We start from the raw sequence: 50,572 nt of genomic DNA on the forward strand, positions 1-50,572 counted from the left end.
TGGGCTTCATCGTTCGACTTGCATGTGTTAAGCACGCCGCCAGCGTTCGTCCTGAGCCAGGATCAAACTCTCCGTTAAAGACTCACGATTCCCCCCGAAGGGGTAATCAGTCATAGACATCGAGCCAAATCACTAGCGTAAAAACTCAAACTAGCTTTAACACTGGACCACCACAGACGGAAGAATGTGATGTCCAGCAACAACCACCCACATAAATGTGAAGTGGTCGCACCAAAAAAATTTGGCACTGACATTCATCGGCACACTGTTGAGTTCTCAAAGAACACGCACACACCATCGCGTTCCGGACTAGCGTCCGACCCGCTCCGGGGCAACTGTTCTAACCTAGCAGGTCCATCTTACCGAGTCAAAATCGCTTCGAACCGGTACGATCTTCTGCTTGGCTGTCCGATCATCTCGGGGCACTAAAGGTGCCCGTACCTTCCGGTCCGGGTCTGTGTCCCTCTCGCTCGAACGACGACTAAGTTACGCCTCCGCTAACGGGCCGTCAAATCCGCAGGTCAACGGCCCGTCAGCCCGTAACATGAGAGCGCTGTCAGCCCCGGACGAGGCGCACGCCGGCAAAGTTCCGCTTCCCGCGCCGGATGACGAGCCACTGCCCGTGCAGAACGTCCGATTCACCGGGCGTCCACTCCTCCGAAGCGATACGCACGTTGTTGACGGAGGCGCCGCCTTCCTTCACCGTGCGCCGCGCCGCGCCCTTGCTCTCGCACAGTCCGCTCGCGACGAGCAGGTCGACGATCGTGGACGGCTCGCCCTTGTGGACTTCGGCGATCGATGCCTCGGCCAGCGCCGCCGCGAGCGTGCCCTCGTCGAGATCGGCAAGCTCTCCGCGACCGAACAGTGCGCGGCTCGCGAGCTCCACCGCGCGGGTGTTCGCCTCTCCGTGGACCAGCGTGGTCATTTCCGCTGCGAGCCGACGCTGTGCCTCACGGGCCTGCGGGCGTTCCGCGGTGGCGACCTCGAGCTCGGCGAGTTCTTCCTGGTCGAGGAACGTGAACCAGCGCAGGTACTTGATCACGTCGGCGTCACCGGCGTTCACGAAGTACTGGTACCAGGCGTACGGCGTGGTCATCTCCGGGTCGAGCCACAGGCTGCCGCCGCCGGTGGACTTGCCGAACTTCTTGCCGTCCGCGGAGGTCACTAGTGGAACGGTGAGTGCGTGCACGGACTCACTGTCGACGCGGCGGTTGAGTTCGACGCCGGCGATGATGTTGCCCCACTGGTCGGAGCCGCCGACCTGCAGCGTGCAGCCGTACTTGCGGCGCAGCTCGACGAAGTCGTTGGCCTGCAGAAGCATGTAGCTGAACTCGGTGTACGAGATGCCGTCGCCTTCGAGACGGCGCTTGACGGTGTCGCGGGCCAGCATCACGTTGACGGAGAAGTGCTTGCCGATTCCGCGCAGGAACTCGATCGCGCTGAGTTGCCCGGTCCAGTCCATGTTGTTGGCGACGATCGCGCCGGTCGGGGAATCGTCGAAGTCCACGAACCGCTCGAGCTGACCGCGAATGCGTTCGGCCCATTCGGCGACCGTGTCGACGGAGTTCATCGTCCGCTCCCCCACCTCGCGGGGATCGCCGATCATGCCGGTGGCCCCACCTGCGAGAACGATCGGCCGGTGGCCGGCGCGCTGGAAACGCTTGAGAGCGAGGAGAGGCACGAGGTGACCGGCGTGCAGACTCGGCCCGGTCGGATCGAAACCGGCATACAACGTGAGCGGACCTGCGTCGAGGTCCCGTCGCAGTGCGTCGATGTCGGTCGATTGGGCGATGAGCCCGCGCCAGGTGAGTTCGTCGAGAATGTGCTCAGTCACCGCTCGATCATCCCATCCGCGGATTCGCGGCCGGCGCCCGTGGGCTACGCCGGTACGCCGAGACACCGATCGCGCCGGGAATCCACAGCCGCCACGGCCGATCGGCGGCCTGCGTGATGCCGACCCGGGGACCGGTCTCCACGGGGTCCGGGACGGTGCCGGGGGCGAGGTCGAGACGCACCCGCGACGGCGCATCGAACACGTCGAGGCCGTTGTCGGCGAGTGTCAGACCGAGTGCTTCGGCGAGGTTGCCCGGTCCCCTCGCGAGGTTCGACTCCGCGGTACCCGGGGTGCGGCGAGCGCGGACGGTCTCCTCTCCCGACACGACGTGCGCACCGCGCAGCAGCGCCGCGGCCGCGACCCCGTCGGGTCCGATCGAGATGTTCGCGCAGTGATGGATGCCGTAGCTGCGGTACACGTACAGATGACCCGCCGGTCCGAACATGACCGCGTTGCGGGCGGTGCGGCCGCGGTACGAGTGCGCGGCCGGGTCCGGCCAGGGACCGTCCTCGGGCCCTCCGTACGCCTCGACCTCGGTGATGCGCAGTGCGACGTCGCCGACCCGGAGGATCGCGCCGAGCAGCAGGCGTGCGCCCGCGACGGGGTCCGCCGCGGTCAGCTGCGCCCTGCTGTACGTGCCGTCGCCGGTCAGCCGATCAGTCCTGCGTCCAGCCCGCGACCCCGCGCGCGACGTAGTCGTCGTGTTCGGCATCGGTCACCTCGCGCGCCTCGTCGACGAGAAGGACGGGAATGCCGTTCTCGATGGGGTAGGCGCGCCGCAACCGTGGGTTGTAGAGGACGACGTCGTCCACGAGGAGCAACGGCCCCTTGTCCTGCGGGCAGGCCAGGATGCTCAACAGCGTGGGGTCGACAGCCACCGTTGTCCTCTCGAAGTGCGATATGCGAACGGGACCAAGGCTACCGCGCAGCGGAACCCGAATCGACGACGCCCGTCGCCAGCCGCGCTGCCACCGTCTTGGTGAGCCGCTTGTACGTTCCGGTCTCGGGGTCGGCGTACCAGGAACGCACCGTCGGCCTCGGCACACCCTGTGCCCGCAGATCGTCCGCGATGGGCCTGAAGGACGGCCCGAGCGGGATGCGCGGCACCACGTGCACGATGTCGGGGCGTTCGGCGGCCGGCAGTGCATCGAGCGCCGCGGTGATCTCCACGGAGCTCGGCGCCTTGTTCTCGCGCAGCGTGCACGCGGCCACGGCGAGGTCGGTATCGCCGGCGCGCACCCCGTAGGCGACGACGAGATCGACCCGAGGGAGCGCGCCGAGCGCGTCGACGACGGGTTGCGCATAGACCGGGCCGCGCGGGGTGACGATGACGGTGCGCTTGTTGTCGAGCAGCCAGAAGTCGCCGTCCGCGTCGCGCCGGAACAGGTTCTCGGTGGGGACCCACGCATCGCCCGTCTCGAACACACCGCGCATCACGCTTGCGGAGATGTCCGTGGTCGAGCTGTAGCGGCCGAGCAGCAGTCCGACTTCGCCGGGCACGCTCTCCCGGACGAAACCTCGTTCGTCTTCGACGAATCGCCGGCCGACCGGGTCGTAGGCGGCCAGCCGGACCTCGGCGCTGCCGGGCAGCGGCCGGCCCTTCGACCCGACTTTCGCGCCGGACACGTTGGCCAGCACGATCGCGCCTTCGGTGGAGGCGTAGAACTCGAGCACCTGCGCGGGGGCGAACCGCTCCATGGTGCGCCGCCACAGGCCGGGGGTCATGCCGGAACCGATGAACAGGCGCACCGGGTGGATGTCGTCGATGTGCAGCGACGGGCTGTCGAGGATCTCCCGCAGCATCGCCCACGTGTAGGTGATGACGGTGACGCCGTAGCGGTGCACCTCGTCGCTGAACCGCGCCGGATCCAGTCCCCGGGACAGCGCGATGCGGCATCCACCGGCGAGTGCACCTCCGAAACTGACGAGCAGTCCCGACGAATGGTGCAGCGGCGCGAGGCAGTACACAGTGTCGCCGCGGCCGAGGGCCGCGGCGGTCGCGGTACCGAACGCCGACAGTGCCCACCGGTGGTTGGTGACCAGCTTCATCTCGAGCGAATCGCCGTGGCCGGTGAACAGGATGAAGGCGAGTTCGCGGGCCATGCCGGGGTCCGGCACGTACCACCCCGGCAGCTCCATCGTGGAGGTGTCGAGGCGTTCGAGGTCGATGACGTCCGAGCCGGGTTCGACGTCGAGGTCGCGCACGTCGCCGCCGCCGAGCACGAGGACGGGCAGACCGGTCGCGACGGCGGTCCCGAGGTGCTCCGGGTCCGTGACGATCTTCTCGACGGCGCCCAGCCGGAGGGTCTCGTCGAGGTCGGAGCCGGGTGGCAGCAGCACCGACACCCCACCGATACGGGAGACCGCCGTGACCGCGGCCATGGCGCTCGGGCGCGTGTCCATGAGGACACCGACACGCATCCCGGGGCGCACGCCGCCGTGGATGAGTCCCCGCACGACGTTGTCTATGCGGCGGTTGACCGCGGCGAAGGTGTAGACGCGATCCTCGAAGATGAAGCATTCACGGTCGGCGGCCTTGCGGCCCTGCTCGGCGAGGAGGCTGCCGACGGAGATCCGCGTGTGCGGCTGGATCTGCCCGAGCCGCGCGAGCCGCGGCAGCGCCCGCGCGGCCTCACCGGACAGTTCGCGGGCGCCGCGGACGGTACCGGCGGCGATCTCGGCGAGACCCTTGCCCACTTCCACACCGACCTCGGCGATGGTGGCGGCGGTGTGGGTCAGCCGGCTGGTGACGGACACGCCGGTCTCGCCCTCGGCGTGCGGTTCGGGCACGGCCATCGGGACGATGCCGACGGGCCGGTCCCCCTGCTGCTCGCGCCACAGCACCCATTCCCCGACAGTAGGCCACGTGTGCTGCGCCGCGGAGGTGCCGACGACGAGTCCGAAATGACCTGCGCGCAAACAGTATTCGAACACCTGCGCACGAGGCGCCGCCTTGCGGATACCGCGCACGGCGAGGGGCTGCCCGATATCGTCGACCTCACCGACGAACGCGAGGATCGGGCACGTGATGTCCGCGAGGGTCACCGCCCGGTCGTTGATGACGAATCCGCCGCTGACCATCCGGTTGTGCGCGATGAACTGACGCAGCAGATCCGCGACCGCGGGACCCGACCACGCGACCCAGCCCTCGGTGTCGAGGAATCGGCGCTGCGGTTCCCTCGGCAGCAACGCTTCCCGGTCGTGCAACTGCATGACGAACTCGAGCCGCGCCCGCACCGTCTTGATCGGGTCGAGGAACTGGAAGCCGGTGCGGGCCATCCACCCGGTGATCGCCATCCGGTTGAAGACGTGGTCGGCGAGAAAATCCGCGCTGCGGACCGCGATGGCATCCGGGATACCGAACGGCAACGCCGCCAGGGTGTCGACGGGACTACCGAACGTGATCAGACTGGCGATGTTGCGGCTGCGCCGGTATGCCGCGGCCTGATAGCAGAACATGCCGCCCTGCGAGTATCCGCCGAGATGGATGTCGCGGCCCGTGTAGTCGTGAACCCGGTCGACGATCTCGTCGAGGGCGACGATGTGGTCGGTGAGGGTGCGGCTCCAGCCGCCCTCCTCCTGGTCCGGGGACCCGAAGTCGACGACCCACGGATCGAGACCGACGGCGTGCAGCATTCCGACCGCGCCCTTCTCGCGGGTCACGTCGTACACATCGGCCGACATCATCATCGGCGGAACGAGGACAACGGGGATCCCGGTCGAGGCGGTATCGGTCTCGGGAAAGTAGCGGCGCAGACGGTACATCGGAGTCCGGGCGACGACCTGGTACGGCGACGGCGCCGCCCCGGTCTCGAGCCCCCCGAACCGAATCACCTCGAGGCCGTTCTGCGCCGTCGCCACGACGCGACGCAACGGCCCCATCACCGATTCACTCCCCAGTCCCACGAACCGCACCCCATCCGCCGCGTGTACCGCAATCCGACATGTCAGAACCCCAGCCTGCCACACGCCGGGTATGCCACAGGCCGGTTCGAAACGCCGTGTGGGTCACACCCGGCGTCGGTCGAACCGGCCTGTTCGGATCGGTCAGGCGCGGACCTGCTCCCGCAGCTCACGCGCGGTCGCGCGGACCCCCGCGAGCTGCTCGGCGACGCGCTCTCCGGCCGTGCCACCACGCGCGTTGCGGGACGCGATGGACCCTTCCACGGTGAGCACCTCGCGCACCTGCGGGGTGAGGGCGGGATCGACCGCGGCGAGTTCCTCGTCGGTGAGGTCCTCGAGTCCCACGCCCCGGCCTTCGGCGACCTTGACGCACGCGCCGGCCGCTTCGTGCGCGACCCGGAACGGCACGCCCTGACGCACCATCCACTCGGCGATGTCCGTCGCGAGGGTGAACCCGGCGGGCGCGAGCTCGGCCATCCGGTCCGTGTGGAACGTCAGCGTTTCGACCAGGCCGGTGATCGCCGGGAGCAACAGCTCGAGCTGCGCCACCGAATCGAACACCGGTTCCTTGTCCTCTTGCAGGTCGCGGTTGTACGCGAGCGGCTGCGCCTTGAGGGTCGCGAGCAGGCCGGTGAGGTTGCCGATGAGACGACCCGCCTTGCCGCGGGTGAGCTCGGACACGTCCGGGTTCTTCTTCTGCGGCATGATCGACGATCCGGTGGACCACTCGTCGGCGAGGGTGATGTACCCGAACTCGGGAGTGCTCCACAGGATCACCTCCTCCGCCATGCGCGACAGGTCGACCGCGATCATCGCGAACACGAACGCGGCCTCGGCTGCGAAGTCGCGCGAGCTGGTCGCGTCGATCGAGTTGTCCGCGGCCGAGTCGAAGTTCAGCTCGGCGGCGATCGCATCGGGGTCGAGCCCGAGCGAGGACCCGGCGAGCGCACCGGATCCGTACGGGGACACGGCGGCACGCTTGTCGAAGTCACGCAGCCGCTGCACGTCGCGCAGCAGCGGGTGCGCGTGCGCGAGCAGGTGGTGCGCGAGCAGGACCGGTTGCGCGGCCTGCAGGTGCGTCTTGCCCGGCATGACCGCCTGCGGGTGCGCGGCAGCCTGGTTCGCGATGGCCTCGACGACGTTCAGCACCCCGTCGGAGATGCGCCGCGCGGCGTCGCGCAGCCACATCCGGAACAGCGTGGCCACCTGGTCGTTGCGGGACCGGCCCGCGCGCAGGCGTCCGCCGACCTCCGGTCCGACCCGGTCGATGAGGCCGCGTTCGAGGGCGCCGTGGACGTCCTCGTCGGACTCGGCGGGAACGAACGCCCCGGACGCGACGTCGGCGGCGAGCCGGTCGAGGCCGTCGAGCATGGTGGCGAGGTCGTCGTCGCTGAGCAGCCCGGCCCGGTGCAGGACCTTCGCGTGCGCCTGGGAGGCGCGCACGTCGTACGGGGCGAGCGCCCAGTCGAAGTGCGTGGACTTGCTCAGTGCCGCCATGGCGGCGGCCGGTCCGGATGCGAACCGGCCGCCCCACAGGGCGCCTTCGTTGGTGCCGTGAGAGTCCTGGCTGGTCATGATCTACAGGCCCAGATCGCGCTTCGCGGCGACCTTCGACGACAGGCCGTGGATCTGCACGAAGCCCTTGGCGTTGGACTGGTCGAAGCTGTCGCCCTCGTCGTAGGTGGCGAGGTTGAAGTCGTACAGCGACTCGGGGCTGCGGCGGCCGTTGACGGTGATGTGTCCGCCGTGCATCACCATGCGGATGTCGCCGGTGACGCGTTCCTGCGTGTGCTTGATGAAGGCGTCGAGAGCGGTCTTGAGCGGCGAGTACCACAGGCCGTCGTACACCAGCTCGCTCCAGCGCTCCTCGACCCGCCGCTTGTAGCGGCCGAGTTCACGCTCGAGGGTGACGTGCTCGAGTTCCTGGTGCGCGGTGATCAGGGCGATGGCGCCGGGCGCCTCGTAGATCTCGCGGCTCTTGATGCCGACGAGGCGGTCCTCGACCATGTCGAGGCGGCCCACGCCCTGGGCACCGGCGCGCTTGTTGAGCTGCTGGATGGCCTCGAGGACGGTGACGTGCTTGCCGTCGATCGCGACGGGACGGCCGGCCTCGAAGGTGACGATCAGCTCGTCGGGAGCCTGCCAGTTGAGGGTGGGGTCCTCGGTGTAGTCGTAGACGTCCTTGGTGGGGGCGTTCCACAGGTCCTCGAGGAAGCCGGTCTCGACGGCGCGGCCCCACACGTTCTGGTCGATGGAGAACGGCGACTTCTTGGTCACGTTGATCGGCAGGTTGTGCTCGCCGGCGAACGCGATGGCCTTCTCGCGGGTCCACGCGTAGTCGCGCACCGGGGCGATGACCTGCAGGTCGGGAGCGAGGGCGCCGAAGCCGACCTCGAAGCGCACCTGGTCGTTGCCCTTGCCGGTGCAGCCGTGCGAGACGATGGTGCCGCCGTGCTCGCGGGCGGCCTGCACGATGTGCTTGACGATCAGCGGACGGCTGATCGCGGACACCAACGGGTAGCGGTCCATGTAGAGCGCGTTGGCCTGGATGGTGGGCAGGCAGTACTCGTTGGCGAATTCGTCCTTGGCGTCGACGACGATGGATTCGACGGCACCGCAGTCGAGGGCGCGCTGACGCACGACCTCCATGTCCTCGCCGCCCTGGCCGAGATCGATGGCGACGGCGACGACCTCCTTGCCGGTCTCCTTGCCGATCCAGCTGATGGCAACGGAGGTGTCCAGCCCGCCCGAGTAGGCGAGTACGACGCGATCGGCCATTGTTCTTGCGCTCCTTCTTGATTCGACTGACGTCTATGGGTGGTAGTTCATGCGAGTGATTCGATTTTGGCGGCCAGTTCGGCCCCCGTCGTCGGCTCCCGGGCGATCACCGCGATGGTGTCGTCCCCGGCGATCGTGCCGACGACCTCAGGTAATGATGCCCGATCGAGTGCACTGGCCAGATAGTGCGCTGCCCCGGGCGGTGTGCGCAGCACCGCGATGTTGCCGCTGTGGTCGGTGGAGACGAGCAATTCCCCCAGGAGACGGGACAATCGGTCGGTGCCTCCGGACACCCCGCGGACCGGGCTGCCGTCCTCGGGCACGACGTACACCCCGGCTCCCCCGTCGGCGGCGCGGAGCTTGACCGCGCCGAGTTCCTCGAGGTCGCGCGACAGGGTCGCGGTGGACACCTCGATGCCTTCGGCGGCGAGCAGCGCGGCCAGTTCGGTGTGGCTGCGCACCTCGCGGGTCGAGACGAGCGCGGTGATCCGCGCCTGCCGCGCCGCGCGCGTCGGGGCCGAGGATGCGGCGGGGCGCTCCGTCGTTCCCTCGGGTCGGCTCGCGGCGGTGCTCACGGTCAGTTCTCCCGCTGCTCGAGCAACCACACGAGCAGCGCCTTCTGGGCGTGCAGCCGGTTCTCGGCTTCGTCCCACACGACCGCGCGGGGTCCGTCGAGGACGTCGGCGGTGATCTCGCGCCCGCGGTAGGCGGGCAGGCAGTGCAGCACGATGGACTCGGGCTTCGACAGGGCCACCAGTTCGGCGTTCACCTGGAACGGCCGGAACACCGAGTCGCGGTCGAGGCCGTCGTCCTCCTGTCCCATCGACACCCACGTGTCGGTGACGAGCACGTCGGCGTCGGTTGCGGCGGCCTGCGGGTCGTCGGTGAGGGTGACGCTGCCGCCGGTCTCCTCGGCGCGGGCACGGCTGGCGGCCACGACGTCCGGGTCGGGGACGAACCCGGCCGGGGACGCGATCGTGACGTGCAGGCCGGCGGTGACGCCACCGAGCATCAGCGAGTGCGCCATGTTGTTGGCGCCGTCGCCGAAGTAGGCCAGGGACAGGCCCGCGGTGCTGCCCTTGTGTTCGCGGATGGTCTGCAGGTCGGCGAGCACCTGGCACGGGTGGAAGGTGTCGGTGAGCGCGTTGACGACCGGGACGGTGGAGTGCGCCGCGAGGGCCTCGATGCGGTCCTGCCCGTAGGTGCGCCACACGACGGCCTCGGTGTACCGGGAGAAGACGCGCGCGGTGTCCTCGAGGGTTTCGCCCTTGCCCAGCTGGGTGGTGCCGGCGTCGACGACGATCGCGTGACCGCCGAGCTGGGCGATGCCGGCGTCGAACGAGAAACGGGTGCGGGTGGACGTCTTGTCGAACAGCACCGCGACGCTGTACGGCCCCTCGAGGGGCCGGCGCGACAGGGGCGCCTTCTTGAGTTCGGCGGCGAGGTCGAGGATCTGCGCCTGTTCGGCGGGGGTGACGTCGTCGTCGCGCAGGAAGTGCCTGACCATGGGTTAGCTCGCCCCTTCCTGCTGGGCCGTGTCGAGGATCGCGGGCAGTGCGGCGACGAACCCGTCGGCCTGGTCCTCGGTGAGGATCAGCGGCGGGGCGAGCCGGATGACGTCGGGCGCCGCGGCGTTGACGAGGTAGCCGGCGTCGCGCGCGGCCGCCTCGACCGCGGCCGACTTCGGGTCGGTGAGGACGACGCCGAGCAGCAGACCGGAGCCGCGGACGTGGTCGACGAGCGGGTGTCCGAGTTCCTCGATGCCGGTGGCGAGGTGCTTGCCGACGGAGTTGACGTGGTCGAGCAGGTTCTGCTCGTCGATGGTGCGCAGCACGGCGAGCGCGGCGGCCGCGCACACCGGGTTGCCGCCGAAGGTGGTGCCGTGCTTGCCGGGCTGGAACAGCTCGGCGGCCGGGCCGGTCGCGACGACGGCGCCGATGGGCAGGCCGCCGCCGAGTCCCTTGGCGAGGGTCATCACGTCCGGGACGACCCCGGCTGCCTGGTGCGCGAAGAACGTGCCGGTGCGGGCGATGCCGGTCTGCACCTCGTCGAGGACGAGCAGCGCGCCCTTCTCGGTGGTGATGCGCCGGGCCGCGGCGAGGTAGCCCTCGGGCGGGACCACGACACCGGACTCGCCCATGATCGGTTCGAGGAACACGGCGGCGGTGTTCTCGTCGACGGCGGCTTCGAGGGCGGCGATGTCGCCGTAGGGGACGAATTCGACGCCGGCGGGCATGGGTTCGAAGGGTGCGCGCTTGTCGGGCTGGCCGGTGAGGGCGAGCGCGCCCATGGTGCGGCCGTGGAACGCCTTCTCCGCGGCGATGATCTTGGGGCGGCCGGTGAGCCGGGCGATCTTGAAGGCTGCCTCGTTGGCTTCGGTGCCGGAGTTGCAGAAGAACACCCGGCCCTCGTGCCCGAAGTGCGCGAGCAGTCGTTCGGCGAGCTCGAGCACGGGCGGCGAGGCGTACAGGTTCGACACGTGCCCGAGCTGGTTCAGCTGTGCGGTGACGGCCTCGATGATCGCCGGGTGGCGGTGGCCGAGGCTGTTGACGGCGATGCCGCCGAGCAGGTCGAGGTACTGCTTGCCGTCGGCGTCGGTGACGATCGCGCCGTCGCCGGCGACGAGCGCGACCTTCGGCACGCCGTAGTTGTGCATGAGCGAATGCGCCCAGCGTTCCTGCAGATCGGACGTGCCGGTCATGCTGTGCCTTCCTGGGTGGGGGTCACCATGGTGCCGATGCCCTCTTCGGTGAACAGTTCGAGCAGAACGGAGTGCGGCTGGCGGCCGTCGATGACGTGTGCGGTGGGGACGCCGCCCTGCACGGCGCGCAGGCAGGCTTCCATCTTGGGGACCATGCCCGCGTCGAGGGACGGCAGCAGTTCGGTGAGCGCGGCGGCGTCGATCTGCGACGCCAGCGAGCTGCGGTCGGGCCAGTTCGTGTAGAGCCCTTCGACGTCGGTGAGGACGACGAGTTTCTCGGCGCCGAGCGCTTCGGCGAGCGCGGCCGCGGCGGTGTCGGCGTTGATGTTGTGCACGACCCCGTCGGCGTCCGGCGCGATCGTGGAGACGACGGGGATGCGGCCGGCGGCGATGAGGTCGAGGACGGCGGCCGGGTCGACGGTGGTGACGTCTCCGACGAGCCCGATGTCGGTGTCTTCGCCGTCGACGACGACGGTGCGTCGGGTGGCGGTGAACAGCCGGGCGTCCTCACCGGAGATGCCGACGGCGTACGGGCCGTGGCTGTTGATCAGCCCGACCAGTTCGCGGCCGACCTGGCCGAAGAGCACCATCCGTACGACGTCCATGACTTCGGGTGTGGTGACCCGGAAGCCGCCGCGGAACTCCCCTTCCATGCCGAGGCGCTTCAGCATGGCGTTGATCTGGGGGCCGCCGCCGTGCACGACCACGGGGTGGATGCCGACGGTGCGCAGGAACGCCATGTCGGCGGCGAACGCCGACTTGAGGTCGTCGTCGATCATGGCGTTGCCGCCGTACTTGACGACGACGATCTTGTCGCGGAACTTCTGCAGCCAGGGCAGTGCCTCGGCGAGCACGAATGCCTTCTGGTGCGAGGTGAGGCTCGCGATGAGGTCGTCGAGCATGTCGTCTCCCGTCACATTCTGTGCCGTCACGACGAGTACGCCGAGTTCTCTTCGACGTACGCGTGCGAGAGGTCGGTGGTGCGGATGGACACTTCGGCGTCGCCGATGCCGAGGTCGATGTCGAGGGCGATGTCGATGCCGGACAGGTCGACCTCGCGCGCGCTGGGTGCCCCGACGCCGTCGATGCACACGGGGCTGCCGTTGAAGGTCACCGAGATCTTGTCCGGGTCGAGTTCGATGGGGGCGATGCCGATGGCGGCGAGGACGCGGCCCCAGTTGGGGTCGGAGCCGAACAGGGCGGTCTTGACCAGGCTGTCGCGGGCGACGGTGCGGGCGCCGATGAGGGCGTCGGATTCGCTGGCGGCGCCGCGGACGGTGACGGTGACCCGCTTGGTGACGCCCTCGGCGTCGGCCATCATCTGGTCGGCGAGGCTGTCGCACACGGCGAGGACCGCGGCGTTGAGGTCCTCCTGGGCGGGGGCGATGCCGCTGGCACCGGACGCGAGCAGCAGCACGGTGTCGTTGGTGGAGGTGGCGCCGTCGATGTCGAGCCGGTCGAAGGTCTGCCGGGTGGCGTTGCGCAGTGCCTCGTCGAGCTGGGCGGAGGTGGCGACCGCGTCGGTGGTGAGCACGACCAGCATGGTGGCGAGCGCGGGGGCGAGCATGCCGGCGCCCTTGCCCATGCCGCCGACGTTCCACTTGTCGGCGTGGTGCAGCGCGGCCTGTTTGGGGACGGTGTCGGTGGTCATGATCGCGTAGGCGGCGTCTGTGCCGCCGGAGATGCCGCCGGCGAGTTCGTGGACGATCTCCTGCACGCCGGCGAGGACCTTGTCCATGGGCAGCCGGTCGCCGATCAGGCCGGTGGAGCACACCGCGATCTCGCCGGCACCGGTTTCGGTGCCCCAGTTGCTCAGCGCGTCGGCGAGGGCCTCGGCGGTGGCGTGGGTGTCCTGGAAGCCGCCGGGACCGGTGCAGGCGTTGGCGCCGCCGGAGTTGAGGACGACCGCGCGCAGCGCACCGGAGGTGAGGACCTGCTTGGACCACAGCACCGGGGCGGCCTTGACCTTGTTGGTGGTGAAGACACCGGCGGCGGCGAGATCGGGTCCTTCGTTGAAGACGAGCGCGAGGTCGGGGTTGCCGCTGGCCTTGATGCCGGCGCGGATCCCGGCGGCCCGGAAACCGGCGGGGTTGGTCACGCCCTGGGTGCGGATGAGCCGCCCCCCGGCGATGTCGACGGCGTCGGCGTAGACGTGCTCCGCGTGCGTGTCGCCGGCGGGCGGGGTCCGGTCGGTCACGGGGCCACTCCTACGGTGGACAGGCCGGCGGTCTCGGGCAGGCCGAGCGCCAGGTTCATGGACTGCACCGCGGCGCCGGCGGTGCCCTTGGTCAGGTTGTCGAGCGCGGCGACGACGATCAGCAGGCCGGCGTCGGCGTCGACGGTGACGGCGAGCTGCACGGCGTTGGACCCGACCACCGAGCCGGTGGCCGGCAGGACGCCCTCGGGGAGCAGCTGCACGAACGGCTCGTCGCCGTAGGCCTTCTCGTACACGGCACGGGCCTCGGCGGCGGTCGCGGTGGTCGGTGCGGTGCAGGTGGCGAGGATGCCGCGCGGCATGGGTGCGAGGACGGGGGTGAAGGAGACGGAGACCTCGGTGCCGGCGAGGGCGGAGAGGTTCTGCTTGATCTCCGGGGTGTGCCGGTGGACGCCGCCGATGCCGTAGGCGCGGACCGAGCCCATCACCTCGGAGCCGAGCAGGTCGACCTTGGGGGACTTGCCGGCGCCGGAGGTGCCGGAGACCGCGACGATCTGCACCTTCGGTTCGACGATGCCGGCGGCGACCGCCGGGGCCAGCGCGAGCGAGGCGGACGTCGGGTAGCAGCCGGGCACCGCGATGCGGGTGGCGCCGACGAGCTGCTCGCGTTTGCCGGGGAGTTCGGGCATGCCGTAGGGCCAGGTGCCGGCGTGCTCGCCGCCGTACCAGCGTTCCCAGTCGTCGCTGGATTCGAGCCGGAAGTCGGCGCCGCAGTCGATGACGACGGTGGTGTCCGGGAGTTGTTCGGCGATGACCGCCGAGTGCCCGTGGGGCAGGCCGAGGAAGACGACGTCGTGACCGGTGAGGGTGTCGAGGTCGGTGGCGCCGAGGACGCGGTCGGCGAGGGGCAGCAGGTGCGAGTGGAACTCGCGGAGGGTCGCGCCGGCGTTGCCGCCGGCGGTCAGTGCGCCGATGACGAGGGAGCCGTCCTGGTAGGCGGGGTGCCCGAGGAGCAGGCGGAGGACTTCGCCGCCCGCGTAGCCGCTGGCGCCCGCCACCGCGACCCGAATCGGCGACTGCGGCGTCGCCGTGAATGCCGGTGAGTTACCCATACGATTCATTATGCACGGCGATGCAAATTTATTCACTCACGGGTCGCCGGAACGCCCACCCCCACCCGAGCGAATGTATCGCTCGTCTCCTTCAACCGAATGAACGGTACATTCGCTCGGAAACGGGATGGGCGGCGGGCAGCCGGCGGTGGATCAGGAACTCATCGAACGCCGGATCTCGGCGAGCTTGTCGGCGGCCGCCTTCTTCCTGTCCTCGAACTCCTCCTCGAGCGTGCGCGCGGGTTCGGTCTCCCGGGCCAGTTCCTCCGCACCCATCGCGGTGCCGAGACGCTTCTCGATCTTGTCGCGGACCGCCTCGAAGGTGGGCACCCCCGCCTCGGTGTAGCCGGTGACCTCCTCGATCGACGGTGCGCGCACCACACCTTCGGCGGGTGTCACGTCGGGCACCGACGGGGACGGTTCGACCTCCGGTTCGGGGTCGGCGGGCGTCACGTCCGGGATGTCCGGGCCCGGCGGCACGTCGGGCACGGTCGGCGAATTCGGTTCGGCCGGAGTCACATCCGGAACCGGGTGGTCGGGCCGCTCGGGTTCGGGAGCACGGTCGGGGTCGCGCGGGTCCGTGGTCATGGTTCCAGGCTACGTCGCCGGTCGGGGCGCTGTCCCCCATCGCCGCCGACGCAGCGGCCGCGTCGGAATCCTGTCGATTCCCGGGATCGAGGTGGGCACGCACACCCCCGACGGCTACATACGTGCCCACCCGACCATCATCCGCGCAGTTGCGCTCCGACTGCAGCCGACGCGGAAGCCACCGCGGCGTCGCGGGCCGCGCTCGCCTCGTCCTCGGTGAGGGTGCGGTCCGGAGCGCGGAACCGCAACGCGAACGCCAGCGACTTGCGGTCCTCCCCGACCTGGGCGCCTTCGAACACGTCGAACAGGCGCACGTCCTCGAGCAGATCGCCGCCCCCGGCGCGCAGCGCCGCCTCGACCGACGCCGCGGGCACGGCCTTGTCGACGACGACCGCGACATCCTGCAACACCGGCGGGAACGGCGACACGACGGGCGCCGGCAGCGACTCGACGATCGGCAGGGCATCGAGATTCAGCTCGAACGCGCAGGTGCGGGCCGGCAGACCGGCACGCTCGATCACCGCGGGGTGCAGCTCACCGGCATGTCCGACGACCTCACCGTCGACGACCAGTTCGGCGCAGCGGCCCGGATGCCACGGCAGGTAGCGGGCGACGCGACGCTCGATCCGCACCCCGGCCGCCGCCGCGACCGTCTCGGCCGCCGCGAAGGCATCCACCGCGTCGGCGGCGCGACCGGAACCCCACGGACCGGCGGGCTCACGCAGCCCGCACAGCACACCGCCGATGTGCACCGGCTGCTTCGGCAGCGACCGCTCCAGCATGGCGATCTCCTCGTCGGTGGGCCGACGATCCACCGGCAGGACCGGGACCGGGCCGGTCTCGGCGCCGGGCAGCACGACCTGCGCGATCGAGAACAGCGACAGGTCCCGCTGGCCGCGGGCGACGTTGCGCGAGAGCACCTCGAGCAGACCCGGCAGCAGCGTCGTCGCGAGCTCGGGACGATCCGATTCGAGCGGGTTGAGCACCTTGGTGGTGTGGCGGCGCGGGTCGTCGGCGTCCAGACCCCACGTGTCGAACACGTGCGCGGGCAGGAACACCGGCGCCAGGACCTCGACGTACCCGTCGGACGCCAGGGCCCGGCCCACGGCGCGGCGGCGCTTCTGCGACGGGGTGAGACCGCGGCCCGCGGGGGCGGCGGGCAGCACCGACGGGATCTGCTCGAGACCCTCGAGGCGCAGCACCTCCTCGACCAGGTCGGCGGGCTGACGCAGGTCCGGGCGCCACGACGGCGGGGTCACGACGAGCTGGCCGTGCCCGTCCACCCCGACACCGACCTCGACGGCGCAACCGATCTGGGTGAGTCGCCGCGCGGCGGTGCCGTTCGGGTAGGTGACCCCGGCGACCCGGTCCGGAAGGTCGATGTCCATGCGGATCGTGACCGGCTCGACCGGGACCGACACGTCGGTCAGGAGCGGTTCGACCCGGCCACCGGCGATCTCCACCAGCAGCGACGCCGCCCGGTCCAGGGCGGGCAGTGCCACCTCGGGGTCGACGTTGCGTTCGAAGCGCTTACCGGCCTCGCTGGACAGCTTGTGCCGACGATTGCCGCGGAACACCGCCAGCGGATCCCAGGTGGCCGCCTCGAGCAGCACGTCGGTGGTGGTGTCGCCGACCTCGGTGGTGGCGCCGCCCATGATGCCCGCCAGCGAGATGACACCGGAGTCGTCGGTGATGACGACGTCCTCGGGATCGAGGACGCGCTCGACACCGTCGAGGGTGGTGAGCTTCTCGCCCGCGCGGGCCCGGCGGATGACGAGCTCACCCTGCAGGGTCGCCGCGTCGAACGCGTGCAGCGGCTGACCGAGCTCGAGCATCACGTAGTTGGTGACGTCGACCGCGGGGCTGATCGGGCGCACCCCGGCGGTGAGCAGACGACGCTGCAGCCACCACGGCGACACCGCGTCGGGATCGATGCCGGTGACCTTCCGTGCCGCGAACCGGGTGGCGCCGGACTCGGGTTCGAGCCGGATCGGGTAGGCCTCGCCGTCGGCCGGGTTCGGGGTGACCTGCGCCGGGTCGGAGAACTCGAGGTCGAACCCGCACGCGAGTTCGCGGGTCAGGCCGCGCACCGAGAAGCAGTAGCCGCGGTCCGGGGTGATGTTCAGTTCGATGACCGTGTCGCCGAGGCCGAGCAGGTCGTTGGCGTCTGTGCCGGGCTCCGCGCTGCCCTCCTCGAGCACGAGGATGCCGGAGTGGTCCTTGCCGATCCCGAGTTCGGCGATCGAGCAGATCATGCCGTCGGACACCTGCCCGTAGGTCTTGCGGGTCGCGATGACGAAGTCGCCGGGCAGGACCGCGCCGGGCAGCGCGACCACGACGAGGTCGCCCTCGGTGAAGTTGCGGGCGCCGCACACGATGCCGCGCGGCTCGGCTTCACCGACGTCGACCCGGCAGAACCGGATGGGCTTCTTGAATTCGGTGAGCTCCGTGATCTCGACGACCCGGCCGACGACGAGGTTGTCGATGCGGTCGAGGGTGTCGACCTCCTCGACCTCGAGACCGACCCGGACGAATCCCGCGTCGAGCTCCTCGGCGGTGACGTTCCATTCCGGGGTGGAACGCTGCAGGATCTCGGTCAGCCAGGACTGCGCTACTCGCACGTGAGTTCAGCTTTCTCGTTCGTTCGATTCTCGGGGGTGGTCGGGTTTGGGGCGGGCGTCAGCCCTGCACGCCGAACGGCAGCGTGAACCGCACGTCGCCTTCGACGATGTCGCGCATGTCGGAGATGCCGTTGCGGAACTGCAGGGTGCGCTCGAGTCCCATGCCGAACGCGAATCCGCTGTAGACGTCGGGGTCGATGCCGCAGGCGCGCAGCACGTTGGGGTTGACCATGCCGCAGCCGCCCCACTCGACCCAGCCGGCGCCGCCCTTCTTGTTCGGGAACCACACGTCGACCTCGGCCGACGGCTCGGTGAACGGGAAGTAGTTCGGCCGCATGCGGGTGCGGGTGTCGGGACCGAACAGCGCGCGGGCGAACGCGTCGAGGGTGCCGCGCAGGTGCGCCATCGTCAGGCCCTTGTCGACCGCGAGGCCTTCGATCTGCGAGAACACCGGGGTGTGGGTGGCGTCGAGCTCGTCGGTGCGGAAGGTGCGCCCCGGGCACACCACGTAGATGGGGATCTCGCGGGACAGCATGGTCCGCACCTGCACCGGGGAGGTGTGGGTGCGCAGCACCTGCCGCGAATCCTCGGGGGCGATGTGGAAGGTGTCCTGCATGGTCCGCGCCGGGTGGTCCGGCAGGAAGTTCAGGGCGTCGAAGTTGAAGTGCTCGGTCTCGACCTCCGGGCCCTCGGCCACCTCCCAGCCCATCGCGACGAACACGTCGGAGACCTGCTCGGAGATGATCGTGATCGGGTGGCGGGCGCCGACGGCGCGGCGATTCGCCGGCAGGGTCACGTCGATCGCCTCGGCGACGAGGACCGCGGCGTCACGTTCCGCCTGCAGCTGCGCCTTGCGCTCGTCGAACGCGGCCTGCACGGCGGTGCGGTGCGCGTTGACCCGCTTGCCCGCGTCGGCGCGTTCGTTGCCGGGCAGCGATCCGAGCGCCCGCTTCGCGAGCGAGATGGGCGCCTTGTCGCCGAGGTGCTCGATCTTCGCCTGGGCGAGCGCGTCGAGGTCGGTGGCGGCGGCGAACGCTTCCTGCGCGGCCTTCTCGGCGGCGGCGAGCGCTTCCTCGGCCAGCGCGCTGGGGTCCACTGCCGGCGGCGTGCCGCCCTCATTCTTGGCCACGACCGGTGCAACTCCTTCTTCCGGCGAACGTTTTCTGTCGGGTGCCGCCGGAACCGGATCCCGGCAGCACAACACACAAATCCTAGGTGATGGGTCCGTGCACGCGATGCTGCACCCGCGCGCTGGCATACAGGCAGATGGCGGCGGCGGTCGCCAGGTTCAGCGATTCGGCGCGGCCCCGGATGGGGATCCGCACCCGATGATCGGCGCGGGCGGCGATCTGCGGGTCCAATCCGTGGGCCTCGTTACCGAACAGCCAGGCGGTGGGCGCGGCGAGCAGCTCGTCGGCGTCGTCGAGATTCACTTCGCCGTCCGCGGCGGTGGCGAGCACCTGCAGACCGGCGTCGGCGAGCGCACCGAGCACGCGGTCGGTGTCGCGCTCCCGGGCGACCGGCAGGTGGAACACGCTGCCCGCGGAGGAACGCACACACTTGCCGTTGTGCGGGTCGACGCTGTCGCCGGCGAGGATCACGCCGTCGGCGCCGACGGCGTCGGCGACCCGGATGACGGTGCCCGCGTTGCCGGGCTCCCCCACCGCGACGGGCACCGCGAGGAGCCGGGCCTGCGCGGACAGCGCCCAGTCGAGGGGCACGTCGAGCAGGTCGCACACGGCGACGACGCCGGGCGGGGTGACGGTGTCCGACAGTCGCTCGGCGGCGCGGTCGGTGACGAGCGAGACACGGACGCGGCGACGGTGCGCGGCGTCGAGCAGACCCGGATAGCGGTCGGCCGCGGCGGCGGTGACGAACACCTCGTGCACGGTCGCGGTTTCGAGCGCCTCGGCGACCGAGTTCTCCCCCTCGGCGAGGAAGCGGCCGGCCTTGCGGCGTTCGGCGGTACGCAGCAGTTTCACAGCAGAAACGACCCGTGGAGTGCGCTCGGTGAGCGGATCCACGGGTCGCTTCTGTGCTGTCGTGTCGTTCAGCGCTGCGCTCAGGCGGCCGGAGCGTTCACGTCGGCCGGCAGGGCGGCCTTGGCGACGGCGACCAGGCCCGCGAACGCCTCGGCGTCGGAGACGGCGAGCTCGGCGAGGATCTTGCGGTCGACCTCGACACCGGCGGCCTTGAGGCCCTGGATGAACCGGTTGTAGGTGATGTCGTTGGCGCGGGCAGCGGCGTTGATGCGGCTGATCCACAGCTTGCGGAAGTCACCCTTGCGCGCACGACGGTCGCGGTAGGCGTAGGTCAGCGAGTGAAGCTGCTGCTCCTTGGCCTTGCGGTACAGCCGCGAGCGCTGCCCGCGGTAGCCCTTGGAAGCCTCGAGAATCGAACGGCGCTTCTTCTGGGCGTTGACTGCCCTCTTCACGCGTGCCACTGATATGTCCTGTCAGTTTCGGGGGGCAGATTCTCGCCCCCGGGATGGTCGGTCGGGAAAGCTCAGATGTCGAGCAGGCGCTTGATGCGCGGCGCGTCGACGTCGGCGACGACGGCCTTGCCGTCGAGGCGACGGGTGACCCGCGAGGACTTGTGCTCGAGCAGGTGGCGGCGGCCGGCCTTCTGGCGCAGGATCTTCCCGCTGCCGGACACCTTGAATCGCTTCGCGGTGCCGCTGTGGGTCTTCGACTTGGGCATGGAGTCCTCAGTTCTTCCGGTTGTTCGGGTACGTCTAACTCACGCAGCACCGGCTGTGCTGCCCGAGCGGTCAGCTGGTCTGCGTGTCGCCCTGCTCGGTCGTCGGCTGCTCGGCGGCAGGCGCGGGAGCGGCCGGAGCGGACTTGGCGGTGTTGGCCTGGGCTGCTTCCTGGGCCTTCACGCGGGTCTTCGCGCCCTTGTGCGGGGCCAGCACCATGGTCATGTTGCGGCCGTCCTGCTTCGGAGCGGTCTCGATGAAGCCGAGATCGGCCACGTCGGCACCCAGACGCTGCAGCAACCGGAATCCGAGTTCCGGACGCGACTGCTCGCGGCCACGGAACATGATGGTGACCTTGACCTTCGACCCGGCCTCGAGGAAGCGAACGACGTTGCGCTTCTTGGTCTCGTAGTCGTGGTCGTCGATCTTCGGCCGGAGCTTCTGCTCCTTGATCACGGTCAGCTGCTGGTTCTTGCGCGATTCGCGCGCCTTCTGCGCGGCCTCGTACTTGAACTTGCCGTAGTCCATGATCTTGCACACGGGCGGGCGGGCGTCGGGGGCCACCTCGACCAGATCGAGGTCGGCTTCGTATGCCAGGCGGAGTGCATCTTCAACACGCACGATTCCGACCTGTTCACCACCCGGTCCGACGAGTCGGACCTCGGGAACTCGGATGCGTTCGTTGATGCGGGTCTCAGCGCTGATGGGGCCTCCTAGGTAGAGCGGTGCGGTCTGTTGACCGCGCCGCAGCACGTGGGCCCGACATTCCTCGACGAAAAGACCCCGCTGCGGCGCCGAAGCTCCACACGGGGTCCGATTACCGACCGGCCCGACGAACCGGCAGCCGGGGCTGCACCGTCGTCGCTCACCTGGGAAGGCGAGTCACCCACGGCACCGAGGTGCGGGGCGGACCGGACCACTGAGCTGCAACGATGTGCCGCCAGAGGTGGGAGTCGGACTCCACTTTGCTGCCCACGCGTGTTCCACGTGGGCGGTCGTGGCATCCACAGTAGCAAATCTGCACGTGAGGATCGAATCGGGCGCTTCCCCACCCGACCCGCGAGCGATCCGGAGGGACCGGGATGGAATCCTCGACGGTATGACCGACACCCCCGAGTCGCCCGCCGACGACGTTCGCCACCTCGCCGAGATTCCCGCCGTCGAGGTGATCAGCCGCGCCGCCGTGATGCTGATGAGCTCCGCCGCCGAGAAACTGGGCCTCGGTGACGAGAACCCCGACGACAGCGCCCACCTGGACCTCGACGAGGCGCGCCGGGTCATCACCGCGCTCGCCGGCCTGGTCACCGCGTCCGTCGAGTACCTCGGCCCGCACGCCGGCCCGATGCGGGAAGGCCTGCAGGCGCTGCAGAAGGCGTTCCGGGAGGCGTCGGCGCATCCCGACGAGCCCGGCAAGGGCCCCGGCGAGAAGTACACCGGCCCCGTCTACTGACCTCGAGGATCCCGACGCCGGTTGCACGAGAGCGCGCCGACTTGCTCGTGTGCAGGTCGGCGTGCCCTCCCGGTGAGTCGAGCCGCGCCGCGTCGGCGCCTGTCGGCTATCCGACCGCGGCGGCCTTCCTCGGGGCGCGCTTGCGGGCGGGCTTGCGGACCGGTTCCGACGCCGGTGCGGCGCCGAGCGCTTCGGCGAGGAACCGGCCGGTGTAGCTGCCCTCGGTTGCCGCGATCTCCTCGGGGGTGCCCTGCGCGACGACGGTGCCGCCGCCCGATCCGCCCTCCGGTCCCATGTCGATGACCCAGTCCGCGGTCTTGATGACGTCGAGGTTGTGCTCGATGACGATGACCGTGTTGCCCTTGTCGACGAGCCCGTTGATGACGCCGAGGAGTTTGCGGATGTCCTCGAAGTGCAGGCCCGTTGTCGGCTCGTCGAGCACGTAGACGGTGCGTCCGCTCGACCGCTTCTGCAGTTCGGCAGCGAGCTTGACGCGCTGCGCCTCACCACCGGAGAGGGTGGGCGCCGGCTGCCCGAGCCGCACGTAGCCGAGCCCGACGTCCACGAGCGTCTTGAGGTAGCGGTGGATGGAGGTGACCGGCTGGAAGAACTCGGCGGCCTCCTCGATCGGCATGTCGAGCACCTCGGCGATGTTCTTGCCCTTGTAGTGCACCTCGAGGGTTTCGCGGTTGTAGCGGGCGCCGTGGCACACCTCGCACGGCACGTACACGTCCGGCAGGAAGTTCATCTCGATCTTGAGGGTGCCGTCGCCGGAGCACGCCTCGCACCGGCCGCCCTTGACGTTGAACGAGAACCGCCCCTGCTGGTACCCGCGCACCTTCGCCTCGGTGGTCTGCGAGAACAGGGTGCGGATCTTGTCGAACACACCGGTGTAGGTCGCCGGGTTCGACCGCGGGGTGCGGCCGATCGGTGACTGGTCGACCTGGACGAGCTTGTCGAGCTGGTCGAGCCCGTTGACGCGGGTGTGCCGGCCCGGCACCTGGCGGGCGCCGTTGAGCTTGTTCGCCATCACCGTCGCGAGAATGTCGTTGACCAGCGTGGACTTGCCGGAGCCGGACACCCCGGTGACGCTGGTGAGCACGCCGAGCGGGAACGACACGTCGATGCCGCGCAGATTGTTCTCCCGGGCCCCGACGACCGTGACCTGACGCTTGCGGTCGATCGGCCGGCGCAGCGGCGGCACCTCGATGCTCTTGCGTCCGGACAGGTACGCGCCGGTCAGCGACTCGGTGTTGTCCAGCAGCTGCTTGTACGTTCCGGTGTGCACGACCCGACCGCCGTGCTCACCGGCGAACGGCCCGATGTCGACGACCCAGTCGGAGGCGCGGATGGTGTCCTCGTCGTGCTCGACGACGATCAGGGTGTTGCCGAGATCCCGCAGCCGCGTGAGGGTTTCGATGAGGCGACGGTTGTCGCGCTGGTGCAGGCCGATGGACGGTTCGTCCAGCACGTACAGCACACCGACCAGGCCGGAACCGATCTGCGTGGCGAGCCGGATGCGCTGCGCCTCACCGCCGGAGAGGGTCGCGGCCGCGCGCGAGAGGGTGAGGTATTCGAGACCGACGTCGAGCAGGAACCCGAGACGGGCCTGCACCTCCTTGAGCACCGACCCGGCGATGGCCTCCTCGCGGGGGCCGAGGGTCAGGCTGTTCAGGAACGCCGAGCACTCACCGATCGACAGGTCGCACACCTCGGCGATGGACTTGTGCCCGCCGTCGGCGGCGATCGTCACCGACAGGATCTCCGGCCGCAGCCGCGCGCCGTCGCACGCGGGGCACGGGATGTCCCGCATGTAGCCGTCGTAGCGTTCCTTCATCTGCTCGGACTCGGTCTGCTCGAGTCGTCGATGCAGGAACGGCATGACGCCCTCGAACTCGGCGTAGTACGAGCGAACCCGGCCGTAGCGGTTCTTGTAGCGGACGTGCACCTGCTCGGTGCTGCCCTCGAGGATCGCCTTACGGGCCTTGGCCGGCAGCTTGTTCCACGGGGTCGACAGGTCGAAGCCCATGATGTCGCCGAGACCGGACAGCAACCGGTTGAAGTACTCGGAACTCTGCCCCACCGACCACGGGGCGATCGCGCCGTCTTCGAGGGTGCACTCCGGGTCGGGCACCACGAGATCCGGGTCGACCTCCTTGCGGACACCGAGACCCGTGCACTCGGGGCAGGCTCCGTACGGCGAGTTGAACGAGAACGAGCGGGGCTCGAGATCGTCGATGGACAGCGGATGCGCATTGGGGCAGGCAAGCTTCTCGGAGAAGCGTCGCTCCCGATCCGGGGCGTTCTCGTCACGGTCGACGAAGTCGAGCACGACGATGCCCTCGGCCAGGCGCAGCGCCGTCTCGATCGAGTCGGTGAGCCGCTGCTTGGCGGTGGGCTTGACGGCGAGGCGGTCGACGACGACCTCGATGTCGTGCTTCTCCTGCTTCTTCAGCTTCGGCGGGTCGGTCAGCGGATACACGACGCCGTCGACGCGCACGCGGGCGAAGCCCTGGATGGTGAGCTGCTCGAACAGGTCGACGAACTCGCCCTTGCGGGTGCGCACGACCGGCGCGAGGACCTGAAACTTCAGTCCCGGTTCCATGTCGAGCACCTGGTCGACGATCTGCTGCGGCGTCTGCCGCGCGATCTGCTCACCGCAGACCGGGCAGTGCGGGGTACCGGCGCGGGCGTACAGCAGACGCAGATAGTCGTAGACCTCGGTGATGGTGCCGACCGTCGACCGCGGGTTGCGGTTGGTGGACTTCTGGTCGATGGACACCGCCGGGGACAGGCCTTCGATGAAGTCGACGTCGGGCTTGTCCATCTGGCCGAGGAACTGGCGTGCGTACGCGGACAGCGATTCGACGTACCGCCGCTGCCCCTCGGCGAAGATCGTGTCGAACGCGAGGCTCGACTTGCCGGAGCCGGACAGCCCGGTGAACACGATGAGGCTGTCCCGGGGGAGGTCCACGTTGATTCCGCGCAGGTTGTGCTCCCGTGCACCTCGCACGATCAGGCGATCCGCCACGCCACGTCCTTCCTTCGGACCCCGCGCCTGGTGGGCGCGCACCGTCCGGTTGCATTTCGAGGAGCCGGCGCCGAATCACGCGACACCGGACTGTGCCATGGTAGGCGCGCCCACCGACACGTTCGCGTTCGCAGCCTCCTCACCTCGGCAGATGTTCCCCGGCGGTAATCTCTGGCACATGACGAAGCAGCCCGTGACCATCGACGACCACTACACCGGGGAGGTCTCCCCCGGCGGCCCCGCGCAGCGCCGCACGATCCCCGGCGCGACCATCGTCAAGCTCTCCGTCGGCCAGATGGACAACAACACCTACCTCATCACCGATTCCGCCACCGGCAAGTCGCTGTTCATCGACGCCGCGAACGAGCCGGATCTGCTGGTGAGTTACCTCGCCGAGAACGCCCCGAAACTCGAGCTGATCGTCACCACGCACCAGCACTGGGATCACTGGCAGGGGCTCGAGAAGGTCGCCGACGCCACGGGTGTGCCGACCGCCGCGCATCCGCTCGACGCCGAGCCGCTGCCCGTCACGCCCGACCGCCTGCTCATGGAAGGCGACACCGTCGAGATCGGTGAGCTGTCGCTCGAGGTGCTGCACCTGTCGGGGCACACCCCGGGCTCGATCGCGCTGGTCCTCGAGGAGCAGGGCACGGGCCGCCACCACGTGTTCACCGGCGACTGCCTGTTCCCCGGCGGTATCGGCAAGACCGCGGACCACGAGAAGTTCACCTCGCTGCTCGACGACGTCGAGACGAAGCTGTTCGGCCGCTTCGGCGACGACACCGTCATCTACCCGGGGCACGGCAAGGACTCGACGCTCGGCGCCGAGCGTCCGCATCTCGGCGAGTGGCGGGAACGCGGCTGGTAACTGCGGCCCGACATCCGTTCCGGCGCGACCCGCAAAACGGTCCGAGATCGGTGCGGAAATCGCCGGAATCGGCTTGGGGTCGCTCGTTGCGAGTACCCTCGGACCGCATGAGGCGGTCGCTCCGTCCAGTAGGGGCCCGGTGACGCCGTGGTGGATCTCGTTCTCGGCCCGTTACTTCGGCACGTCGGGGCTACGGACGCCACGGTGTGGGTGGAGACGTCTGCCCCGTGCACCGTGCAGGTCCTCGGCAACTCGGAGAAGACGTGGACGGTGGCAGGCCACCACTATGCCCTCGTCTCGGTCGAAGGCTTGGAGCCGGGATCCACCACGCCCTACGAGGTGCGTCTGGACGGGCGCGAGGTGTGGCCACATGCCGGCGACGACCCGTCCCGGATTCGGACCCTCGGTGCCGGCGACCGGTTCGTCCTGGCGTTCGGCTCGTGTCGCGTGGCGACGGCCCCGGACGACGAGGATTCGTCCGCACTGGGGACCGATGCTCTCGTGGCCTACGCGCAGCGTATGCGCGCACGCTCCCCCGAAGAGTGGCCCGACGCCCTGTTGTTGCTCGGCGACCAGGTGTATGCCGACGAACTGTCGCCGGAAATGCGGCGGCGTGTCGGCGAGCGGCACGATCTGTCGGAACCACCGGGCGCGCAGGTGCGGAACTTCGAGGAATACACCTGGCTGTATTCCCAATCGTGGTCCGAACCCGACGTCCGTTGGCTGTTGTCGACCGTGCCGACCTCGATGATCTTCGACGACCACGACGTGCACGACGACTGGAACACCTCGCACCTGTGGCGGACCGAAGTGGAGGCCTCGTCGTGGTGGGAGGAACGGATCGTCGGCGCCCTCATGTCGTACTGGATCTATCAGCACCTCGGGAATCTTTCACCGAAGGAACTGTCCGAGGACGCGCTCTACGACCGTGTCCGCAACTGCGGGGGTGATGCCGAACCGATTCTCCGCGCCTTCGCGTCCGATGCGGACGAGGAAGCGGACGGCGCTTCCGGCGCGCGGTGGTCCTACCGGCGGGATTTCGGTTCGGTGCGGGTGCTGATGATCGATTCGCGGTGTGGCCGGGTCCTCACCGCCGACCGCCGGGAGATGGTGTCGGATCCGGAGTTCGACTGGATCGAAAGCCAGACCGAGGGCGACTACGATCACCTGCTCATCGGGACGTCGTTGCCCTGGTTGCTTCCGCGTGCCATGCACGACGTCGAAGCGTGGGACGAGTTGCTCGCATCCGGCGCGCGCGGTGAACGGCTCGGGCGGTGGGCCGAAAAGCTCCGCCGCGGTGCGGATCTCGAGCATTGGTCGGCATTCCGCGACTCGTTCGACCGTGTCGCCCGGCTGCTGGCGGAAGTCGGCAGTGGACGCCGCTCGGGACCGTCCGATGTCACCCCGGCGACGGTGTGCGTGCTGTCGGGCGACGTGCACCACGCATACGCCGCTCGTGCCCACTTCCGCGTCCCTATGAGCGCAGCGATCTACCAGTTGACGTGCTCGCCGCTGCACAACCATGTTCCGGCAGCGGTTCGAGTGGCGTTCCGAGTTGCCTGGAGCCGCACAGCAGAACGCTGCGTACGTGCGGTTCTCGGGCTGGTGATGCCCGTACCGACCACCTCCATCACCTGGAGCAAGGCAGCCGGTCCGACATTCGGAAACCAGGTCGCCACGCTCCGAGTCGAAGGTCGCGCTGCGCATCTGACCATCGAGCGGACAGCGACAGCTCGCGGCGCACACCATTTCGAGACGGTCGCCGAGCTCGGCTTGTCTTCCGACGGACCCCGCGCCGGGCAGCCACCCTCCGACGCGCACCGCCGACGGCGACGAAACCCGGCGACGCGGTGGCGTGCAGCGAGGACAGTCCGGGAAATCTGACTGCTCCGGGCTTATCGATGCTGCTCTCCCGTGGTGCCGTCCTGCGACTGCCCTTCGCCCGTCGTCGGGCCGTCCTCCGACTCGACGAGGTGGGCAAACGCGGTACCCGAGACCATCCCGCGGGTTCCCGGCACCGTTACCGTAGGTCTGGCACCGGGCTCGTACATCTGCTGAATCTCGTGTGCCCGTTCCTGCGCACTACGTTTCGTGTCGTCGTCGAGGTCGTCGTATTCGTCGGGTTTCCGATCTTCGTCCACAGCATTCGCTCCAATCGTCACTTGCCCGCGGAACAGGGTCTAAGGTCCAGACTCCTCTCTCGGCGGTACCGGGACACCGTTTCGGCCCGACCGATCTCGGTCCGGCCTGCCGGTGGTCCGGTCCGCGGCCCAGCAGTTTCGTGTACCAGCCTTCGCCGAATGCGAGGTCGTCCGTCAGCAATGCCGTGTAGAGCTTGTGGAGGTTCATTTGTTCGTCGAATCGCTGGACGCAACTGCGACAAGCTCGGCCAGGTGCTGCAGCGAATTGGTGAGATGGTCCGGACCGAACGGCGGGAACCCGATGTGGTCCCGGATGTGCTGCGGCACCGCCGACCAGTCGTAGACGAGCGTCACCTCGGTCTCCGACGGACCGAGCGGCACCAGCTCGTAACTCCAACTCCAGCCGCCGAACTCCAGGTGCCCGTCGTCCTTCTCCTCCCCCGTCCGCCAGCCGATGGCGCGCGGCGGATCGAGCACGTGCACCTGATTGGCCACCTTGTAGTAACCGTTCACCTGGCGGGGGTGGTACATGTCCATCCGGAAGACCTGCCCCACCTCGGTCAACGGCGCCCGGTCGGCGGCGTCCTGCACCCAGCCGGTGCCGTCGATCGCCGAATGGGTGGTCGGGTCGGCAAGCACCGCGAACACCCGCGCGGCCGGCGCGGCGACGATCAGGGTGGCAGTCACGTTCTCTCGGTGTGCGGTGTGCATGGCAGTGTCCCGTCGTTTGGTGCCCCCGCCTGCGCGGAACGCGATGGTTCTTCATGCAGACCGTGGGGCGCGGCGGAAATCATCGCTCGGAGGGGAGGAATCTGCACCTGCGATGCAGCGAACTCGACTTCCGGGACAGGCGCCGCGGATAGAATCGAGAATCCGCGACGGCATGGGGGGCTCTCGGTTAGGAGCTGCTCGGATGACCGATCAAGCGAAACTCCTCGACTACCTGAAGAGGGTGACCGCCGAGCTCTACCAGGTGAAAGAGAAGCTTCGCGAGTCCGAGGCCGTGCGCCACGAACCGATCGCCGTCATCGGGATGGGTTGCCGCTTCCCCGGTGGGGTGCGCTCGCCCGAGGACCTGTGGCAGCTGGTGGAATCCGGCTCGGAGACCGTCACCGGCTTCCCCGAGGACCGCGGCTGGAATTCGGCCGAACTCTACGATCCGAAGGCCGAGCAAGCCGGCAAGACCTACACGCTGCAGGGCAGCTTCCTCGACGACCCGGCAGGATTCGATCCCGAGGTCTTCGGCATCTCGCCGCGCGAAGCGCTCGCCATGGACCCGCAGCAGCGGCTCCTGCTCGAAACCAGCTGGGAGACCTTCGAACATGCCGGCCTGGATCCGCGGTCGGTGCACGGCTCCCGGGTCGGGGTGTTCACCGGGCTGTCCGGTATCGACTACGCGGCGCGGGCCGGGGGCCGTCCACCCGCGGACCTCGAGGGGTACTTCATCACCGGCAATGCCATGAGTGTCGCCTCCGGCCGGGTGGCGTACAGCTTCGGCCTGTCCGGACCGGCGATCACCGTCGACACCGCATGCTCGTCGTCGCTGGTGTCCATCCACCTCGCCATGCAGGCGCTGCGGGGCGGTGAGTGCGAGCTGGCCCTGGCGGGTGGGGCGACCGTCATGGCGACGCCGGGGGTGTTCGTGGAGTTCAGTCGCCAGCGTGGTCTGGCCCCCGACGGTCGGTGCAAGGCGTTCTCGGCCGCCGCCGACGGCACCGCGTGGGGCGAGGGCGCAGCGATGATCGCGTTGGAACGGCTGTCCGACGCACAGCGCCACGGCCGGCGGATCCTCGCCGTGGTCCGGGGCAGCGCGATCAACCAGGACGGCGCCAGCAACGGCCTGACCGCACCGAACCGGCAGGCCCAGGAGCGCGTGATCCGGCAGGCGCTGACCGATGCCGGGCTCGGTCCGGGCGACGTCGACGTGGTCGAGGCGCACGGCACCGGCACCACCCTGGGCGATCCGATCGAGGCGTCCGCCCTGCTGGCGACGTACGGCCGCGACCGTTCCACCGGCCGGCCGCTGTGGCTCGGCTCGGTGAAATCGAATCTCGGGCACACCCAGGCCGCTGCCGGGGTGGCCGGGGTGATGAAGATGATCCTGGCGATGCGACACGGCGTCCTGCCGAAGACCCTGCACGTCGACCGGCCCACCCCGCACGTCGACTGGTCCGCCGGATCCGTGTCCCTGCTGACCGAGAACCGGGAGTGGCCCGACCTCGACCGGCCTCGCCGGGCGGCGGTGTCCTCGTTCGGGATCAGCGGCACCAACGCGCACGTCGTCCTGGAGCAGTCCCCACCGGCCGAGGCCCCCGTCACGAGCATTCCCGCGGGTGAGGTCGTGACCTGGTGCGTGTCGGGCCACACCGAATCCGCGCTGCGGGCGCAGGCCGGGCGGTTACGCGAGTATCTGGCTGCCCACCCCGACCTGCCTCCTGCCGCGGTGGCCGGGGCGCTGCTGAACTCGCGTGCCACCTTCGACCACCGCGCCGCCGTGATCGGCGCACGGTCCGAGACCCTGCTCGGCGGCCTCGACGCGCTCGCCCGCGGCGCCCCGAGCGCCGACGTCGTCACCGGCGTGGCAGCGGAGGCCGGTGACCGGCCGGTGTTCGTCTTCCCCGGCCAGGGTTCGCAGTGGGTCGGCATGGCCGCGGACCTGCTGGACACCTCGCCGGTGTTCGCCGAGACCGTGCGCGCATGCGCCGAGGCGCTGGCGCCACACACGACGTTCGCGCTGCTCGACGTCCTGCGCGACCGAGACCCGGCGTCGCTGGACCGCGTCGACGTGGTGCAACCGGCGCTGTTCGCGATGATGGTCGGGCTCGCCGAGTTGTGGCGCTCTCACGGCGTCGAACCCGCGGCGGTGATTGGGCATTCGCAGGGTGAGATCGCCGCCGCCTACGTCGCCGGCGCGCTGAGCCTGTCCGACGCAGCGCTGGTCGTCGCCGCGCGCAGCAGGGTGATCGCGGCGTCGGCGCGGCGCGGCGGCGGGATGGCGTCGGTGGCGCTGCCCGCGGACGCGGTGCGGGACGCGATCGCCCCCTGGGCCGGCGCCGTCGAGGTGGCAGCGGTCAACGGGCCGACCGCGACGGTGGTGTCCGGTCCGGTCGAGGCGCTCGACGACCTGGTCGCGCGGTGGCGGGACGACGGCGTCCAGGCCCGCCGGATCGCGGTGGAATACGCGTCGCACTGCGCGGACATTTCGGTTCTGCGCGAACCGATCCTCGACGTATTGGCCCCGATCCGGGCCCGTCGGTCGAGGATCCCGTTCTACTCGGCGGTGACCGGCGGTGAACTGGACGGTGCCACGCTCGACGCCGACTACTGGTATCGCAATCTGCGCCACCCGGTCCGCTTCGAGCACGCGACGAAATCGCTGGCGGCGGACGGGTATCGCTTGTTCGTCGAGTCGTGCAGCCATCCCGTCCTGACCGTGCCGATGCAGGAAACGCTCGACGCGGAGGGCGTCGCCGGACATGTCGTCGGCACTCTCCGGCGCGACCGGGCGGACCTGCGTCAGTTCACCGCCGCCCTCGCGGACGCGCACGTGCACGGCGTGCAGGTCGACTGGGGCCGGGTGCGGTGGGCGCGACGTCCCGAGCATCAGCCGTGGGTGGACCTGCCCACCTATGCCTTCCAGCACCGCCGTTACTGGCTGGACGGCCCCGCACCGGAGGGTGATGTCGCCTCGGCGGGCATGGACGCGGGCGGGCATCCGATGCTCGCCGCGTCGGTCGAACTCGGTGACGGCCGCGGCACGGTGTCCACGAGTGTGCTTTCCGCGCAACGTCTTCCGTGGCTGCGCGACCACACGGTCGGCGACACCGTCGTGCTGCCCGGCACGGCTTTCGTGGAACTCGCGCTGCACGCGGGGAACCGCGTCGGCTGCGGCCGGCTCGACGAGCTCACCCTCGAGGCGCCGCTGGTGATCCCCGCCGACGGTGAGGTCGCGGTGCAGGTGAGTGTGCTCGCCGACGGCGACACCGGCCGCTGCGCGGTGTCGGTGCACTCCCGGCCCGCGGACACCGCGCCGGACACCCCGTGGACCCGGCACGCCACCGGCACGCTCACGACGGCGGCCGCGGATGCCGCCGATTTCCCGGAACCGCAGTGGCCGCCCGCCGATGCCACCCCGGTCGACGTCCGCGGTCTCTACGACCTGCTCGACGACGCCGGCTACGGGTACGGTCCGGTCTTCCGGGGCCTGCGCGCGGCGTGGCGCCGCGGCGACGACCTCTACGGCGAGGTGCGACTGGGCGGCGAGGACCCGGAAGCGGCGGTCGCGGGCTACGGGATCCATCCGGCGGTGCTCGACGCCGCGCTGCACCTGATCGCGCTCGGAAGCACCGAGACCGGTGTCCGGTTGCCGTTCGCCTGGCGCGACGTGCAGGTACACGCCGTGGGCGCCACCGCCCTGCGGGTGCACGTCACCGCGACCGGAGCCGAGCGCTACCGGGTCTCGGCCTACGACGCGACCGGCCGGCCGGTGGTGACCGCGGACTCGCTGACGTTGCGTCCCCTCGGGGAGGCGGGTGTGCCGGTCCCGGGGGCCGGCGCCGGCCTCTACCGCGTCGAGTGGGTGCCGGTCGCGGCGCCGGCGGACCCGATGCCGGTGGACCTGCTGCCGCTGCCGGAGGCGCTCGCCGGGGACGATCCCGCCGGTCGTGTCCTGTGGCTGCCCGCCGGACCGGGCGAGGAGCCGGATACGCCGGCCCGGGCGCACGCCGCCGCGGAGGCGACGCTGCACGCGGTGCAGTCCTGGCTCCGGGACGAGCGCCTGGCCGAGACCCGCCTGCTGGTCACGACCGCGCACGCGGTCGCCCTCCGGGACGACGAACCGGTCGACGACGTGGCCGCCGCGCCCGTCTGGGGCCTGATCGGCGCTGTGCAGAACGAGCATCCCGATCGCATCACCCTGGTGGACCTGGACGGACCGGCCGGCGAACTCCCCGATCCCGCAGTACTGTCGACGACCTTGTCCTGCACCGAATCCCAGCTGGCTGTCCGCGACGGTGTGCTGCTGACACCGATGCTCGCTGCGGTGGCACCGGCCGCAGCGACGCCCGACTCCGACGCGCCGCCCTTCGGCCCGGACAGCACGGTTCTGATCAGCGGTGGCACCGGGACCATCGGCCGGCTGATCGCCCGCCATCTCGCCGCCCGGTACGGGGTGCGCAGGCTGGTGCTCACCGGTCGGCACGGGCTCGACGCCGAGAGCGCGGCCGCGCTGCGCACCGAGTTCGCCGCCTCCGGAACCGACGTCGAGATCGCCGCGTGCGACGTGACCGACCGCGCCGCGGTGGCCGCGCTGCTCGACGGCATTCCCGACCTCACCGGTGTGATCCACGCCGCCGGGGTACTCGACGATGCCACCGCCGCCACCCTGAACACGGACCAGCTGCACGCGGTGCTGCGGCCCAAACTCGACGGTGCCTGGCACCTGCACGACCTCACCCGCGACCGGGACCTGACCGCGTTCGTGCTGTTCTCCTCCGCGGCGGGCGTCCTCGGCGGCGCCGGGCAGTCGAACTATGCGGCGGCCAATGTCTTCCTCGACGCTCTCGCCCAGCACCGCCGCGCCCGCGGGCTCCCGGCGATCTCCCTGGCCTGGGGGTTGTGGGATCGCCCGAGCGGCATGACGTCCCATCTCGATGCCGCCGACCTGGACCGGTTGCAGCGCAACGGCATCGACACCATCGACGTGGACTCGGGGCTGGCCCTGTTCGACGTCGGGCTCGCCGTGAACCGTCCCCTGATCGTGCCGCTGCGGCTCGCGACGCGCGCCGCGCGCACCGAGAGCGCCGCGCTGCCGCCGATCCTGCGCCGGGTCCTCGGATCTCGTCGCCGCCGGGTCGCGGCCGGCGTGTCACCGACCGGGCTCGCCGAGGAGTTGCGTGCGTTGGAGCCCGGCGACCGGTACAGCCGGGTGCTGGACGTCGTCACCACCCACGTGGCCGCGGCCCTCGGCTACGAGGGCAGCGATGCGATCGACCCGGAGCGCGCCTTCAAGCAACTGGGTTTCGATTCGCTGACCGCGGTGGAATTGCGCAATCAGCTGGCGACCGCGACCGGCGTCAAGCTGGCCGCGACCGTGGTGTTCGACTACCCCACGGCGGACGCGCTCGCGCGGGAGCTGCTCACCCGACTGCTCGGCAGCGAGACCGCTCCGCAGCCGACGATCGCCCCGACCCGCACCCGCCGGGACGACGATCCGATCGCCATCGTCGGGATGGCCTGCCGATATCCGGGTGAGGTGCACTGCCCCGACGACCTGTGGCGACTCGTCCGCGACGGCCGGTGCGCGGTGGGCGCGTACCCGCACAACCGGGGCTGGAATCTCGACGAGGTGTACGACCCGGATCCGGAGCGGATCGGCACCACGTACATGAAGGAGGGCGGATTCCTCTATGACGCAGACGAATTCGACGCCGCATTCTTCGGTATCAGCCCGCGCGAGGCGATCGCGATGGATCCGCAGCACCGGCTGCTCCTCGAAAGCGCCTGGGAGGCGCTGGAACACGCGGGAATCCGGCCGGACGCCCCCGATCTGTCCGACACCGGTGTGTACATCGGGTTGATGGGCGGCGACTACGGCTTCCACCTGATGACGCGGCGCGACGTCGACGCCGAGGGCTATCTGATGACCGGGACGAGCAACAGCGTGGCGTCGGGCCGGATCTCCTACGCCTTCGGTTTCACCGGTCCGGCCGTCACCGTGGACACCGCCTGCTCGTCGTCGCTGGTCGCCGTGCATCTCGCGGCCCGCGCGCTGCGCGACGGGGAATGCGCGCTGGCGCTGGCCGGTGGCGCGACGGTGATGGCGACCCCCGGTGTGCTGGTCGAGTTCAGCCGTCAGCGCGGTCTCGCTCCGGACGGCCGCTGCAAGCCGTTCTCGGATCGGGCGGACGGCACCGGGCTCAGCGAGGGCGCGGGAATGGTGGTGCTCGAGCGGCTCGGCGACGCCGAACGCAACGGCCATCGGGTGCTCGCGCTCGTCCGCGGATCGGCGGTCAACCAGGACGGGGCCTCCAACGGATTGACCGCCCCGAACGGCCCGTCCCAGGAACGGGTGATCCGGCAGGCGCTGGCGTCCGCCGGGCTCGGCCCCGCCGACATCGACGCCGTGGAGGCGCACGGCACCGGCACGCGGCTCGGGGATCCGATCGAGGCGCAGGCGCTGCTGGCCACCTACGGGCAGCAGCGGGACGGCCGGCCGCTGTGGCTCGGGTCGATCAAGTCGAACATCGGCCATGCCCAGGCGGCGGCCGGGGTGGCCGGCGTGATCAAGATGGTGCTGGCGATGCGGCACGGGGTGCTGCCGCCGAGCCTGCACGGTGACACGCCGACCCGGCACGTCGATTGGACCGCGGGCGAGGTCTCGTTGCTCGCCGAGCCGGTGCCGTGGCCGGCCACCGGACGGCCCCGTCGCGCCGGGGTGTCGTCGTTCGGGATCAGCGGCACGAACGCGCACGTGATCCTGGAACAGCCGGCCGCACGCGCGCTGCCGGAGGTGTCACCGCCGCCGGCAGCCCCGCTGGCCTGGGTGGTCTCGGGTAAGACCGAGCATGCGCTGCGCGCGCAGGCCGCTCGACTGGCGGCGTTCTGCGACCGCAGTGCGGATCTGCCGGATCCGGCCGACCTCGCGTACTCGCTGGCCACCACCCGGTCCGGTTTCCTCCACCGCGCCGCGGTGATCGGAGACACGGCGGCCGATCTGCTCGACGGCCTGACCCGCCTCGCGGCCGGACGACCCGGCGGCAACGTCGTCACCGGGACGAGCAGCCGCGGCCGGACGGCGTTCATGTTCACCGGTCAGGGCGCGCAGCGCATCGGGATGGGCCGCGGCCTCTACGAGACCTACCCGGTGTTCGCCCGTGCCCTGGACGAGGTCTGCTCCGCGCTCGACGAACATGTGGAAACCCCGGTGCGGCAGGTGCTCTGGGACGACACCGGCGGTGCACTCGACCGCACCGAATACACCCAGCCGGCGCTGTTCGCCGTCGAGGTCGCGCTGTACCGGTTGCTGCGGGAGTGGGGCATCGCCCCCGACTATCTGATCGGCCATTCGATCGGCGAGATCGCCGCCGCCCACGTCGCGGGGGTGTTCAGCCTGCCCGATGCCGCGGCCCTGGTGGGTGTCCGCGGCCGGTTGATGCAGTCGACCGAACCGGGCCTGATGATCGCCGTGCGGGCGGGTGAGGACGACATCCGGGCGCGGATCGACGGCCGCGTCGATCTCGCCGCCGTCAACGGCGCCGACGCGGTCGTCCTCTCGGGCGGCGAACGCGACGTCCGGGCCGTCGCGGCCGACTTGTCCGCCGCCGGACTGCAGACCACGACCCTGCGGGTGGCCCGGGCCTTCCATTCGACGCTGATGGAACCGGTCCTCGACGGGTTCACCGCCGTGGCGTCGCGGCTGACTCCGCAGCCGCCGGAGATTCCGGTGATCTCCAACGTCACCGGACGCGTCGCCACGGCCGAGGAACTCGTGTCCCCGGACTACTGGGCTCGGCACCTGCGGCGCACGGTGCGGTTCCACGACGGCGTGCGCACACTCGACGACCTCGGCGTCACCCGCCTGGTCGAGGTCGGTCCCGGTGCGACCCTGGCCGCCCTCGCCTCCGAGGTCGTGCCGACCACGATCGCCACGTTGCCCGGTCGCGGCGACGAGGCACACGAGGTCGTCGAGGCGGTCGCTGCCGCCTTCGTGCACGGCGCCACGATCGACTGGGATCGGATGCTGCCCGGTCGCCGCCGGGTGGAGTTGCCCACCTATGCGTTCCAGCGGCGGTCCTTCTGGCCGACCGCGCCGACGCGCACGAGCGGAGATCCGGCGGAGCTGGGGCTGGGCGCGGCCGGTCATCCGCTGCTCGGCGCCGCGGTGCCGCTCGACGACGACGCGGTGATGTTCACCGGACAGCTGTCGCTGCGCCGGGATTCGTGGCTCGTGCCGCCACCGGCGGACGACGATGCCGTGCCATCACCGGCCGAGGACGGAGCCGTGTCACCGGCGGGTGAGGCGAAGGCGGTGCTGCCCGCGGTGCTGGTCGACCTCACGCTGCACGCGGCGCACCACGCCGGTCTCGACCGCATCGCCGAACTCACCGTCCACCACCCGCTCCTGCTCGCGTCGTCCGGACAGGCCTCGATCCGGGTGCTCGTGTCGGCGCCGGACAGCGACGGCCGGCGCACCGTCACGGTCTCGTCCGCCCCGGACGAGACCGAGGGCTCGGACAGCTGGGTGCGGAATGCATCGGCGACGATCGACGACGTCGTCGGACCCGGTGGGGCGCATCGCTTCGCGGGCGACGCCGACGCCGAGGTGCACCTCGACGAGGGCGTCGACACGGACGGGTTCGGCATCCATCCGGTGCTGCTGCAGGCGGCGCTCGACCCGCTGCTCGGATGGGACGACGCGCCGCTGGTCTGGTCGGGGATCCGGTTGCACACCGTCGGCGCCGAGGCGCTGTCGGCGAAGTTCGACGCCCTCGGGGACGGACGGTATCGCGTGGTCGCCGTCGACCCCGCGGGTGAGCCGGTACTGACCGTCGATGCCCTGCAGGTGGGGCCGCAGGCCGACGGGACCGGCCCGGGACGCGGGGCACGGCGACTGCATCGGCTGTCCTGGGTGCCGGTCGAGATCGCGGGCGAACCGGCCCTCGGTCCGATCGTCGTGCTCGGGGACGGGAATCTCGGTCCGGGCTTCCCGCACTTTTCCGATCCGTCGGCGTTGCGCACCGCGAGCGACGGTGCTGCGGCGGACGGCGAGCGGCGGCCGTGGACGGTGCTCGTCGAATGCCGCCCGGCCGGTGAGCACGGTCCCGGCGCCACCCACGAGCTGTGCACCCGGGTGCTGCGTCTGCTGCAGCAGTGGCTCGACGACGACGATGCGGCGGATAGCACGCTCGTGCTCGTGACCCGCAACGCAATGGTCACCGGCGCCGAGCAGGACGGCGCGACTGGCAGCGATCCGGCGGCCGCGGCGTTGTGGGGACTCGTGGGCTCCGCGCAGAGCGAGAACCCGGGCCGATTCGTGCTGATGGACCTCGACGACGCGGCGGACCCCGACGCCGCGGTCACGGCCGCGCTGGCGAGCGGGGAACCGCAGTCGGCGGTCCGCAACGGTGCCGTTCTGGTGCCGCGGGTGCGGCAGCTGCGCGGCGTCGACGAGTCCGGTTCCCCGTTCGATCCCGACGGGACCGTGCTGATCACCGGCGGCACCGGCACCGTGGGGTCGCTGGTCGCGCGGCACCTGGTGACCGCGCACGGGGCACGGCACCTGCTGCTGACGAGCCGCCGCGGAGCGGCCGCCGAGGGCTGCGACCGGTTGCTGCGCGAGCTGAGTGACCTGGGAGCCGAGGCGCGTGCGGTTACCTGCGACACCGCCGACGAGACCGCGGTCGCCGAGGTGCTGAGCGGGGTCCCGCCGGAGCATCCGCTGACGGCGGTCGTCCACGCGGCCGGCGTGATCGACGACGCCACCCTGACCTCGCTCACCCCCGAGCGCCTCGACGCGGTGCTGCGGCCGAAGGTCGACGCGGCCTGGAACCTGCACCGGCTGACCGCGGCCTCCGACCTGCGGGCGTTCGTCGTGTTCTCGTCCCTCGCCGGGATTCTCGGGGCCCCCGGGCAGGCGAACTACGCTGCGGCGAACACGTTCCTCGACGCCCTCGCCCAGCACCGGCACGCCCTCGGGCTGCCCGCACTGTCGATCGCATGGGGCATGTGGGCGCCGCCGAGCGCCATGACCGGCAGTCTCGGGGCGATCGATCGCGTCCGGTCGCTCCGTAGCGGCATGGCCCCGCTGTCGGCGGACGACGGGCTGGCTCTGTTCGACAGCGCGTTGGCGGCCGGGGTACCCACCGTGGTGGCCGCGCGGTTCGATCACACCGGCGCGGCGGCTGCTTTTGTGCCTGCGCCGCTGCGCGGCCTGATCCGGGAATCCCGTCCGCGTGCCGCGGGCCTGGCGGCGGCCGGGTCCACGGGTGCCGGGTCGTCGGATTGGGCTCAGCGCCTTGCCGAGCGGTCGGTTCCCGAGCAGCGGCATCTGATGCTCGAGCTCGTCCGGGGCGCGGCGGCCGCGGTCCTCGGCTACGACGCGCCGGACGCGGTCGACCCGGAGCAGGCGTTCAAGGAACTCGGGTTCGACTCGCTGGCCGCGGTGGCGCTCCGCAATCAACTCGGTACCGCCACCGGGCTCCGGTTGCCGCCGACGATGGTGTTCGATCACCCGAATCCGCGGGCGGTCGCCGAATTCCTGCGCGCGGAACTCGTGCCCGATCCGGTCTCGGTCGCCTGTGCCGACATCGACCGGCTCCGGCTGGACCTTGCCGAGGTCGGCGAGGACGGGCCGGCGCGGTCCGCGATCGCGGAGCGCCTGGAAACCCTGCTGGCCGAGATCCGGGCCCACGGCGATGCCGGTGCCGACGCGGTCGATCGGATTCGCGCCGCGACCAGCGAGGAGATCCTGGACCTTATCGACCGCGACCTGGGTCCCGACCACCGGTGACTGTCGTTCGGAAACCGCGCGGCCGGGTCAGAACGGTGCCGCACCCTTCGGCGCGGCGGCCGGCGGGCCGTCCGCTCGGACCATGCGGAACGAGTTCGCGAACCCGAGCAAGGCTGCGGCGAGCGGGACGAGCAACGCGACCTGCAGAGCGATCGGGCGCGCGTCGGTGTTGATCCGGACGATCTCGTCGCGGATCGCCGGGGGCTGGCCGGCGAGCAACTCCTCGAGCTGGGTGTTGCTCATGACCTCCGCGTCCTCCTCGAGCACCTGGGCGACGTGCTGCTGGTCGGCGGGTGGCAGCACGTCGCTCGACTCCGCCATCGAGGTGAACGTGATCGACAGGGTCGCGAGCAGGATGGCACCGGCGAACGCCAGGCCGAACGACAGGCCGAACGATCCGGCCGCCGAGTTGGTGCCGGCGGCTTCGCTGACCCGCTCCTCCGAGATCGGCGCGAGGGTGTAGTTGTTCAGTTGCGAGACCAGCAGGCCCAGGCCCGACCCGGCGACCACGAGCGGCAGCAGCAGGCCCCACCCGAAGTCCGCTCGCGGCACGATCGGAATGAGGACCACGATCCCGATCGTGACGAGCAGGAAACCCCACCGGATGACGGTGCTCGGGCGCCGCGCGCCGGCCTTCTTCCCGGCGAGCAACGCGACGACGAACATGCTGAGCGAGAGCGGGGCGAGCGACAGACCCGCCTGCATGGCGTTGTACTCGAGCACCATCTGCAGGTAGATCGGCAGCGCGATCATGACGCCGCCGAGGGCGATCTGCTGGAGCATCTGGCCGGTGATGCCGAGCCGGAAGATCTTGGACCGGAACAGATCCGGATCCAGCAGCGCCGGCGCGCCGGCGCGTTTGCGTCGTACCAGCCAGAAGGCGAGCCCGACCAGGGCGGCGGCGCCGGCCACGAGGAGCCCGGCGACCGCTTCGCCGCCTTCCTGCCACACCAGGATGCCGAGCACGATGCCGCCCATGCCGAGCACGGACAGGAGTGCGCCGACCCCGTCGACGCCGCGCGATCCGGTGTAGGGCACGTCGCGGACGAGTCCGATCCCGGACAGCACGGCCGCGATGATCACCACTTCGAGCACGAACGCGAGGCGCCAGGACAGGTAGGTGGTGATGAAGCCGCCGAGCAGTGGTCCGACGGCCGCGGCGATCGCGGCGGCGGCCCCGACGAGCGCGTAGACCTTCTTCTGGGCGTCGCCTTCGAAGTTGCCGTGGACGAGGGACTGCATCGCCGGGAGCAGCAACGAGGCGCCGATCCCACCGATGATGGCCCAGAACACGATCACCGCGGTGAGGCTCTGGGCGAGCGCCATCGCGGTCGCGCCGGTCGCGTAGCCGAGCAGACCGATGACGTAGGCGCGTTTGCGGCCGATGAGGTCACCGACCTTGCTGCCGATCAGGATGAACGCGGCGGAGACGAGCGCTTCGAGCGCGATGGCGGCTTGCACGCCGCTGACGGTCGTGCCGAGATCGCGTACCACCGCCGAGATGGACACGTTCATGAGCGAGGTGTCCACGACCAGGACGAACATCGCCATCGCGAGCAGGATCGCGAGCAACCCCGGATGGCCCGATTGCCGGTCGGAACCGTGGGCAGTCGACTCTTCTGTCATGGCAAATACCACCGTTCCGGCAGTCGTGAACTTTCCGCACCACTCGCGACATTCACTGCTGGAATCAGAGGGTACGCGCCCTTCGTCCGCGCACATCGGGTTCGAGCAGACCTCGTCCGGACAGCGCGAGAGCGGCTCAGGCGAACACCGGGTCGACCGCGGAGATCGTCGTCGACCTGGCGACCACATCCACGGTGATCACCCGGCGCCGACCCGCCAGCTCACGCAAGGCCGCGACGGTGCCGCCGATGGTGACCCGGGGATCACGCACGGCGACGACCACGTCGGCATCGGACAGCATCAACGCGCTGCGGTCGTGATCGAACCGCTTGTCGGGGCGGCCGCCGACCGTCACCCGGCGCGAGGCCAGCGCGAGGAGCCGCTGGTGCTCGGCGATCTGCTCGGGACGCCAGCCTGCGGTCTGCTCCGGATACGGCAGGTACGCCCACAACGGCATCCCGGCACGATGCGCGGCGTCCGCCCACCACAGGCCCACCCCGGTCGCCCACCCCGACATCGCGATCTCGGTGCCGTGCTCGGCAGTCAATTTCGTGGCCAGGCGCGACAGCTCCCCCTGCACCCACTCGCGCGTGTCGGGCTCGACGATCAGGTGCTCGCGATGCCCGATAACTGCCGCCCGGATCCATCGGTCCGGGTCGTCGCCGCGGTCGACGGCCCGTTGCCGCATCCAGATGCGGCCGAGTTCGTTGCGGCCGATCGGCGTCTTGTACCCGCGGTCCCGGTGCCGGCCCCACAGTTTGTCCGGGCCGGCGGCGACGAGGAGGGCATCACCGGTCGCGGACAGCGCGGCCCGGACGACGAGATCGGCGGTCATCGCGGCGACGATCTCGCGGAGCACGGTGAACCGTGCGGTCGGCCAGTCGTCGCGGCGGACCGCGCCGGTGCCGATGCGGTGCGCGTCTTCGCTGCTCGTGGCGGGGTCGGCGATGCGATCCCACGCGATCGTCGAGGTGGTGTGCGCGGCCGCGAAGGCGTGCTCCGGTGTCGGCCAGGTCCGGCCGGCCCAGTCGATCGGCACCGGCCGGCGCAGATGCAAGGGCCAGTCCGGGTGCGCGCCGAGGTCGATGACGTCGAGGGCCGTCGGGGTGTCGGTGGTTCTCTGGCGGGTCACTGCGTCTCCGTGCTGGTGGTCGTCGGATACAAGGATCGGTGACGGGTTCCGTTCTCGTCGAGCCTCGCCCACGATCCCGACTGTCGATGTGACACACACCCATTGACACCCTCGATTGTGGCGTGCATCATACGTAATCAATCAAGTGATTGATTTTATGCCGGATCGGTCGCATCCGGCCGCGGGGGGCGCAACAAAGCGGCAGCACAGCCGCACCTTCCTCGCGCGGTCGAGATTCGAGCGGCACCGATACAGCCACAGACCACCACCCCGACCTGCCGACCGGACGCGATCACCCTGCGTCGCGTCGGCGAAGCCCTCCACACCGGAGTCACCCGGCGTGCCCGCAGCTCGAATGGCCAACAGCCGGAACACTTTCGGATCTTCAGTTCGACAGCCCCGTTTCACGACACCGTCGTCGACGACGAGAAGGAGCGAGATCGTGAGTTCCACCCAGCCCCTGACGGAATCTGCACGGTCGGCACGGCCCGGCGAGTGGGTCGACACCGGATTCGGCCTGGCCGACATCGACCCCGACAAGTACTCGCTACGCATCGACACCGACCGCTACACCTCGCGCGAATACGCCGACCGCGAGCGGGAACAGATCTGGATGAAGGTGTGGCAGGTCGCCGGCCGGGTCGACGAACTGCCCGAGGTCGGCGACTGGAAGGTCCACGAGATCTTCGACCAGTCGTTCATCCTCGTCCGCGGCAAGGACGACCGCATTCGCGGCTTCGTCAACGCCTGCCGGCACCGCGGCAACCCGCTGTGCACCGGCAAGGGCAACACGCAGCGGTTCATGTGCCGGTACCACCTGTGGTCCTACGACCTCGACGGCAAGCTGCGCGGCGTTCTGCGCGAACGGGTGCTCGGACCGATCGACAAGGACGACAACTCCCTCGTCCCGGTCTCCGTCGACACCTTCGCCGGATTCATCTTCGTCAACCCCGACCCGAACGCCGAACCGCTGGCCGACTACCTCGGTCCCGAGGTCGCCGAGATGATGGCGCCCTACCGGCTCGACGAGATGGTCACGGTGATGGACGTCCGCGAAAAGCTGGACTGTAACTGGAAAGTCGTCGTCGACGCCTTCTCCGAGGGCTATCACATCAACGGCATCCACCCGGAACTGCTGAAGGTGATCAACATCGACCCCAGCACGAGCCGTCACCGCTTCATGGACGTGCACAGCGTCTCGGTGGCCCCGTTCGAGGTCGCCGGTGTCGACACGTTCGGCCCCGAAGAGCAGGTCCAGGGAATCCGCGAGCTTCCCGGCACGTTCCCCACCGTCACCGCCGTCCTGCCCCGATTCGAAGAACTCGTCGACGGGTACCGCGTCGAAGGTGCCCCCTTGGAGTTCCCGGAGGGCGTCACCGTGCGCACCCTGCTGCAGCAGGCCACCCGCGACACCCTGACCGGCCAGGGCCTGGATGTCAGCGGCCTGACCGACGCGCAGATGAGCGACAACCACGGCTGGGTGCTCTTCCCGAACTTCTTCATGACGATCCGGGCCGGGGAAGCGACCGTCATCCTCGCGCTCCCCGATCCGGACGGCGACCCGAACCGCTGCATCTGGCACATCAGCAGCTACATGTGGCTGCCGCCGGAGATGCGGGGCAGCTTCAAGGTCGAGCCGGTCCAGGTCGAGGAACCGGGCAGCTTCCAGTACTTCCTGGCGCTCCAGCAGGACTACGAGCAGATGCCGCGCCAGCAGCGCGGTCTCCGCAACAAGGGCCTCGACCACATGACGCTGGTCAAGGAAGAGATCGTCATCGCCCACTTCCACGCGGCCGTCGACCGCTACCTCGCGGCCGCCGCGACCTCGTGACCACCCCATCACCGACCGAAAGAGACTTCTCATGACCGTGACGCAGGTCGAGGACATCCTCGACGACCACACCGGGCACGCCCGCCGCGTCCTCGAATACAGCCTCGTCACCAAACGCCTGGTCGACGAGGCGAAGCAGCCCGGATTCACCACCGACAGCTGGGCGCCGCTGGCCGAACTGGTGGCGGTCGACGAGTTCGAACGTGTCGGGAACTTCAAGGAGGTGATGGACTGGTCCGGCTACGTCGAGTTCCTGACGAACTGGGCGAAGTCCTCCGAATGGGAGTGCACGTTCAAACGCATCACCGAATCCGGCGGTGTGGTGTTCCTCGAGCTCGAAGAGCGCAGCCGCATCGGCGATTTCAGCAATGTCGTCAACTCGGTGTCGGTGTACGAGTTCGACGACGCCGGCCGCATCCGGCACATCGACGTCTACCTGCAGATGGCGCTGCCCGACAGCGGGATGCTCGGCAGCTACGAGAACGTGAACATCTCGGAGTGACCGTCGGCGTCACTCCGCCACGCCTGTCGCAACCAACCCACACGACCGAAGGAACCATGTGACCAACGAAGCCCGCATCGCCCAGCACCGTCGTCTCGCCGAGAGCTACCGCAACGCGTACCTGCGCCAGGGCGTCAAGGACGGCGAGGAATACACCGACGAGAACGGCCAGGACGCCTGGAAATTCGCTCCCGACGCGATCTACACCTCCCCGTACTTCACCGGTGAGGACGTCATCCTCATGAGCGAGGCCGCGGTCGACACCGCGAAGGCCGCATACATGGAGGCGAAGGCGTACTCGCTCGTGTTCCCCGACTGGAAGCCGACGAGCTTCAAGTACTGGCCCGCCGAGAACGGCGTGGTCTGGAAGACCCGCTGGCAGGGCACCACCGTCGACGGCAGGACGATGGGCTTCTACTCCTACAGCTTCCTCGAGACCAACGAGGACGGCGAGATCATCCGCTGGGAGACCCACGTCAACGACGAGTACACCCCGTTCCTCGAGGTCGCGATCGGGGCGAGCGGCCCCTTCAAGGGCACCACCGCATACCTCGAGGCGCTTCACCGCTGCCTCGAGAAGGCCGGCGTCACCGTCTGACCCGACGGCCCGGGCGGCCCGGTGGCGCCCCAACCCTGCCGGGCCGCCCTCCCGATCGGCTCCGCCCCTGCGCGACAACAGATTCCACAGATACCCCAGGAACCCAAGGACTCCTCATGCTCGAGACCACAGCGCTCACTTCGTCGTTCGGCGTCGAAGTGACCGGGGTCGACGACCTGAACGACGACGCGGTGATCGCACGCCTGACCGAAGCTCTGAAGTGGCGAGGTGTGCTGCTCTTCCGCGGACCGAATCTCGACGACGACGCCCAGCTCGCATTCGCCCGCAAACTCGGCACCCCGGCTCAGCCGATCCCCGGTCACGAGATCATGACGGTCTCGCTCGATCCGGCCGTGACCCGGTCGGCCGAGTACCTCGAGGGCACCTTCAGCTGGCACATCGACGACACCACCAACGACATCCCGGCCAAGACCACCGTGCTCACCTGCCGGCACGTCGCCGCCGTCGGGGGCGGTACCGAATTCGCCAGCACCTACGCCGCGTACGAGAACCTGCCCGAAGCCGAACGCAAGCGCTACGAGGGCCTGCGCGTCGTCCACAGCTTCGAGGCCGCCCAGCGCACCGTCTACCCCGACCCCACCGACGAACAGGTCGCCCGCTGGCGTCAGCTCCCGACGCACGAGTCCTCGCTCGTGTGGGAACGACGCGACGGCCGTCGCTCGCTCGTCATCGGCGCCACCGCCGATCACATCGTCGGCATGGAGCCGCACGAGAGCCGGGAACTCCTCGACGAACTGCAGGCGTGGACCACCCAGGAACGCTTCTGCTACGCCCACGACTGGGAGGCCGGCGACATGGTGGTGTGGGACAACACCGGCATGCTGCACCGCGCCCTGCCGTACGACCCGTCCTCCGCACGCCTCATGCGGCGCATCACCATCGCCGGAGACGAAGCATGGACGTGAGGACAGCGGTCGTGACGGGAGGCGGCTCGGGAATCGGCAAGGCCGTCGCAGAGCGCTTGCGCAAGGACGGTCACCGGGTGGCCGTGCTCGATCTGAAACCCGACGATGCGGAGTACGAGTACGAGGTCGACGTCACCGACCGCGACCGCGTCGACGCCGCGCTCGCGGAGATCCGGCAGGAACTGGGACCGGTCACCGTTCTCGTCAACGGTGCGGGCCTCGAGGTGTACCGGAGATTCGCCAACCTCACGTTCCCCGAATGGCAGCGCGCGATCGACATCAACCTGACCAGCGTGTTCCACTGCATCCAGGCGGTCCTTCCCGACATGCTCGACGCCGGGTGGGGCCGGATCGTGAACATCTCCTCCTCGAGCACACATTCGGGTCAGCCGTTCATGTCGGCGTATGTCGCCGCCAAGTCCGCGGTGAACGGCCTGACGAAGTCTCTGGCGCTGGAGTACGGCCCGAACGGGATCACCGTCAACGCGGTGCCACCGGGCTTCGTCGACACCCCGATGCTCCGCCGAGCCGAGGGGAAGGGCCTCCTCGGCGGCACGATCGAGGAACACATCCAGCGCACCCCGGTGCGGCGGTCCGGCCGTCCCGAGGACATCGCCGCGGCGTGTTCGTTCCTGGTGTCGGAGGAAGCCGGCTACATCACCGGTCAGATTCTCGGCGTCAACGGCGGCCGGAACACCTGAAGCCCCGCGGAGGAGAAACATGCAGCGACCCAAGACTTTCCGGCCCGGACCGCGGCGCGTTCCCGCCGTCGTCGCCGCGGTCGCGCTGCTGGTCGCCGGTTGCGGCGGCCGCAGCGGCACCGAAACCGGTGACAGCGCAACCTCCGGCAGCGGTAGATCGGCGGCGACATCCGCCGATTTCGGTGACCTCACCGACGTCTGCCAGGGCGGCGACGCTTCCACCGCCACCACCCAGGGCGTGACCGCCGAACAGATCGAGGTGGGTGTCTTCACCGACATGGGGTTCACCAAGAACCCCGAATTCGTCGACGCGGCAAAGGTGTTCACGTCCTGGTGCAACGACAACGGCGGTATCAACGGCCGCACCCTCGGCGTCAAGGAACGCCTGAACTGTCTGCTCCCGAGCTTCCCCGCCCAGGCGGTGCAGGAACGCTCCGCCGGCGCCGACCTCGAGGTCAGCGCCTCGCCGGCGAAGATACCCGGCTACGACAACTACGCCGGGTTCCGCACCTGGGCCGTGAACGAGGCCTATCCCGACTCGAAGGCCGCGGTCGGGTTGATCAACGGCGACTCGGCGGTCACCAAGATCATCGAACAGATGACCTTCGAAACGCTCGACGCGATCGGCGCCACGGTCGTCTACAACGAGTTGTACCCGGCGATGGGAGTCTCGGACTGGACCCCTTACGCGCAGGCCATCAAGAACAAGGGCGTCAAGGGCCTGATCTTCATGGGGACGTGGGAACAACTGGCCAAGCTCGAAGCCGTCCTCACCGACATGGACTACAAGCTCGACTGGATCGATCCGAACAACAACGCCTACAACGCCCAGTTCATCGAACTCCTGGGTCGGTCCGCCGATTTCCAGAACAACATCGTCGACCTCAGCGGCGTCGCCCCACTCGAAAGCGACGAACCCGCCGTCGAACAACTCGAGGAGCTCTACGCGAAGTACGCACCCGACGCGCAGATCACCCTCCCGGCCATCCGGGCGTGGTCCTCGTGGTTGCTGTTCGCCAAGTCCGCCGCCGCGTGCGGGGACGAGCTGACCCGAAAGTGCGTGTACGAGACGGCTCGTCAGGAAACCGCCTGGACCGGCGGAGGGCTGCACGCCGCCAACGACCTGCAGAACCCCATCCCGCCGCAGCCCTGCTTCAACGTCGAGCAAGCAACGTCGGAAGGATGGAAGCCCGCCGATTTCGACCCGGACAACGGCCCGTACCGGTGCGACATCCCCGCCCGCAAGTTCACCGCAGACTTCGGCACACCGATGACCCTCGCCGAGGTCGGTAAGACCATGGACGACGTGCAGTAGCCGCGAGTCGTGTCGCGCTGTGCCGTGCCGGTCCCCACCGGCACGGCACACCCGCGTCACTCCGGCGGGGCCGGGGCGAAGAGCGTGCCCTGGATCAGCCGCTTCACGGCGTCGAGGGTCGCGTCGTACTGCTCCGCCGACGCGGCGGCCGCCAGTTCGTACATGCCCCGCAGGATCGCGAAGATCGCGTTCGCCGCACCGTTCACGTCGACGTCCGGGTCGAGTTCACCGTCCCGGCGGGCCTGTTCGACGATGCCGACGACCACGTCGTGGAGCGTGCCGAACAGGGTGTCGGCGTCCTCCCGGAGATGCAGATGTTCGGCGCTTTCGACCCTGATGGCGCGGTCGAAGGCGACCGCGTACGGGTACTCGCGGGTCACCCGGCCACCCTCGTCGAACAGGGCCATGAGTTTGGCGACGACACCGTCGGCACTACTCGCCGCTTCGGCGAGCCGCGGTACCGCGACACCGGCGAGTTCGTCGAACGTCGCCTTGACGAGCTCCGATTTGTTCGGGAAGTAGTGGTACAGACTTCCGCTGGTGATCCCTGCCATGCGAGCGATTTCGCGAATCGTCGCCCGCGCGTATCCGACCTCGGACACGCTCCGCATCGCCGCGGCCAGGATCCGCCGCCGGGTCTCGTCGCCACTTGCCCCGACGGGACGGCCCAGCGGTGGTCGAGTCGTCAAGACCTGTTTCTCCCGGTTCGATGGTTGCGTTTCGCAGAGCATCCCACGCCTGGACCGCGATGGCGGTTGTCCCACACCGGCGCCGACCGCCGAATCGTGACGGACTCCACCGTGCAGGGCGCTGCAGCCCCCGAATGCGGGGCGCACCAAGATCGATTGTGGTCCCGTCACAATCGCCCGGGATGGGCGCCGCCCGCAGACGCGATCGCCCGGGCGCGACCCGCTGCACCCTTCGACCGAAATGTCCGCTCGGGTTCCACCAAAACCGTCCCTGGCGGACGACGAAGCAATATCTTCGTTCTCCAAGTCGGAGAGGACAGTTTCCCTGGTGGGTGGGGGCACTTCGTCCATCCGGCTCCCTGCCCGATCACGTCGGTCGCGCAGGCTCAGAGGACCAGGGGACACACGTGAATCGACATCGCACATTCCTTGCCGGGCAGCGGCGCATCGTCGTCGCCGTCGCGGCGGTCGCACTCCTCGCGGCCGGCTGTAGCGGCCGCAACGGCACCGAAACCGACAGCACCACGTCCGGACAGGGCGGATCGTCCGCGGTCTCCGCCGACTTCGGTGACCTCACCGAGGTGTGCCAGGACGGTGACGCTTCGACAGCCTCCGCCCAGGGCGTCACCGCCGAGCAGATCGAGGTCGGCGTCTTCTCCGACATCGGATTCACCAAGAACTCCGAATTCGTCGACGCGGCAAAAGTATTCACGTCCTGGTGCAACGACAACGGCGGCATCAACGGCCGCACCCTCGTCGCCAACACCCGCGACACGAAACTCATGGAACCGCGCCAGCGGATGATCGAAGCCTGCCGCGAGGACTTCGCCCTCGTCGGCGGCGGCGCCGGCCTCGACGCCCTCGGCGTCAAGGAACGCCTGAACTGCCTGCTCCCGAGCTTCCCCGCCCAGGCCGTGCAGGAACGCGCCGCCGGCGCCGACCTCGAGGTCAGCGCCTCGCCGTCCAAGGTCCCCGGCTACGACAACTACGCCGGTTTCCGCACCTGGGCCGTGGACGAGGCCTATCCGGATTCGAAGCAGGCCATCGGCCTCATCAACGGCGACTCGGCGATCACCAAGGCCGTGCAGCAGATGACCCTCGAGACCCTGGACGCGATCGGCGCGAAGGTCGTCTACAACGAGTTGTATCCGACGATGGGCGTGTCGGACTGGACGCCCTACGCCCAGGCCATCAAGAACAACGGCGTCAAGGGCCTGATCTTCATGGGCAGCTTCGATCAGCTCGCCAAGCTCGAAGAGGTCCTGACCAACATGGACTACAAGCTGGACTGGATCGATCCGAACAACAACGCCTACAACCAGCAGTTCCTCGACCTGCTCGGTCGCTCCGCCGATTTCCAGAACAACATCGTCGATCTCAGCGGTGTCGCCCCGCTCGAAAGCGACGAACCCGCCGTCGAACAGCTGAAGGAGCTCTACGCGAAGTACGCGCCCGACGCCCAGATCACCCTCCCCGCCATGCGCGCCTGGTCGTCCTGGTTGCTGTTCGCCAAGTCCGCCGCCGCGTGCGGTGACGAGCTGACCCGAAAGTGCGTGTACGAGACGGCTCGCCAGGAAACGGCGTGGACCGGCGGTGGCTTGCACGCCGCGAACGACCTGCAGAACCCGATCCCGCCACAGCCGTGCTTCAACGTCGAGCAGGCCACCGCAGACGGCTGGAAACCGGCCGATTTCGATCCGGACAACGGTCTGTACCGGTGCGACATCCCCGCCCGCAAGTTCACCGCGGACTTCGGCACGCCGATGACCCTCGCCGAGGTCGGCAAAACCATGGACGACGTCCAGTAGCCGGAAGCACAGAAACGCCGTGTGGCCTCGGGGATTCACCCCGATGGATCGGTGC

At 69.6% G+C, this 50,572-nt stretch carries 35 protein-coding genes and 1 rRNA gene; 11 read left to right on the forward strand and 25 right to left on the reverse strand.

The features are described 5' to 3' along the window. The 20 genes from ACWDTS_RS25060 to infC form a co-directional block, all read right to left on the reverse strand. Positions 1-78: ribosomal RNA gene (locus tag ACWDTS_RS25060) — 16S ribosomal RNA — on the reverse strand; the annotation flags it as partial. A gap of 478 nt (positions 79-556) precedes the next feature. Next, the gene (gene tyrS, locus ACWDTS_RS25065) at positions 557-1,834 is read right to left on the reverse strand and encodes a tyrosine--tRNA ligase (protein ID WP_450119234.1); all 1,278 of its coding nucleotides are present in this window, start codon (positions 1,832-1,834) and stop codon (positions 557-559) included. A gap of 7 nt (positions 1,835-1,841) precedes the next feature. Next, positions 1,842-2,546, reverse strand: coding sequence for a DNA-3-methyladenine glycosylase (locus ACWDTS_RS25070; RefSeq protein ID WP_450111009.1), 705 nt, complete (start codon positions 2,544-2,546; stop codon positions 1,842-1,844). Beyond that, the gene (locus ACWDTS_RS25075; RefSeq protein ID WP_197252497.1) at positions 2,491-2,712 is read right to left on the reverse strand and encodes a Trm112 family protein; all 222 of its coding nucleotides are present in this window, start codon (positions 2,710-2,712) and stop codon (positions 2,491-2,493) included. Before ACWDTS_RS25075 ends, ACWDTS_RS25070 begins: the two co-directional genes overlap by 56 nt. A gap of 40 nt (positions 2,713-2,752) precedes the next feature. Further along, positions 2,753-5,740, reverse strand: a complete 2,988-nt coding sequence (locus ACWDTS_RS25080; protein ID WP_450111008.1) for an acyl-CoA synthetase — start codon at positions 5,738-5,740, stop codon at positions 2,753-2,755. Positions 5,741-5,881: 141 nt separating this feature from the next. Further along, a complete protein-coding gene (gene argH, locus ACWDTS_RS25085; protein WP_197252499.1) occupies positions 5,882-7,312 on the reverse strand; it encodes an argininosuccinate lyase in 1,431 nt (476 codons plus the stop codon). 3 nt (positions 7,313-7,315) lie between these two features. Next, entirely contained in the window at positions 7,316-8,515 is a 1,200-nt protein-coding gene (locus ACWDTS_RS25090) for an argininosuccinate synthase (protein ID WP_197252500.1), read from the reverse strand. A 47-nt stretch (positions 8,516-8,562) separates the two neighbouring features. Beyond that, positions 8,563-9,090 carry an arginine repressor gene (locus ACWDTS_RS25095; RefSeq protein ID WP_450111006.1) on the reverse strand — a complete coding sequence of 176 codons (528 nt, stop codon included), beginning with the start codon at positions 9,088-9,090 and terminating at the stop codon, positions 8,563-8,565. A 2-nt stretch (positions 9,091-9,092) separates the two neighbouring features. Further along, complete coding sequence (gene argF / locus ACWDTS_RS25100) at positions 9,093-10,022, reverse strand: ornithine carbamoyltransferase (protein WP_450111005.1); 930 nt, start codon at positions 10,020-10,022, stop codon at positions 9,093-9,095. A 3-nt stretch (positions 10,023-10,025) separates the two neighbouring features. Next, positions 10,026-11,216, reverse strand: coding sequence for an acetylornithine transaminase (locus ACWDTS_RS25105; RefSeq protein WP_450111004.1), 1,191 nt, complete (start codon positions 11,214-11,216; stop codon positions 10,026-10,028). Continuing rightward, on the reverse strand, positions 11,213-12,118 hold the full coding sequence (gene argB / locus ACWDTS_RS25110) for an acetylglutamate kinase (protein ID WP_248676414.1): 906 nt from the start codon (positions 12,116-12,118) through the stop codon (positions 11,213-11,215). The genes ACWDTS_RS25105 and argB overlap by 4 nt, the downstream gene beginning before the upstream one ends. Positions 12,119-12,144: 26 nt before the next feature. Beyond that, on the reverse strand, positions 12,145-13,347 hold the full coding sequence (argJ, locus tag ACWDTS_RS25115) for a bifunctional glutamate N-acetyltransferase/amino-acid acetyltransferase ArgJ (RefSeq protein WP_450119240.1): 1,203 nt from the start codon (positions 13,345-13,347) through the stop codon (positions 12,145-12,147). Positions 13,348-13,409: 62 nt separating this feature from the next. Further along, the gene (gene argC / locus ACWDTS_RS25120) at positions 13,410-14,483 is read right to left on the reverse strand and encodes an N-acetyl-gamma-glutamyl-phosphate reductase (RefSeq protein WP_450119235.1); all 1,074 of its coding nucleotides are present in this window, start codon (positions 14,481-14,483) and stop codon (positions 13,410-13,412) included. Between the two features lie 153 nt (positions 14,484-14,636). Further along, positions 14,637-15,071 (reverse strand): PspA/IM30 family protein, encoded by a 435-nt coding sequence (locus ACWDTS_RS25125; protein WP_450111002.1) that lies wholly within the window; start codon positions 15,069-15,071, stop codon positions 14,637-14,639. 137 nt (positions 15,072-15,208) lie between these two features. Continuing rightward, the gene (gene pheT, locus ACWDTS_RS25130) at positions 15,209-17,692 is read right to left on the reverse strand and encodes a phenylalanine--tRNA ligase subunit beta (protein ID WP_248676411.1); all 2,484 of its coding nucleotides are present in this window, start codon (positions 17,690-17,692) and stop codon (positions 15,209-15,211) included. 58 nt (positions 17,693-17,750) lie between these two features. Continuing rightward, positions 17,751-18,821 (reverse strand): phenylalanine--tRNA ligase subunit alpha, encoded by a 1,071-nt coding sequence (pheS, locus tag ACWDTS_RS25135; protein ID WP_248676410.1) that lies wholly within the window; start codon positions 18,819-18,821, stop codon positions 17,751-17,753. Positions 18,822-18,903: 82 nt separating this feature from the next. Then, a complete protein-coding gene (locus ACWDTS_RS25140) occupies positions 18,904-19,716 on the reverse strand; it encodes a TrmH family RNA methyltransferase (protein ID WP_248676409.1) in 813 nt (270 codons plus the stop codon). 38 nt (positions 19,717-19,754) lie between these two features. After that, complete coding sequence (gene rplT, locus ACWDTS_RS25145) at positions 19,755-20,135, reverse strand: 50S ribosomal protein L20 (protein WP_006553977.1); 381 nt, start codon at positions 20,133-20,135, stop codon at positions 19,755-19,757. Positions 20,136-20,197: 62 nt separating this feature from the next. Then, positions 20,198-20,392: a 50S ribosomal protein L35 gene (gene rpmI, locus ACWDTS_RS25150; protein ID WP_197251525.1), complete on the reverse strand. Its 195-nt coding sequence runs from the start codon at positions 20,390-20,392 to the stop codon at positions 20,198-20,200. Between the two features lie 70 nt (positions 20,393-20,462). Further along, positions 20,463-21,140, reverse strand: a complete 678-nt coding sequence (gene infC / locus ACWDTS_RS25155; RefSeq protein ID WP_197251529.1) for a translation initiation factor IF-3 — start codon at positions 21,138-21,140, stop codon at positions 20,463-20,465. Between the two features lie 349 nt (positions 21,141-21,489). Here infC and ACWDTS_RS25160 point away from each other — a divergent pair, with 349 nt between their 5' ends. Continuing rightward, entirely contained in the window at positions 21,490-21,840 is a 351-nt protein-coding gene (locus tag ACWDTS_RS25160; RefSeq protein WP_197251524.1) for a DUF1844 domain-containing protein, read from the forward strand. 106 nt (positions 21,841-21,946) lie between these two features. Here ACWDTS_RS25160 and uvrA read toward each other — a convergent pair whose 3' ends face one another. Beyond that, positions 21,947-24,871 carry an excinuclease ABC subunit UvrA gene (gene uvrA, locus ACWDTS_RS25165; RefSeq protein ID WP_197251523.1) on the reverse strand — a complete coding sequence of 975 codons (2,925 nt, stop codon included), beginning with the start codon at positions 24,869-24,871 and terminating at the stop codon, positions 21,947-21,949. A gap of 178 nt (positions 24,872-25,049) precedes the next feature. On the opposite strand from uvrA, the gene ACWDTS_RS25170 reads away from it, so the two are divergent. Beyond that, positions 25,050-25,739, forward strand: a complete 690-nt coding sequence (locus tag ACWDTS_RS25170) for an MBL fold metallo-hydrolase (protein WP_197251522.1) — start codon at positions 25,050-25,052, stop codon at positions 25,737-25,739. Positions 25,740-25,886: 147 nt separating this feature from the next. After that, positions 25,887-27,623, forward strand: coding sequence for an alkaline phosphatase D family protein (locus ACWDTS_RS25175; protein WP_450119236.1), 1,737 nt, complete (start codon positions 25,887-25,889; stop codon positions 27,621-27,623). A gap of 461 nt (positions 27,624-28,084) precedes the next feature. Here the strand turns inward: ACWDTS_RS25175 and ACWDTS_RS25180 are convergent, their stop codons facing one another. After that, positions 28,085-28,591 carry an SRPBCC family protein gene (locus ACWDTS_RS25180; RefSeq protein WP_450119237.1) on the reverse strand — a complete coding sequence of 169 codons (507 nt, stop codon included), beginning with the start codon at positions 28,589-28,591 and terminating at the stop codon, positions 28,085-28,087. A 202-nt stretch (positions 28,592-28,793) separates the two neighbouring features. Between ACWDTS_RS25180 and ACWDTS_RS25185 the strand changes: the two genes are divergently transcribed. After that, positions 28,794-39,389, forward strand: coding sequence for an SDR family NAD(P)-dependent oxidoreductase (locus ACWDTS_RS25185; protein WP_450119238.1), 10,596 nt, complete (start codon positions 28,794-28,796; stop codon positions 39,387-39,389). A gap of 27 nt (positions 39,390-39,416) precedes the next feature. Here the strand turns inward: ACWDTS_RS25185 and ACWDTS_RS25190 are convergent, their stop codons facing one another. Next, a complete protein-coding gene (locus tag ACWDTS_RS25190; protein ID WP_450110993.1) occupies positions 39,417-41,015 on the reverse strand; it encodes an MFS transporter in 1,599 nt (532 codons plus the stop codon). A gap of 136 nt (positions 41,016-41,151) precedes the next feature. Beyond that, a complete protein-coding gene (locus ACWDTS_RS25195; RefSeq protein ID WP_450110992.1) occupies positions 41,152-42,147 on the reverse strand; it encodes an NADAR family protein in 996 nt (331 codons plus the stop codon). A 442-nt stretch (positions 42,148-42,589) separates the two neighbouring features. On the opposite strand from ACWDTS_RS25195, the gene ACWDTS_RS25200 reads away from it, so the two are divergent. From ACWDTS_RS25200 to ACWDTS_RS25225, 6 genes are all read left to right on the forward strand, one after another. Beyond that, positions 42,590-43,978, forward strand: a complete 1,389-nt coding sequence (locus ACWDTS_RS25200; protein WP_450110991.1) for an aromatic ring-hydroxylating oxygenase subunit alpha — start codon at positions 42,590-42,592, stop codon at positions 43,976-43,978. Positions 43,979-44,009: 31 nt separating this feature from the next. Continuing rightward, on the forward strand, positions 44,010-44,480 hold the full coding sequence (locus tag ACWDTS_RS25205) for a hypothetical protein (RefSeq protein ID WP_450110990.1): 471 nt from the start codon (positions 44,010-44,012) through the stop codon (positions 44,478-44,480). Positions 44,481-44,538: 58 nt separating this feature from the next. Then, positions 44,539-45,078, forward strand: coding sequence for a hypothetical protein (locus ACWDTS_RS25210; RefSeq protein ID WP_450110989.1), 540 nt, complete (start codon positions 44,539-44,541; stop codon positions 45,076-45,078). Between the two features lie 116 nt (positions 45,079-45,194). Next, entirely contained in the window at positions 45,195-46,004 is an 810-nt protein-coding gene (locus ACWDTS_RS25215) for a TauD/TfdA dioxygenase family protein (protein ID WP_450110988.1), read from the forward strand. Next, positions 46,001-46,705, forward strand: coding sequence for an SDR family NAD(P)-dependent oxidoreductase (locus tag ACWDTS_RS25220; protein ID WP_450111011.1), 705 nt, complete (start codon positions 46,001-46,003; stop codon positions 46,703-46,705). The genes ACWDTS_RS25215 and ACWDTS_RS25220 overlap by 4 nt, the downstream gene beginning before the upstream one ends. A gap of 19 nt (positions 46,706-46,724) precedes the next feature. Beyond that, positions 46,725-48,020 carry an ABC transporter substrate-binding protein gene (locus ACWDTS_RS25225; protein WP_450110987.1) on the forward strand — a complete coding sequence of 432 codons (1,296 nt, stop codon included), beginning with the start codon at positions 46,725-46,727 and terminating at the stop codon, positions 48,018-48,020. A 56-nt stretch (positions 48,021-48,076) separates the two neighbouring features. Here the strand turns inward: ACWDTS_RS25225 and ACWDTS_RS25230 are convergent, their stop codons facing one another. Continuing rightward, positions 48,077-48,709, reverse strand: a complete 633-nt coding sequence (locus tag ACWDTS_RS25230) for a TetR/AcrR family transcriptional regulator (RefSeq protein WP_450110986.1) — start codon at positions 48,707-48,709, stop codon at positions 48,077-48,079. Positions 48,710-49,116: 407 nt separating this feature from the next. Here ACWDTS_RS25230 and ACWDTS_RS25235 point away from each other — a divergent pair, with 407 nt between their 5' ends. Further along, a complete protein-coding gene (locus ACWDTS_RS25235) occupies positions 49,117-50,517 on the forward strand; it encodes an ABC transporter substrate-binding protein (protein WP_450119239.1) in 1,401 nt (466 codons plus the stop codon). The last annotated feature ends 55 nt before the right edge of the window (positions 50,518-50,572 follow it).

The organism is Rhodococcus sp. NPDC003383, from assembly GCF_053589115.1.

What these genes read in the sequence shown, in the direction of transcription:
- ACWDTS_RS25070 (WP_450111009.1), bottom strand. Translation starts at nt 2,546, where the DNA reads ATGCCGAACACGACGACTACGTCGCGCGCGGGGTCGCGGGCTGGACGC.
- argH (WP_197252499.1), bottom strand. Translation starts at nt 7,312, where the DNA reads ATGACCAGCCAGGACTCTCACGGCACCAACGAAGGCGCCCTGTGGGGC.
- ACWDTS_RS25090 (WP_197252500.1), bottom strand. Translation starts at nt 8,515, where the DNA reads ATGGCCGATCGCGTCGTACTCGCCTACTCGGGCGGGCTGGACACCTCC.
- argF (WP_450111005.1), bottom strand. Translation starts at nt 10,022, where the DNA reads ATGGTCAGGCACTTCCTGCGCGACGACGACGTCACCCCCGCCGAACAG.
- ACWDTS_RS25105 (WP_450111004.1), bottom strand. Translation starts at nt 11,216, where the DNA reads ATGACCGGCACGTCCGATCTGCAGGAACGCTGGGCGCATTCGCTCATG.
- argB (WP_248676414.1), bottom strand. Translation starts at nt 12,118, where the DNA reads ATGCTCGACGACCTCATCGCGAGCCTCACCTCGCACCAGAAGGCATTC.
- argC (WP_450119235.1), bottom strand. Translation starts at nt 14,483, where the DNA reads ATGGGTAACTCACCGGCATTCACGGCGACGCCGCAGTCGCCGATTCGG.
- ACWDTS_RS25125 (WP_450111002.1), bottom strand. Translation starts at nt 15,071, where the DNA reads ATGACCACGGACCCGCGCGACCCCGACCGTGCTCCCGAACCCGAGCGG.
- rpmI (WP_197251525.1), bottom strand. Translation starts at nt 20,392, where the DNA reads ATGCCCAAGTCGAAGACCCACAGCGGCACCGCGAAGCGATTCAAGGTG.
- ACWDTS_RS25160 (WP_197251524.1), top strand. Translation starts at nt 21,490, where the DNA reads ATGACCGACACCCCCGAGTCGCCCGCCGACGACGTTCGCCACCTCGCC.
- ACWDTS_RS25170 (WP_197251522.1), top strand. Translation starts at nt 25,050, where the DNA reads ATGACGAAGCAGCCCGTGACCATCGACGACCACTACACCGGGGAGGTC.
- ACWDTS_RS25180 (WP_450119237.1), bottom strand. Translation starts at nt 28,591, where the DNA reads ATGCACACCGCACACCGAGAGAACGTGACTGCCACCCTGATCGTCGCC.
- ACWDTS_RS25185 (WP_450119238.1), top strand. Translation starts at nt 28,794, where the DNA reads ATGACCGATCAAGCGAAACTCCTCGACTACCTGAAGAGGGTGACCGCC.
- ACWDTS_RS25190 (WP_450110993.1), bottom strand. Translation starts at nt 41,015, where the DNA reads ATGACAGAAGAGTCGACTGCCCACGGTTCCGACCGGCAATCGGGCCAT.
- ACWDTS_RS25205 (WP_450110990.1), top strand. Translation starts at nt 44,010, where the DNA reads ATGACCGTGACGCAGGTCGAGGACATCCTCGACGACCACACCGGGCAC.
- ACWDTS_RS25215 (WP_450110988.1), top strand. Translation starts at nt 45,195, where the DNA reads ATGCTCGAGACCACAGCGCTCACTTCGTCGTTCGGCGTCGAAGTGACC.
- ACWDTS_RS25225 (WP_450110987.1), top strand. Translation starts at nt 46,725, where the DNA reads ATGCAGCGACCCAAGACTTTCCGGCCCGGACCGCGGCGCGTTCCCGCC.